Raw genomic sequence first — 57,671 nt, forward strand, 5'->3', positions numbered from 1 at the left:
AATTTCAATTGGTGTATCGCACTGGAAAGGACAAGAGGACTCTATACATGAGGCAATCAAAAATGCAGATAATGCGCTGTATAAAGCTAAGCGTAATGGGCGAAATCGCACTGAACTGTAATAGAAGCTCTTAGGTCATGGTTAGCCTCTCTTGTCAGACTATAAACTCTGGGGGAGGTAAGTTCTGTCTGGTAGACTGGCTCTGTAAGATTTCTAATAGCTCAAATGATTAAAGTTTCGATTACGCCTAGTTTAGCTACTTTGTTGTATCGAGCATCGCTACTTTCAAGGCTATTTAGCTATATACTAGGTAAGTGAACTATAGGTGACATAGGGTTCGTGAGAGTGGTTAATACAAATATTAAAGAATATGATGATTTAGTAGATAAGTACTCAGGTGTTCTACTATCTGAGTTAACAGAACAGCTCGGAGATGAACAGACTGCACTATATGTAACAGTTTTGACTTTTGAAACTCTCTGGTTATTTCTGAAAAGTAATGCACCCCCTCACAACATTCTCAGGTGGCTACACATTCGCGCAAAATACATACAGTCGGCGAAAGTTAATAGCCATTAACCCCTAGTCATTTGACTGTTCAAAGACGCTACTAAAAAGAATTGATGTCATATTTGGACAAAGTTCATCCAACTTCCCTTAAGGTGTTAAATAGAGTTGTTAAGTTAAGTAATGTATGGCAATAAGTGAGCGCTGAGTTTCTGTGTAAGTGCATCATAATCAAAGACACAAAAAGTCAGCAATTTGGATTGCTGACTTTGCATACCCTATTTAGCACGAGGGAGCCGTCGTACTCCCATTTAGAGTCGGAGCTATACTTTGAAACGTTCAACCAAAGAGGATAACTCTTTAACCTTGATATTTAAGTCTTCGCTACCACGCTTATTGTCCTGAGCGAGCTTGGAAGCATCATCGCTTTGTTCTGATATAACCACGACTCTCTGAGATATTTCTTGTCCAACTACACTTTGTTGGCTGGTCGCAGTGGCAATTAGAGCGTTCATGTCTAAAATGTCTTGCACAGATTCTTGGATTTTACGAAGAGCGGAAGTCGCTGAGTTAGCTTGAGAGACAGTATCGATACTGCGTTTATGACTCTTGTCCATTACGGTAACAGCATCATCTGAAGCAGCTTTCAGCCGCTGTATGATATCGTGAATGTCTCCAGTACTGTCCTGCGTACGACTTGCTAGTTTACGGACTTCATCTGCCACTACAGCAAAGCCACGACCTTGATCTCCAGCTCGCGCAGCTTCGATGGCTGCATTCAGTGCTAACAAGTTAGTTTGCTCAGCGATCTCCTGAATAATATCAAGTGATGATGAAATGTTCTTTACATCGCCCTCAAGCTTGGATATCACAATACTTGCTTGAGCTACCTCTTCTGATAAAGCTGATACAGAACTTGCTGTAGCCACAACGACTTGATGCGCAACACTAACATTATCTTCTGCTTCCCGTGCAGAATCCGCAGCTTGACCAGCATTATTCGATATCTCTGCCGCTGTCGCTGTCATTTCTGTCATCGCTGTCGCTACTTGTTCTGTCTCTTTTTGCTGACCAGCAGAAAGTTGAGCTGAATCCGAAGCTCTCTGATTCATCGCTTTGCTCTCTTGAACAACTTGCTGACTTACATTTCTAACTTGGTTGATAATCTCTTGAAGACTCGCTACAAATGTATTGAAATCTTCACTAAGAGCATTAAATTCCCTTGCTTTAAAGCTTTCCATGCGAGCTGTCAAATCAGCATCACCACTAGCGAAAGAACGGATAGAGTTACTAAAGAGTTCAAGTGGTCTCATAACGCTTCTATTCACTAGATATGCCATGAAAGCAACGCTCAGCATAACGACGACGCTAATTAGAATCAGTGTCCAAAGACTTTGATCTAATCTATCTAAAGCACTTTTTTCCATATGCATCAGTTCTTGTTCTACATCGTCGGTGTAGATACCGGCACCTAAAGTCAGATCCCATTGTGGAATATAAATAGAGTAACTAAGCTTGGGCAGTGGTGATGAACTGCCAGGTTTAGGGAAGTAATACGTTGTGAATTTTTCAGCCTTTGCATTCTTAATTAATTCTTGAACAAAATAGCTGCCATTCGAGTCCTTGAGATTATAAAAGCTTTGACCAATACCTACGTTACTTTTTCCTAGAAGTAGTCTTATGCCTTTTGAGTCATACCCAAATAGATACCCTGAATCACCGAACTTAACATTTCTCAAAAGAGAAATGGCATCTTCACGAGACGCTTTTGTTTGTTTTAGTGGAGCTAAGGCACTATCTGCGATTTCTAGGTAGGTTCGTAGTTCAGCCTTCTTCATTTCTATCATCGTTTCGTGGGCGCTAGCAATTTGATCTGAGCTTAAACGTCTGGCTTCAATTGAGGCCTCTAACATCATTGCGATAGATACAATGATCACTGGTAAGAAAGACAAAACATAAAGTCGATGTCTAATGGTCAAATTCATGACGTATTCCTTTCATTATTTGTATTCGTGCATACTAGATGAAAAGCTAACGGACATTAAAGCACTACTTGTAATGGCCGCAGTATAAAACAATGTGGTTACATGATTGGAAGCTTACAATACATGAAATATTCCGTGCAATTTAAACTACTGACAATCTGTCGCGCAAAGATCAACTCATTTTTGCTATATCTTCTCAAACATGAACTATAAATAAGTAAAGGTTAATTGTTGGTAAGAGAGACCTATGCCTGAAATTGAGTTGCTCTAACGGTTGACTTCATATATCGCATTATTAGGAAGAACTTGTTAAGGCTGGTTATCTTGTGGTGATGTGTGGTGGGCCGTTTTAAACCTAGAATAATAGATAGCTCGACTTACTTTGCTTATCATGAGGTACGTTTGTTGCGATTGTAGTCGTTTAACTCAGATAGACGCTAAACAGAAGGTTATTGCCTAAGATTCAGCTTTCTAAGGTATTGTAAAAAATTGAGCACGTGAGGTCAGTGACGCAAAAGTGAGTGGTGAGCACTAGTCACGTCACCTCCCTCACGGTATTTAGCATAACTCAATTTGTATAAATAACCTACTTCACTATATTTGATTATCCAGCATCTGAATTATCAACCCTTGTCCAGATAACTCGTTGATGGACCGACAGAAGCAAAAAAATGGGGAGCGTAATTGCTCCCCATTGTCGATTTTTATCGTTGCTGGTGGTATTACTTTTCTGTGATGGCTTCACAGCCTTCAGGAACGGTGATGCTCGCTACGTCCTTACCTTCCTGTTGCGCCGCTTTCACATCCATTTTGTATTGAGTACATTTGCCCACACTGACGTTGACGGCTCCCGAATCTGCGGATGGGTTGCCGCCCAGTGTTCCACCAGCGAACGCTGAAGAGGTTGAGAAAACTAACGCTGTGGTAATAAGTAGAGATGACTTGTTCATAGTTGATCCTTACGAGTTGGTTGAGTGTGTTATTGAGGAATTAGGAGTTAGAAGGTGTAGACAAAGGTGCCAGCGCTGGAGGTGACTTCGATTTCTTTCACGTTGTCTACGGTGCAGTTGTTGCTGTATCCGGTGTAGGTTTGGCCGAACTGCAATGAAACGTTTCTTGATAGCTCTGAGGTTGTGCCTGCGGGTAATCGGCAGTTGCCTCGGTTAATCACCACATCGCTTATTACGGTGTTGTCGGTGATGGCTTGCAGGTCAAAGACCAATGTTCCCCAGTGAGGGTTAGTTGATATCGACACTTCAATATCAGCCGTTGCTGCTTGAGTCTCTTCTTGGTCGCCACAAGCGGTGAGCCCGATAAACAGGATGCTCATAGCGGCGTATCGGAGTAGTGTGTTGATTAATGTCATAACGGTGCTCTCCTTATCGGTGAGTGAAATTCAGGATGCACTGACTCCATCGTGTTCACGCATGAACCGTTCAAGGTTGAAATCAGTCGGATAGGTAAAAGAAAACGTCGATACACTGGCCTCATCAATCAAAGGCAAGGCGAGGGTGCGTATCGTGTGTTGACCGGATAATCGAAAGAGCAGCAAGAGCGCGTCACACTGAACCGAGAGTCCCAGAGGCTCAATGAGCGCCTTCTCTTGCTGCAATACTTGGCTCGATATCTTGAGCATACGGTTGTGCAGTAATGCCGTATGTACCGCATTCAACACTTGCCGTTGCTCGTCATTCCACTCGCGAATAGTGGGCAAAGCCACATGTACTTTTGCTAACCATGCTTGCTCTTTTGAATGTGCTGAACCCTTGTGTGGTAAGGGTTTGTCTCTCTCCGAGGAGGACCCTTGCCCATAATTCAGTGCATCAGGAACTAGCGGTAGTAAGTACTTGTTGGTCAGTTGCCAATAGAGCATTTCCTGCTTGTTGAGCTTCAGTAATTGCTCTGAGGTTTTCCGATAAACATGGGGCATGCTCATCGAATCACACTCCACATTAAACACCTCCACAATGATGTCATCGAGGTAGCGTTTAATGCTGCGCGTGGTGCGGTGGATATCGAGTAGGGCTAACTGCTGCTGCAACTCCCTAACGGTGATCCATCGATGTTGAGGAATAAGCATCAGCGTGTGCAGCAAAGCGGATAACCCTTCAATGCTGGTTTTATTGCTCATGACTACGCTCTCAATACATCAAAGCTCCACACCGGAGTCGGACATTTAATGTCGGGAGAATAGAGGTGGGTCAGACACATAATGTCCAACGGTGAAAACAGCATCAATCGGCTTCACTAAAGCGTGAGCCGATTAACATTAACGAGGCTTATGCTTATCACTGAGCTCGGCAATCGCTACCAATAACCCAATTAACAGCACCACTAGAAACCCTAAAGTGGATAGGGCTCCAATAGCGCCGAAGAATGGGGAAAGGGAGAACAACGTAATGAGGGCAGTGACAAGTTTGATGATTTGTAGAAGAAGGGAAGTCATGAGCTATTGCGGGGTGACGGCTATCTCGTTGTAAGCGTCCGTATCGACATAGGCCAGAAAGTTATTCTCCCATAGGCGATACAGCTCTTTGGCATCACGGCTACCTTGTATTGGTAGCCAGCCACGATAGGCCACAAAGAACTGCCCAACCCGAAAATCAAAATCCAAGTTGCGCTCTAGCTCTGGATAGTAGTTGCCCATATAAGCAAAGTCGGTGATGTACTCAATGCTCCATTCCCCTGTTGAGGTTTGGCATATCGCCATCTCAACCGGATGGAAGCCGCCTTCTTCCGCGCTGTATGTTTTATCGCGAAAGTTAAACACCAGATAACGGCTGGTGGTCAGTGCTTCATTGCTCAGCAAATGAGCGGTGAGCTGTTCACTTAACAGCTTATGCAGTTTCTTTGACACAGGTAGTAATGATGCTGTGAAGGTTAATTTGGACATAGTGAGTCCTCCTTGTTTCAGGATTCAAATAAGAAATGAGAGAGTGAGAATTTAGTGGAACGTACCGACCATCGTCAGTTGCACGTCATCAAAGACGTTTCTGGAAAGGTGACGAGCAAAGGCTTTCATCCATACCGAGAGTAGCTCTTGTACCTCTGGGTGGGATAAATCAGTGCTCCCCACATCGGGTTGATAGCACCAGCGATTAGCCAGATGAAAGTACAACTCAGGCTCAACGGTTGTGCTGTTGTCATCGGGATAAGAGAAGCTGGCAAAGAACACCACCAGCCACGGGCTTGATACAGACTTTCGCTTTAGTTGCACCTCTATCGGATGCAAACCTTGTCGATGTCGGTAGTAACTCATTTGGCGGCAGTTCAATACGAGTCGTTCCGCATTGTCCAAGATGTTGTATCTATTAAGAAGTGCTTCCAGTGACGCATGTAAAGCGTCATCAATAGAAAGCTCACCATAATGTTGTTCAATCATAACCACCCCCTTTCGGCAAACGAGGTGCAGGTATCACCTGTCACGATATGGTCAAGTACGCGAACATCCACCAGCGCAAGCGCATCTTTAAGTCTGTCGGTTATGCGTCTATCGGCTTGAGACGGCGTTGAGTCACCGGATGGATGGTTATGGGCAAATATCACCGCTGCGGCATTGACTTCCAACACTACTTTCACTACTTCTCTTGGGTAGACGCTGGCCGCGTCCACCGTTCCTTGAAACAGTTCTTTAAACTCAATCAGTCGGTTTTGGTTATCCAGTAGCAATAAGGCAAACACTTCACGTTCATAGCTGCCTAGCTTACAGCGCACATACTCTTTAGTGGCATCAGGGTTGATTAGGGCATCTCCACGCACGTAGCGCGTAGCCAGTATCTCAGCGGCATGCTCTAGGATTTCATTTTCCTGATAGCGTTGCTGCTTTTGGTAATCGGAAGTTTTGGGATTCATTTCAGGCTCCTGTCGGAATCAATGATGGGGGTTCACATTGATGACATATGCCTGAATATTTTTGGATTTAATGAGGAAAGCAGGTGACGTAAGGGGTAAGGCAGTATGATAGAGTCGTTTGGTGATTAAATGTACACATTTGTTGCAATTCTGGAGCAGCTATTGCTGACATAACTACAATCTGAATGTTTGTTAGTTTTTATTATTAGCCAAAGTCAGGAAGTTCTTGATTTTGTGACTGTTGGTCTCTTTCCCCAACAAACTTAGCGTATCTCTTAACAACAGACTCTTGAGAACTGAAAATATGGATATGTGCCTTCTTAGCCAACTTAGTATTTAGTTTTTGTACCATTGTTAAGTTCACTTTAAGTGTTCCATTTGGATATTTGTTCGAGCTGCTGATTATCAATGCATATTTAGGTGATAATGGGTAATAAAGGTCACACTCATTAATTGAAACTTGTTTTATTTCATCAGTAAGTGATTCATGCACGTTTATAACTGGTTGGTCACTGGTGATAAATGGTTCTTCAGTATGGTTAGTTAACATGCAGTAGTTGTCAAAATGATTGCTTTGGTAAAGGGATGCACCAAAATTCTCACCAATTATGTAGTTACTGAACCATCTACATTCCGTTGAGATTTTTGCTAAATATTGTTGGTTGTCGTGCTTCTTTGGGAGGCGGTTAGTTATTACATTAGCGGTGGATCTGAATGATTTGGTTCTAGCGAATTGATGTCCAAGAAAATGACAAAAATGGATAAAGTGATTTTCATTGTCTAATACTGATAATCGACCTTTAGCTAGTTTTGATATTACAGGCTTAGCTCGTTCCTCGAGTGCGGTATACTTATTCTCTAGCCAATTTTCTTTGGCAGCCTTTATCTCCTGTTGAACTTCAATTGAAGTTTCGTACTCTTCGACAAATTGTTCAAGTCGCTGAAGAGCTAGGAACTCCTGCAGCAATCGCAGGTGTTCTTGTTCTGTTTCTGGTGAGCTAAGAGCCGCTAGAGCTTTAAGACAAGCTATATGGTCGTTGGTCAAATGCTGGACTTTGTAAAAGAATTTCTCTTTTGCGACCAATTTGGTGCTTTCATGTATAACTTTGCCTTTTGCAGTAACAAACCATACTTTTTTGGAGTTTGACCAGTTCCTAAGGTAATGAGCCCAAACATAGTGATGTTCTTTCTTGATTTGTAGGTGCTTAGGTAAACTTACTTGCAACTTTCTCTACCTTATTTATCAGTTTCCATCTTGTGGTTTAGATGCATGGTGTATTTTACTTCATTTTAACTTTTAATGTATGAACTCATACTACGTACCGTACAAAGGCTTGTTACAGCACTTGTTTTTGACGACATTTATTAACTACGTGGCTGATTACGTTAAAAAAATACCATCTAGATTGAGAGGCGATCAATTCGCCTCTCTCTTTCACTCGCGTATCGCGATCTCACCTAAGGGTACGTAACGTGCTTTATTATCCTCTCTGTAAAAATTTTTCTTTTTGACTTGCCATCCGTAACGAATGTACTTGGTATCAGTAAGGTAATAACCTTCTCCCATGGCAAAGCGCTCACGGTGTTCCACGCTTTTTTCTGGATCGTTAAGAAAAGCCGTTTCTGGGTGATTAAGACATGCTTTGCGCAGTTCTGGGAATAGGTTTCGAGAGTGTTTCGACCAAGCAAGAATGATGGTCTTTAACGTTTTGGTGTGAAACTCCCCTGCATACGACTCACTGCTTTCAGCGTCATAGTCAGTCAGTGTTGCAACAATCACACCCTTTGCCCATTGTGGTACTACTAAGGTCTCTTGAAACGCCTCCTCCGCTTGTTGATGTTCACGCCATGCTTGTTCTAAAGCTTGTTCTTTTGCCTTTTCTTTCGCGGCTTCTTCGGCTTTAGCTTGCTCCTCGACTTGTTTTACCTGTAAACGTCCTAGGTCGACAAATGAGAGATCTAATTCATAAGTGTGGATGAGTTCGATTAACTGCTGGTGGTGCTTATCGTAAAGCCAAGGTTTATCGACATCCCCTCTATGTTGGAGGTAATAACGAACCATACTTAAGCAGTGCTCAGCAAAGCTGTGGTCATTACCACTACATCCTAAATCTAGGCGGCATTCATGCTGATGCTCATTATCAAAGGTCACGGTTACTTTTGTTTTATCGTATCCGCCTAATGGGTTGCGTTTGGCAACTGCCAGCGCTTTCTTTTCAAATTCACTAAAATCATAAAGTGTTTCTTCTGTGAACTCGCGGGATTCAGACCAGTGGACAAGAACCGTGAGTGGTTTGATTTTTTTTGTCTCTAGCGTAAGTAATGAATCTGACTGGTCTATAGATGAGCTGTTTGGGTTATCTTGATGTGTTGTTTGCATAGGTTGTTCCTTTTTACGAATGAAATAAAAAGACCACCTTGTTATCAAGGTGGCCTCTAGAGTGGTGGGTGAACGTGCTTCTTGGTCGTTAAGCTGGTGGAATAGTCGTTCCTTTTTCGATTAATGGGGGTAATGCATAGTGATGAAATATATTTGAAAAAATTTGGATTCGAATTGATGGTAGGGGCAGAAGGGAGATGCTGAATGGTGGAGCATTTTGGCTAAAACAAAAAAATTACATATGAAACCGGAGCGCGGAAGTTTGGTTCTGCGCATTGTTGATTCTTCAATTCTCCCGTATTCTCCGTGTTTCAGAATGGATAAAGAGTTCGCGAGCGCACAATTCGGTGGTTGCTCAAATAGTTGTGGTTAAAAAAGCAGCGATATGGTTAAAGCCAGCTTAGAAAAACACTTAGGGGTTTGCCTTTGAAAATAGGTTCCCATCGGCTTTTACGTCGGTGGTTTGGGCGTTTAAGAGTGACGTTCTCCATGAGTGGGTACAAGAGCAAGAAACTCAGCTGAACTGAGTCCCTGAACACAATATTACGAACATGTGCCGACTGTTTTCACGATGTCGGTCAATAGTTGAAATGAATTGAGTAGAATATGAATAAGCAACAATTAGCGGCAAAAATCTGGGAATCAGCAAACCAGATGCGTTCAAAGATCGAAGCAAACGAATACAAAGACTACATCTTAGGTTTCATATTTTATAAGTATCTCAGCGATCAACAGGTGGAGTTCGTCACCAAAGAAGGGATGACGCCCGATGAAATCAGAGCGCTAACAGAAGAAGATGCTGAAACAGTTAAATACATTCAAGACAATCTAGGCTATTTCATCGCTTACGATAATTTGTTTTCAACATGGGTTGATCCAAAGTCTGACTTTGACGAATCTAACGTACGTGATGCGCTTTCTGCTTTTAGCCGTTTAATTTCTCCTACTTACAAAAAGTTGTTTGAAGGCATCTTTACTACTCTCGAAACAGGGTTAAGCAAACTTGGAGAAAGTGCGGGTAAGCGAACTAAAGCTATTAGCGACTTGCTGCACTTAATCAAAAGTATCCCAATGAACTCTAAGCAAGGCTATGATGTTCTGGGTTATATTTACGAGTACCTGATTGAAAAGTTTGCGGCTAATGCGGGTAAAAAAGCTGGGGAGTTTTACACACCTCATGAGGTCTCGGTTCTCATGTCGTACATCGTTGCTCATGAACTCAAAAATAAAGACACCATTGAGATTTACGATCCAACTTCTGGCTCTGGCTCACTCCTTATTAATATCGGTGAGGCTGTTGAAAAGTACGCTAAAAACAAAGACAGCATTACCTATTATGCCCAAGAGTTAAAAGCGAACACCTATAACCTAACCCGTATGAATTTGATCATGCGTGGTATTAAAGCCAGCAACATTAAAACTCGTAATGGCGATACTTTAGAAGACGATTGGCCGTACTTCGATGAGAACGATCCACAAGGCACTTACGATGCTCTATACGTGGACGCCGTTGTTTCTAACCCACCTTATTCACAACAATGGGACCCTAGCTATAAAGATAGCGATCCTCGTTATTCGCGTTTTGGTCTCGCCCCAAAAACCAAAGCTGATTTTGCCTTTTTATTACACGATCTCTATCACCTAAAACCTGATGGCATTATGACCATTGTTTTACCTCATGGTGTGTTGTTCCGTGGTGGTGAAGAGGGGGAGATCCGCAAGCAGCTTATTGAGCAGAACCACATTGATGCCATTATTGGTTTGCCGAGTAATATCTTTTTTGGTACGGGTATTCCAACTGTGATTTTAGTACTTAAGCAAAAGCGTCAGAATACCGATGTATTGGTTGTTGATGCGTCTAAGCACTTTATTAAAGAAGGTAAAAACAACAAGCTACAAGCGAGTGATATTAAGCGTATCGTTGATGTTGTTATCAATCGTGAAAGTATCGATAAATTCTCACAAGTCGTGAGTAAAGAAACCCTGCGCAGCAATGGCTACAACTTAAACATACCACGCTATGTAGATTCTTCATCAGCGGCTGAAAGTTGGGACTTACATGCTACCATGTTAGGCGGTATTCCTAACCGTGAAATTGATGAACTCAATGCATACTGGCTTGCTTTCCCACAGCTACGCAGCGCTTTGTTTGCGGCTAAATCTTCTGCGTACAGTGAGCTAGCTATTGCTAAAGACGCTGTCAATACGAGCATTAGCAGTCATCCACAAGTAGTTGAGTTTATCGCGGCTTACAAACAGGCTTTTGTTGGGTTTGATGACGACTTAAAAACCAAACTAATCAAAGGTTGGCAAGGGGTTAACCGCAATCAACAAGAGGCTTCATTAAGTGCTGATCTCTTTAACCGATTAAGTCCCATTACTTTAATCGACAAATACCAAGCCTATCAGCTTCTAAACAACCAATGGCAAATCATTAGCGCCGATTTAGAAATGATGCAAACGGAAGGTTTTGATGCAACGAAGCAAGTTGACCCAAATATCGTTATCAAGAAAAAAGACGGTAAAGATACTGAAGTACAAAATGGCTACAAAGGCCACATCATGCCATTTGATTTAGTGCAACAAACCTACTTGAGCGATGACTTGGCTGCATTAGCACAACAAGAAAACCGCTTGGCTGAAATTGCTAGCACGCTGGAAGAAATTTTAGAGTCTTTAAGCGAAGAAGACAAAGAACAAGATACGGTCAAAGAAAGTAAAGATGCCTTTGCCAATGCGGAAGTGGCAAAAGCAGCTAAGGTATTCTTAAAAGAACAAAAAGACAGCAAGGTCAAATTTGCCGAAGACAGCTTGGAGCCAGACGTTAGTTATAAGGCCAAAATTATTCGTGCGAACAAACTGATTGATGAAGAAAAAACCTTGAAAAAAGCAGTTAAAGAAGCAGCTACTCAACTACACCTAAAAACGAAATCAACCATCGAGGACTTGAGCGAAGAGCAAGTGAATAACTTGCTGCACCTGAAATGGATTGCACCATTAAGCAGCGAGCTTGCTGCTATGCCAAATAGTGTGATTACCGAGCTCACTAGCAAGGTGCAAGCCCTTACCGACAAATATGCTGTGACCTACTCGCAAGTGGCCAATGAAATCAAAACCACTGAACAAAAGTTGGCAGATATGATGGGCGAATTGACTGGCAATGAGTTTGATATGCAGGGCTTGAATGAGCTCACCAACTTATTGAAGGGCGCATAAGATGAGTGTTGAAGAAAAAGAGCCTGAGATTCGCTTTAAGAGATTTAGTGGGGAGTGGGAGGATATTAGCTTATTGGAAAGTATTGAAAGGGTTATAGACTTTCGAGGCCGTACACCTAAAAAACTAGGCTTAGATTGGAGTCCTTCAGGATATCGAGCATTATCGGCTTTAAATGTTAAGCAAGGCTATATTGATTTTTCAATTGATCCTCATTTCGGTGATCAGGAGCTGTATGATAAATGGATGAGTGGTTCTGAACTCCATCAGGGGCAAGTTCTTTTCACGACTGAAGCTCCAATGGGAAATGTTGCGCAAGTGCCTAATGCGGATAAATACATTTTAAGTCAGAGAACAATTGCTTTTGTAGTTAAACCAAAAGTTATTACAGATGACTTTCTCGCAGTTTTGTTAAGAAGTTCCAAAGTATTTCGAGAGCTTTCAGCATTATCAAGTGGTGGGACAGCAAAAGGGGTAAGTCAAAAGGCTTTAGCCAATTTAAATGTTCTTATACCAAGTGATTTGGATGAGCAAACGGCCATCGGCAATTACTTCCAAAAGCTCGATAGCCTAATCAATCAGCACCAACAAAAGCATGACAAGCTCAGTAACATCAAAACAGCCATGCTGGAAAGGATGTTCCCCAAACAAGGTGAAACCGTTCCAGAAATCCGCTTTAAAGGATTTAGTGGGGAGTGGGAAGAGAAGCCCTTTGGAACATGCTTTGCTAACGTACCAAACAATACCCTTTCTCGAGCTGAGCTAAACTACCGAACTGGATTGGCAAAAAACATTCACTATGGAGACGTATTAATTAAATTTGGTGAAACTTTAGATGCAGATAGTGAACTGATACCGTTTATTACAAATAATGATGTTGCTAATAAGCTGAAACATACCGCTTTGCAGAGTGGTGACATAGTGATTGCTGATGCTGCCGAAGATAATACTGTTGGTAAGTGTGTAGAATTAATCAATGTAGGTGATCTGTTGGTTTTTTCTGGATTGCACACTATTGCTGTTAGGCCAACCCTGCCTTTTGGTTCTAAGTATCTTGGTTACTACTTAAACTCAGCTTCATACCATGACCAGCTTTCATCATTGATGCAAGGAACAAAAGTACTATCAATATCAAAGACCGCAATACAGAACACTCTTGTCGTATTTCCAAATAACGTTGAAGAGCAAGCTGCTATAGGTAATTATTTCCAAAAACTCGATGCACTGATCAATCAACACCAACAACAGATCACTAAACTCAATAACATCAAGCAGGCCTGCTTGAGCAAAATGTTTGTCTAGCAGGGAGCGTGTATGACTACCTTTAAAACCGAAGCACAATTTGAGCAGGCTTTTATTGAAGTTCTCACCCAAAAAGGGTGGGAACCAGAAGTGCTCAAAAACAAAACAGAAGCGGAGTTGCTGCAAAACTGGGCAAACATTTTGTTTGAAAACAATCGCCAACAAGATCGCTTAAACGATGTGCCACTGACTGCAACGGAAATGCAGCAGATTATTGAGCAAATCAAAGAGCTGAAAACACCACTCAAGCTCAATGGGCTAATAAATGGCAAAACTGTAGCCATTAAGCGTGATAACCCTGATGACTTGCTGCACTATGGCAAAGAAGTCAGCTTAAAAATTTATGACCGCCAAGAAATTGCAGCGGGTCAAAGCCGTTACCAAATTGCGCAGCAACCAAAGTTTGAACGGGGAAGTCCGTTACGTAACGATCGGCGTGGTGATGTGTTGTTACTGATTAATGGGATGCCCGTTATTCATATTGAGCTAAAACGCAGTGGTGTTCCGGTAAGTCAAGCAGTCAACCAAATTGAAAAGTACTCGAAAGAAGGCATTTTTAACGGTCTGTTTTCGCTCATCCAAGTCTTTGTTGCTATGGAACCAAATGAGGCTAAATACTTTGCTAACCCCGGACTAGATGGCAAGTTTAACCCTGATTACCAATTTCATTGGGCCGATTTTAATAATGAGCCAGTGAACCATTGGAAAGATATTGCCTCGACGTTGTTATCCATCCCAATGGCGCACCAGTTGATTGGTTTTTACACCGTTGCCGATGATACCGATGGCGTGCTGAAGGTGATGCGCAGTTATCAGTACTACGCTGCGAATGCAATATCGGACCGAGTGGCAAAAACTAGCTGGAAGCAGTTAGGTGGCGTAAACAATAAAGACAGGCTTGGTGGTTATGTGTGGCATACCACTGGATCTGGTAAAACTATGACCAGCTTTAAGTCAGCGCAGTTGATTGCTCAATCAAAAGACGCCGATAAAGTGATTTTCTTAATGGATCGCATAGAGCTTGGTACTCAGTCTCTAATTGAATATCAAGGGTTTGCCAGTGATGGAGAAGAGATACAAGCCACCGAAAATACACATGTACTTGTGACCAAGCTAAAGAGCACTGCGCCAGCTGATACCTTAATTGTTAGTTCTATTCAAAAAATGAGCAATATTTTTGAAGAAACGGATAATGAGGGAGTTGCAACAAATTCGGCTGATATTGAAAAGATTCGCGCTAAGCGCTTGGTGTTTATTATTGATGAGGCGCACCGCTCAACGATGAGTGGAGGCAAAGAAGATAAAGAAGGCATGCTGGTAAGGGTAAAAAAACCTTCCCTAAAGCACTTTTCTTTGGTTTTACTGGTACGCCCATTCATGAAGAAAACCAAGTCAACAGTAATACGACCACTGATGTGTTTGGTAACGAGTTGCATCGCTACAGTATTGCTGATGGTATCCGTGATGGAAACGTGTTGGGTTTTGACCCTTACAAAGTGTCTACTTTCAAGGACGGCGAACTAAGAAAAGAAATCGCCTTACAGCAAGCTAAGGCCAACTCGGTTACTGATGCGATGGCAGATCCTGCCAAAAAGAAAAAGTTTAATCACTTTATGAATGATGTGCCGATGGCGGGTTATAAAGATGCCACTGGCAAATATCATAAAGGCATTGAAGACTATGTCCCTAAAAGCCAGTATTTGACGGATGCCCACCAAGAAAAAGTCGTCGCTGACATCTTGGATAAATGGGATGTGCTGAGCCAAGGCAGTAAATTTCACGCCATTTTTGCCACGAATAGTATCGCTGAGGCGATTGATTATTATCACCGTTTAAAAGCAGAAAAACCTGAACTAAAAATATCAGCCCTATTTGACCCTAACATTGATAACGATGGTAGTGGCGAACGAGGTCCAACATTTAAAGGTGATGGTCTCGAAGAGATTATGGCCGATTATAACGCCCGCTATGGCCTAGAGTTTGATTTTGCCCGTCATTCGGCCTTTAAAAAAGATATCGCCGCGCGGCTTGCTCATAAAGAACAATATAAGAATATTCACAAAGAACCTTCAAAGCAGCTGGACTTACTGATCGTGGTCGATCAAATGCTGACTGGATTTGATTCCAAGTGGGTGAATACTTTGTATTTAGATAAGGTGATTAAGTACCAGAATATCATTCAGGCTTTCTCGCGTACCAATCGTTTGTTTGGTCCCGATAAACCCCACGGTATTATTCGTTATTATCGCTATCCACATACCATGGAGCAGCACATTAACGATGCAGTCAAACTTTACTCCGGCGATAAACCTATTGGACTGTTTGTTGATAGGCTGGTAAGTAACATTGAACTTATGAATCGGTTGTCAGCGGATATCTCTGAACTGTTTGCTAGTGCGGGTATTGAAAATTTTGAAACACTGCCAGACGATGTAGAACTCTGTGCTAAGTTTACCGAATTATTTAATACCTTTAACAAGCACCTAGAAGCAGCCAAAGTACAAGGTCTGAATTGGGAGCAGTCTACCTATACTGACTCATTAGAAGGCGAGAGCGGTGTTGAGCGTGAGGTCACTCTGGCTATAGATGAACTCACTTACATGAGCTTAGTTCAACGTTATAAAGAGCTTGCTGGTAAAAGGGACGGCAATGGTGACGGTTCAGGTAGTGATGTTCCTTTTGATATCAGTGGTTATTTAACTGAAATAGACACCGGTAAAATCGACGCCGATTACATGAATAGCCGCTTTGATAAATATCTAAAAGAGCTTAATCAACACCAAGACTCTACTAGCGTTGAAGTCACACTCAATGAGTTACATAAGACATTTGCGTCATTGAGCCAAAGCGAACAAAAGTATGCCAAGCTCTTTTTACACGATTTACAACGTGGAGATGCAAAGTTAATTGAAGGACATACTTTTAGAGACTACATCAATGACTATCAAAATCAGAAAGAACAGTTACGAATAGCCGCTATTGTTGAGGCTCTTGGTTTAGATAAGGATTTACTTCTTCAGTTGATGACTGGTGATGTGAATGAGCAGAACATTAACCGCTTTGGTCGCTTTGATACACTGAAATCAACGGTCGATAGAAGTAAGGCAAAAGTCTACTTTGAGCGCATTGAAGGCGCGACGATCCCCCCGTTCAAACTGAACATGCGCATTGATAAATACCTTCAAGAGTTTATCTTTGGGCAAGCGGAGGATTTTCTGGAAGATAGTCGAATAGACACTCATGAAGAGAGTCAACATGTTTTCCCTAAGCCGCTTGTTTTTGGTGATATTAAGCTCTATCAAGCAAACCAAGTTCTAGAGCTTGAAAACGCTGTTGAGTTGGGTTCAGTTACCTTTAAAACAGATACTTTGTATGAAGACAATCCCGCTTCGTTATTATCCACAGGCTGCTACAGTGAGCTAAAGCAACTTGGGGTGGTGTCTTCTCTTGTTTTAGATACGACTCTTACCGCACTTCTCGAACTCGAACAGGTGACAAAAGATCTTGATCTTCCCCTTTATCAAGAAGGTCGGAGTGGCATTGTTTGGGCTCTCAAAGAGGCGCGAGAAGGAAGTGTCGTTGATGAATTCATTGCGGTTGCTATTCAATATGCAGGTGATGAAAGTTATAAACCATTTATTGATAACATAATTTACGATGGTGCCAAAAGTGCTCTGTTTGCCAGCTTTGTTGTATTGCCCAAAATGGCATACAGCAAACTAAAAGCTAAGCATGAACAACAAAAAGAGCGTAATGCTGAAAAGGCTGCAATTGAAAGTTCGCCAAACGTAATTGATTTCAAAATGAATAAGAAACTAGCTGAAAAATGGAAAGGCACTCAGCACTAGAATTGAAAATAATCGAGCACGTGCTGAATGCGTAAACCTAGGATGTTTTATTGATTGAATTAAATGACTTTCAGTTGTTTGGTACCAGTAACAGAAAGGCTGCCTTTGGCGGCCTCTTCTATATGCCCGCTCCACCAGCTCATCATAGGGCGGCGGCGTTCAAGGTAGTCTGTCCGGTTATAGGCGCTACGCACTTGGTTATCATCAACGTGTGCCAGTGACGCTTCGATCAAGTCACGGTCAAAACCTTGTTCATTGAGTGTAGTACTTGCGAGAGACCGCAGACCGTGGCTAACCAATCTTCCCGCAAAACCCATACGTTTTAGAGCCATATTTGCCGTTTGGCTGTTACATGGTTTCTTCGGATCGCGATCTGAAGGAAATATGTATTCACGGTGGCCGCTTATCGGCTTAATTACTTCTAATAGCGCCAGCATCTGCTCTGTGAGCGGGATGCGGTGCTCTCTTCTTTTTTTCATTCTTTCGGCTGGAATGGTCCATATCTTTTCTTCCCACTCAATCTCATCCCATCTAGCGCCTGCGGCTTCAGAAGGACGAGTCATAGTGTGTAGTTGCCACTCGATTAAACAACGAGTAGTACGCTTTATACTGGCATTGGCGATAGCTCCCATGAGCTCTGGTAACTCATTTGGTGCTAGTGCAGCCATGTTTTCTTTTTTGGGCTTTTTGAAAGCGGCTCGAATACCTGTTAATGGATTAGCTCTTACAAGACCACAGTTTGCTGCGTAGTTCATTATTTCGTTTAAGCGTTGAGATAAGCGTTTAACCGTCTCTAGGCTGCCTTTTGCTTCGATAGGTCTAAGTAGATCAATAACGAGTGGGGCATCGATATCTTTTACTGGCGTATTCGCTATTTGCGGAAATACATGAAGTTCTAGTGAGCGCCAGATATCGACAGCATAGTCTGGAGTGACTTCGTGCTTTTTGAGGTTGAACCAATCTTCAGAGACTTTAGCAAAGGTATGTTCGTAGATTTCTTTGTGAACGAGTTCTTGGCGTTTTCGTTCTTCTTGAGGATCAATCCCCTGAGCTAGTAGCTCTCTGGCTGCCATTGCATTTTTACGAGCATTGGCAAGAGATAAGTCTGGGTATTTACCTAGGCTAAGGTTTGCTCGTTTTCCTGTAATCGGTTTGTAGTAGTTAAAGATCCACTGTTTTGAACCGTTAGGCTTGATACGTAATCGAAGACCATCACCATCAAACAAGTTGTATTCTTTATCCTTGGGCTTCGCTGATTTGATATCTTTGTCTGTTAGTCGAGTAGTTATTTTTGCCATGTTGGGTACACCAGATTAACTCATTAAAGCCAGTGTACCCTGTTGTGTACCCAAAGATCAAAGAAGTAGTGAGACGTCCTTGGATGCTAATGGATGCTAAGTTATTGATTTTTGGTTGTTGTAGGCAAGAAAAAAGACGCCCTAGGACGTCTTTAAACTATGAATTGGTGGAGCTGGCGGGATTTGAACCCGCGTCCGAAAATCATTCACCATTGGTACTACATGCTTAGTCGATCTTTAATTTCGCCACCCACCTGCGAACCGACACGCTAATGAATGACTATCCTGAATTATAATTCGCTGTTCATCTCTCAGGCGGGAAAATCCGAGCTAGCTTGTTTGGGTTTGACTCTTTGTTATTCCCCGTCTTACGAGCGGAAGCTAGGGCAAAGAGGCTCTTAGCAGGGTATTAAGCTGCTAGTGCGTAGTTTTCGTCGTTTGCGACTATTTTTTTGCGGTTTGTTAACGAGGCCTACCGCACCTCGGCATGCACCTCAGACTTCAAAATTCCCGTCGAATCCAGAATCAGCCCCAAGGTTGTTGATGCATAGTACCAGAAAAGCATTGCCTGTCTAGCGCTGTGCGTCTGTTTGGTCAAGATTAACGCAATGAGCTCTTCATTACGCGTGCTTTCTCTCTCGCCCAATCTTTTTCTTTTAAATCATCGCGTTTATCGTGAAGCTTTTTACCTTTCGAAACGCCAACTTTGAGTTTTACCCAAGAGCGAGACCAGTAAAGAGACAGAGCTGTTAAAGTCATACCTTCACGGTTGATTCGACCGAATAGGTTGTCGAGTTCACGACGACTTAATAGCAGTTTACGAACGCGAGTAGGGTTAGCAACAACATGCGTTGAGGCTTGTTGTAGCGGAGTAATAGTCATACCAGAAACAAAAGCTTCTCCGTCTCGCATGAAAACGTAGCTTTCAGCGATATTTGCTTTGCCTTGACGAAGAGATTTAACTTCCCAGCCTTGTAGCTCAAGCCCTGCTTCTACTTCATCTTCAATAAAGTATTCATGGCGAGCTTTTTTGTTAAGCGCGATAGTGTTGCTACCCGCTTTTGTCTTTGAATTTTTCTTTACCATAGTGGGCGCATTATACGGATTTGGTGAATAGATAGGAAATGCTTTTCTTTGCGTAGCATAAGGTTAACTGCGTTGCCTAACAAGTAGCAATGTGCGTTTACTTGAGGTGACATAAGTATGACAGTACAATCAGCGCTAACCGATATGTCCGGGCAATGATGAGGAGTAAAGATGAAACAAATTAGTCGTTCTGCGTTGGTATCGTTTAGTGCAGAGCAGATGTTTCATTTAGTTAATGATGTCGCTCGCTACCCTGAATTCTTGCCGGGTTGCTCAGGTACTCGTGTATTGGAATCATCGCCGGAGGCAATGATAGCATCTGTTGATGTGTCTAAAGCCGGTATAAGCAAAACATTTACTACATCAAACGAGTTGCGTCATGGTGAGTCGATCATGATGAATTTGGTTGATGGCCCGTTCAAAACCTTACGTGGTGGATGGCATTTTACGCCACTAGACGATCAGGCTTGTAAGGTCGAACTGAAGTTGGAGTTCGAGTTTTCCAGCAAAATGATTGAATTGGCGTTTGGTAAAATTTTTAATGAGCTGACCAGCAACATGGTTAATGCTTTCACGAAACGCGCAAAGCAGGTGTACGCATAATGAGTATTGAATCGGATATTATTCATGTTGATGTTGTTTATGCTTTGCCACATGAACAACGAGTGCTGAATCTTGTCGTAAACAAAGACATGACGGTAGAAGAGATCATTCAGACGTCTGGTATTTTGTCCATGTATCCAGAGATTGACTTGAAAGTAAACAAAGTGGGTGTGTTTAGCCGCAACGTGAAGCTTGACTCAACAGTGCGTGACAGAGACAGAATAGAAATTTACCGCCCGTTGTTGGCTGACCCGAAAGAAATTCGCCGTAAGCGAGTAGAGCAGCAAAGAGCTCAAGCAGCCAGTTCGAAATAATGTATGTGAATAAAAAAGAGCTTGTATGAAACAAGCTCTTTTTTTGCATTTAAGGTCTGAAATTCTGTAGAGAAACCTTATATGGTAATTACTCTAGTTGATGCCTTCGAAAAACGAATCACCCGCTGGAAAATCACCCGAAACGTTGGTCAACGTACCCGCAGGGTTGAAATTGACGATAAGGTTCTTTTGCTCGGAATCTTTGTGCCCTTCAGTATGGTGATAGATGTAGTACCAAGTGTCAGGGTAACCATTTTCTATCAGCATTGGTGATCCAAGAACGAAACGTACCTGCTCTTTGCTCATACCAAATTTCAATTTATTTACGGATTCTTGTTCAACATAGTTGCCTTGGTTGATGTCGATTCGATAAACCAATTTTTCTAGTAATGAGCAGCCAGACAAGGTAGTCACTGCTAGGGGAATGGCAATAAGCCATTTGGTAAACTGCATATTCAAACTTCTATAAACCGTAAAATAAAACTCGCAAGATAATAAACAAGCTCACAGCGAATGTAAAAACATCAAATCACTATGAGCTAGTTGAGACTACGAATTTTGAATTTGGTTGCAAAGCTTAGACAAAAAATCGCTAGTTTTGTGTGCTATGCAGCAATTAGCAGCTCTTTTGCGTTGGCTAGTGTCGATTCAGTAATCTGACTACCACCGAGCAGACGTGCTAATTCAGAGACTCGTTGCTCGTTGTTGAGTTTCACCATCTGTGTTTCGGTTTTACCGCCTTTGGTTTGTTTTGCAACAAACATTTGGTTATGACCGCAACCCGCAACTTGAGGTAAGTGAGTGACACAAAGAACCTGAGTAGATTCGCCCAGTTTTCTCAGCATTTTGCCAACCACAGCCGCCGTTGGACCTGAAATACCCACATCCACTTCATCGAAGATCAAGCTAGGTGTATCGACTTTCTGTGCGGTGATCACTTGGATAGCGAGTGATATACGTGATAGCTCACCACCTGATGCCACTTTCGCAATAGGTTGCAGCGGTTGACCTGCGTTGGTTGACACCAAGAAGGTCACTGAGTCGATACCTAATGGAGTTGGGTGACCCACTTGGCTATGAATATCAATTTTGAATTGGGCTTTCTCCATGCTCAACTCATGCATGCTTTGACTAATCAGTTTATCCAGCTCTTTAGCGTAGCGAATGCGAGATTTATTTAACTTCTCAGCTTGAGTAAGAAACTCTTGATACAGTTTCGCTACGTCAGCTTCCAGTTCAGCGAGCTTTTCATCAGAGCTATCAAGTTGCTCAATTTGTTTGAGTAGATCTTGATGATGCTGATACAACTCTTCAGGGAGAACGTGATGCTTACGGGAAAGAGACATGATTTTCGAGTAGCGTTCTTCTACATAAGCCATGCGCTCCGGGTCTACATCAATATGATCGAGGTATGAGCGAAGTTCGTTGTTTGCTTCTTCCAACTGAATAATCGCTTCGGCAATCATGTTTGGTAGCGCCGAAAGCGAGCTGTCCATTTCTGCCAGTTCAATTAAAGTGTGGCTGGTGGACTGTAATAAGCTCAATGCGTTCACTTCTTCACCTTCATCAATCAAAGTGATCGCTTTTTGGCAGTTCAAAGCAAGATCGCCACTGTTAGATAAGCGCTTATGCTCTTGTTCTATTTCGCTATATTCTTCTTCACCAATAGAAAGTTCATTCAGCTCTTTAATTTGGTATTCCAAAAGTTGTAGCTGCGCTTGGTTTTGTAAGCGGTTTTCTTTGAGCTGTTTCAGTTGGCTATTCGACTGTCGCCAATTTTGGTAGCTGATACGAGTACTTTCCAACAGGCTTGTATGGTTAGCATATTGATCCAACATCGCCAGTTGTTGTTCTGGTTTCATCAGTTGTTGATGCGCATGTTGACCATGGATATTTATCAGTAACTGACCTAGCGCTTTTAGTTGAGATCCCGGAACAGGGCTGCCGTTGATAAATGCGCGTGAACGACCATCTTTAGTAATGGTTCTGCGCAGTATGCAGTCTTTTCCGTCAAGCAAGTCGTTATCTTCCAGCCAACGGGTAGCGTTAATATTGTTGTCTAGGATGAATGAAGCGCTGACTTCGGTTTTATCTTCACCTTGTCGAACCATACTCGCTTCTGAACGCCCACCAAGACATAAGCTTAGGGCGTCAATAGCAATAGATTTACCAGCGCCTGTTTCGCCAGTAATGGTCGTCATTCCTTGTGAAAGCTCAAGCTGCAAGGATTTCACGATTGCAAAGTTGTTTACGCTTAAATGAGCCAGCATTTTTCGTCACCTGTACAATTAAACAATACTGTATTTTTGAACAGTATATACTGTTTCTTTATACAGTAAAGATAGCTGTATGAAAATTTTTTAGCGTTGGAAATGGTACAGTGCTTAGTCCATTTGATGAGGCTTAAGTTGAGTTGCTTGATAGCACTGGCTTTCTAGCAATATGCCTTTTGAACAATGTGAGAATCGGTTTTGTATTGATTATTAAATGCGCATTAAATAGTTTGACGAGGTTCACAAAAAAGATAGAATACGCAACCTGTATACAATGTAACAAGGTGTAGAAAATCATGAACTCAGCACTTCTTTCGCTTTTAGAAAAGAAAAGCACTTCGGAAAAAAGTAAATCGCAATCGACATTGGCTGACAAACTATCAAGTGTCATGATGTTTGGCGCGACACTTGCTGTAGTTGGTGTATTAGGGCTAACGTACATTGCATAAATTCAAATAAAAAAGACGCTTCAAGCGTCTTTTTTATTATCTAGCGAATAGCGTTTACTTTGTCGCTATCACTTCAATTTCCACTTTCGCATCCATAGGCAGGCGAGCGACTTCTACGCATGATCGTGCTGGAAAAGAGGCTTGGTGGCTTTCAAAGAACTCGCCATAGATTTTGTTTACGACTGGAAAGTCATTTAAATCTTTGACGAAAACCGTAGTCTTAACAATGTTGCTTGCACTTAACCCCGCTTCTTCAATGATAGCCAAAGCATTATTGAGTGATTGCAAGGTTTGATCTGCAACATCTTCAGGCATCTGTTTCGTTTCTGGATCAATTGGTAATTGCCCCGAGGTAATGACCATTCCACCCAGATTGACACCTTGTACATAAGGTCCAATTGCCAGTGGTGCTTTTGTTGTATTGAGTATTTCTGCCATCGTAAATCTCGTAATTAGTGGGTTGTCATTGGTGTAGCAAAACTGACTTAACCGCTGAATGTAGGTAACAGGTTCATCATTGACATAAAGTGGAACACTGCGGTTGCGATACCAAATAAGATCAGCATGCCGATCATGGCGTTGCCACCCGGTGCCATAAATCCTTCTTGTCCACCTTCTAAAGTGCGTGATTTACGAGCCAATAAAGCTGGAATTAAACACGCCCAGATTGTTGCTGCTGCACCGGCATAGCCAATCGCCAGAACAAACCCGAAAGGGAACAATAAAGAAAGGACGAGTGGTGGAATAAATGTTACGACCCACGTTTTAGTGCGGCCTTGTTTGTTGTCTTCAAATTTGAACAGGTCTGCCAGAAAATCAAAAACACCTAAGCCTACACCGATGAACGACGAAAGAATGGCTGCCATAGAGAAGGTGTTGATTGCGTGCGATACCTTGTCTGAATCGATCACAGAACTTAATGCAGCTAGCAGAACTTCAACGTTCCCGCCTTGCTCAATCACTGGGCCGAAATTGCTGCGAGGTAGGTTACCGTAAATACTGACCATCCATAGGAAGTACAGACACAGCGCGATAACAGTACCACCGAGAATGGCGTATTTTGCGCGATGCTCACATCCGTAGTAAGAACGCATACTGGCTACTGAGTGATGATAGCCAAACGAAGTTAACGCCACAGGAAGCATAGCCATAGCGTATGGAGCGTAATTGGATTCTTCGCTGATGCGGTCAAACAGTACACTCGCATCGATGTTGACGGCTAAACCCGAAACACCAAAAACAAAACTCAGTACCATAAAGGCAATAAGAACAATTGAGATCCTGTCGACTGCTCGAGTAGAGTGCCAAACGAAAAGAGAGAAAACAGCAACAAACAGGACTGACGCGATTTTATTATTAATGCCTAAAACACCTTCCAGAATTAAACCTGAAGAAGTGATGTACGCATAAAGTAAGATACCGCCAACAAAATACACCGCTAAATTATTAATTCGGTTGACGTTATCGCCGAGAATATCTTTGGTTACAGTGTTAAAAGACACTTTAAGATCATAGCGTTTGAATGCTTCCAATAGCATCCAGCCTGAGAGTGTCATCATGATCATGGTGAAGGTAATTGCGATAAGAGACCAAGTAGTCCAAGCGCCTGCTCCTGCGCTCGGTAAACCTAACATTCCAGCCCCTACACAGACGCTTGCTATGATACAAGCTCCGCCTACTAAAGATGGATTATTGTTCATAATCGTTACTCTTGTTTAAGTTTCATGTTGAGGAAAAAAGCCCGCTAAATTTATAGATTTTGTTTTGCTCGATTTAGAGGGAAATAGCGCGCCAATTAGGCGCGCTTGATTTAGTTATTATTCAACTTCTTTTAGACGAGCGGTGAAGTGGCGTAGCACTGGTGGCTCGTAAGTGAAATCGAGTCCCTTCACGTTGTGAGCATTCTCTTTTACTTTCCCAAATGCTTCGATAACGAAGTCCATGTGTGTTTGAGTGTAAGTCGCACGAGGAATGGTTAAACGTAACAACTCAGCAGGACAAGGGTGTTGTTTACCGGTTGCAGGGTCACGACCCAATAGTAGTGAACCGATTTCTACAGCACGAATGCCCGCTACTTTGTAGAGTTCACAAGCTAAAGCATGAGCTGGGAACTGATGAGAAGGGATGTGAGGTAATAGTTTGCCAGCATCAACGAATGCAGCGTGACCGCCAGCTTGCTGACACACAACCCCAATCGCTTCAAGACCATCAACAAGGTACTGAACCTGACCGATTCGGTACTCTAGCCAGTCTTGACGCATGCCATCGTAAAGACCGACTGCAAGGCGCTCCATTGCTCCGCCTTCAAGACCACCATAGGTAGGGAAACCTTCCTGAACCACACAAAGCGTACGACACTCAGTGTAAACGTCCATCATTGATTCATCTTTGAAACACAACAGACCGCCCATTTGAACCATCGCATCTTTCTTAGCAGACATCGCTAAACCATCGGCGTATTTGTAAGTTTCACGAGTGATTTCTTCGATAGTCCAATCTTGGTAACCCGGCTCACGTTGTTGGATAAAGTAAGCATTCTCGGCAAAACGAGCTGAGTCCATGATGACTGGAATATCGTAGCGTTGAGCAATTTCGTATACCGCTTTTAAGTTAGCGATAGAGACAGGCTGACCACCTGCAGAGTTACAAGTAATCGTGCTGACAATGTAAGGTACGTTCGCAGGTCCTGCTTCTTCAATCGCCATTTCCAGTTTCGCGATATCAAAGTTACCTTTGAAATCTGCATTGACAGATGTATCGAACGCTTCTTCGGTGTAGACGTTTTTCGCTACACAGCAGTTAACCTGAGTGTGCCCCTGAGTGGTGTCGAAGAAGTAGTTAGACAACGCCACCATTTTTGAACGGTCTAGGCCTTTTTCTTTTTCACGTTTTTTAATCAGTACAGGAATATAGATTTGCTCAGCACCACGGCCTTGGTGAGTTGGGATAGTTAACTCATAACCGAAGATATCTTTCACAGCATTCGCAAGCGCATAGTAGCTGCGGCTGCCACTGTATGCTTCGTCACCCATGAGCATTGCTGCTTGCATTCTTTGTGTAATAGAACCGGTACCACTATCTGTTAAAAGGTCGATAAACACATCATCACTGTCTAGCAGGAATGGGTTCATGCCCGCTTTAAGAATGGCTTCTTCACGATATTCACGAGTTGTACGTTTTACTGGCTCAACAACACGAATGCGGAATGGTTCTGGTAAGTGTTTAAAGTTTTCCATGATAATACCTTTAAATATTTTAATTTTTGTCAGGCGATATTATTCGACACCTGTTTTATATTTAGGGTGCAAAATATCGCGCTAAATAATTAGCGATAAAATTCGAGTTAAATAAATCTATTTAAGAATGACCAAGCCATAACTTTAAATTAATAAAGAAGAATGCAAGTATCGAAAAACGATATAAATAGATTTAACGTTGATGCTGATTGTTTAAATGATTCGGAAGAATGCAGAAACAACCTAGCAGACTAGGCGTGTGCAAAAGAAGGTAAGATTGAGATTTGATAGTCGTGCGTGTACCAAGCTAGGGAGCTTGACCATAACTTATTTTGAATTTTTAGATTTTTACTCATATCTAAATCCGCTGTGAGTTATAGCTGGTTGACTGATGGATGGATTCTTAACCAAGTTTATTGGTAAGTAAATTGACGGAAATAATAATTGTGACCGAAGTCCTTAACTTGAATGTGGAATAAATCATGGCTCACAAATAAGTAGCGGGGGCTAAATAAATTTATGATGGAAAATAAATTAAAACTAAAAAAATCTATTAAATATTAATATTTTTCTATAAAAAGACCTCGGTATTATTAACCGAGGTCGATAGTGACTAGAAAGTGAAGTGGTTGGTTTAAAACAATTTACTCGACCAGCCCAACTTGCTTCTCAATACACTGTAGTAACTGTAATCCTTCGGGTGGATTAACTTGAGTACATTGGGGCTTTGATAAATGATCACTTCATCACCTGGAGATACTGGTAGTGATATTTGACCATCGCAACTGACTTCCTGAGTACCTCGGTTGTCTGGTGACACCACCAATTTAATACGGCGCTTACCATCAACCACTAATGGACGACAAGAAAGTGTGTGCGGGAACATTGGCACCAGCGTAATTGCATTGAGGCTAGGGGAGACAATAGGACCGCCACCAGAAAGAGAATAGGCTGTGGAACCTGTTGGGGTAGAGATGATCAGACCGTCTGAACGCTGAGAGAAAGCGAACTTGTCATCAATGTACACCTCGAACTCGATCATATGAGCAATTTTGCCAGGGTGAAGTACAGCTTCGTTCAAAGCTGCATTGTGGCTTTTGATTTGCCCGTGACGGTGAACTTCCGCTTCCAGTAAGAAGCGTTCCTCTTCCATGTATTCCCCTTGCAAGACTGCTTGCAGGTGTGTTTGGAAATCTTCAGGGTTTAAATCGGTCAGAAAGCCTAAGTTGCCACGATTAACACCGATCACAGAGATATCAAAGCGAGAAAGTACGCGAGCGGCACCCAACATATTGCCGTCACCACCGACAACAATCGCGAGATCTGCCTGCTTGCCAAGTTCGATTAAACTAGAGAAGTGGTCTTGAGGAATATCCGTTAAAATTTCTTTGAGCCTGTCGTCAATAAATACGGAATAACCTAGAGTTGTAAGCCACTGATACAATTCTTTGTGAGTCTGAATTGCTTGTTGATCTCTAGGCTTGCCAATGATGGCGATGACTTCAAATGGTTTTTTCATAAGTTTCCAACTGAATTAGGCTTGAATCAAAATTCTTCATCCCCATAATAAGGGCAAGTTACGCTTTTATGCGAATTTTTGTGTCAAGAACGTAAAAGAGAATTCAGTTCCTTAGCGGTTATTACGTAAAAGAGATAACTGAAGGAATGCAGGAGATATCATGAGCAACGAAGAAAACAAAGTTAAAGATGAAGAGCTGAAGCCTGAAGCGGTTGAAGTTGAAGCTGAAGCTGTCGGCACTGATGCTGATATCGATTGGAATCAAGATGACGCGCAAGAAGGCGAAGTGCTTGATGAGCAAGAAGCAAAAATTGCTCAGCTAGAAGCGGCATTGCTTTCTACTGAACAGCGTTTGAAAGATCAGCAAGACAGCGTACTACGCGCTAAAGCTGAAGTTGAGAACATGCGTCGTCGTTCTGAGCAAGAAATTGATAAAGCACGTAAATTTGCTTTGAACCGTTTTGCTGAAGAACTGTTGCCGGTTATCGATAACCTAGAACGTGCAATTCAAGCGGCTGACATGGAAAACGAAGCAATTAAACCTGTGATTGAAGGTGTTGAACTAACACACAAAACGTTCATTGGTGTAATTGAGAAGTTCGGTTTGAAAGAAATTAATCCAGAGGGTGAAGCTTTCAATCCTGAATTCCATCAAGCGATGTCAATTCAAGAAAGCCCAGACCACGAATCAAACACGGTTATGTTCGTAATGCAAAAAGGTTACGAGTTAAACGGTCGTGTAGTTCGACCAGCGATGGTAATGGTTGCTAAGTAATCTTACTGAAAAAGAACGAAAACGGGAGGCAAGAGCCTCCCGTTTACTTTGTCGAAAGACAATCGTTATCGGGTGAAACCAGGTGGTAGAGCGCTGAGTTTTTATCCAGCATCAAAAAAAACACTCGAAAAGCCGATAATTTTTATTTTTTTTCATTTTTCCCCTTGAAATGCTTTTTGGCGCCCTTATCTATGGGGCATACAAGAAGCAAACATACATGTTTAGCTTTGTAGCCCGATAAGGGCATAACAAACGAACAGAGAATTTATTTCGGAGATAGCCTGATGGGTAGAATCATTGGTATTGACTTAGGTACGACTAACTCATGTGTTGCTGTACTAGACGGCGACAAACCTCGCGTAATTGAAAACGCAGAAGGTGAGCGTACCACCCCTTCTATTATTGCATATACAGACGGCGAAACATTGGTCGGTCAACCTGCAAAACGTCAAGCTGTAACGAACCCAGAAAACACGCTATTTGCTATTAAGCGTCTTATCGGTCGTCGTTTCGAAGACGAAGAAGTTCAGCGCGATATCGAAATCATGCCATACAAAATTGTACGTGCTGATAACGGTGACGCATGGGTTGAAGCGAAAGGCCAAAAAATGGCTGCACCTCAAGTTTCAGCAGAAGTTCTTAAGAAAATGAAGAAAACTGCAGAAGACTTCCTAGGTGAAGAAGTAACTGGCGCTGTAATCACAGTTCCGGCTTACTTCAACGATGCTCAACGTCAAGCAACGAAAGATGCTGGTCGTATTGCAGGTCTAGAAGTAAAACGTATCATCAACGAACCAACTGCAGCTGCTCTAGCTTACGGTTTGGACAAGAAGGGCGGCGACCGCGTTATCGCTGTATACGACCTTGGTGGTGGTACATTCGATATTTCAATCATCGAAATCGATGAAGTTGAAGGCGAGAAGACTTTCGAAGTTCTTTCTACCAATGGTGACACTCACCTAGGTGGTGAAGACTTTGATAACCGTCTAATCAACTACTTGGTTGACGAGTTCAACAAAGAACAAGGTATCAACCTGAAGAACGATCCACTTGCAATGCAGCGTCTAAAAGAAGCGGCAGAAAAAGCGAAAATCGAACTTTCTTCAGCACAGTCAACTGACGTGAACCTACCATACATCACTGCTGATGCGACTGGTCCTAAGCACATGAACATCAAAGTTTCACGTGCGAAACTAGAATCTCTAGTTGAAGATTTGGTTCAACGTTCATTAGATCCACTAAAAGTTGCTCTAGCGGATGCTGATCTATCTGTAGGCGACATCACTGACGTTATCCTAGTTGGTGGTCAAACTCGTATGCCTATGGTTCAGAAGAAAGTTACTGAGTTCTTCGGTAAAGAGCCACGTAAAGACGTGAACCCTGATGAAGCAGTAGCCGTTGGTGCTGCAGTTCAAGGTGGTGTACTTGCTGGTGACGTTAAAGACGTACTTCTTCTAGACGTAACTCCACTGTCTCTAGGTATCGAGACTATGGGTGGCGTTATGACTAAGCTAATTGAGAAAAACACTACGATTCCTACTAAAGCGAACCAAGTGTTCTCAACTGCTGAAGATAACCAAAGTGCAGTAACGATTCACGTACTGCAAGGTGAGCGTAAGCAAGCGACTTATAACAAGTCTCTAGGTCAATTCAACCTAGAAGGTATTCAACCTGCACCACGTGGTATGCCTCAGATCGAAGTTATCTTCGACCTAGATGCGGACGGTATCCTGCACGTATCTGCGAAAGATAAACAAACTGGCAAAGAGCAGAAGATCACTATCCAAGCTTCTGGCGGTTTGAGCGACGAAGAAATCGAGAAAATGGTACAAGAAGCAGAAGCTAACAAAGAAGCGGACAAGAAGTTCGAAGAGCTAGCAACTGCACGTAACCAAGCTGACCAAATGATTCACGCAACTCAAAAACAAGTTGCTGAAGCAGGTGAAGCTCTTCCAGCAGAAGATAAAGAGAAAATCGAAGCCGCTGTGGCAGCACTAGAAACTGCGAAGAAAGGCGACGACAAAGCAGAAATCGACGCAAAAGTTCAAGCGTTGATGGAAGCTTCTCAAAAGCTAATGGAAATTGCTCAACAGCAAGCACAAGCACAACAAGGTGCGGGCGCTGAGCAGCAATCAGCTTCTAAAGAAGACGATGTTGTTGACGCTGAATTTGAAGAAGTGAAAGACGACAAGAAATAATTTGTTGTAAGCGGATGGCTTGTTTAATGACAAGTCATCTGTGTTCACGACTCATGCTATTTACTTGCGGGCGTCAGAGTTTCTCTCTCGCCCGCATGTTTCTAGTTGTAGAGTCTATCTAGATAATACTATTTGCTCGTCAACTGATAGCGTCAACATATTGATTGCTAATTAAAACCTAAATTTGTTGTCAGTAATATTATCTAGATTGATTGATAAAAGACGGAGAAGCAATGCGCTTCTCGCTCAAAGTAATTGGTAGTTTAAAACATGTCAAAACGTGATTTTTACGAAGTATTAGGCGTTAGCCGTGATGCCTCAGAGCGCGATATCAAAAAGGCGTATAAGCGCCTAGCAATGAAATTTCACCCAGACCGCAACCCGGGTGATGCGACTGCTGCGGATAAGTTTAAAGAAGTAAAAGAAGCGTACGAAATTCTGACGGATGATCAGAAGAAAGCCGCTTATGACCAATATGGTCATGCAGCCTTTGAACAAGGTGGCATGGGCGGTGGCGGCTTTGGTGGTGGCGGTGCTGATTTTGGTGACATCTTCGGTGATGTGTTTGGTGACATCTTCGGTGGTGCTCGTCGTGGCGGCGGTCCTCGCGCACAGCGTGGTGCAGACCTACGTTACAACATGGAACTGACTCTAGAAGAAGCGGTTCGCGGTTGCAGCAAAGAAATCGAAGTACCAACACTGGTTCATTGTGATACTTGTAATGGCTCTGGTGCTAAGAAAGGCACATCTGCACAAACCTGTGGAACCTGTCACGGTCACGGTCAAGTACAAATGCGCCAAGGTTTCTTCGCTGTACAACAGACCTGTCCTACCTGTAATGGTAAAGGCAAGATCATTAAAGACCCATGTAATGACTGTCATGGTCAAGGTCGCAAGCAAAAAACCAAAACCCTTAACGTTAAGATCCCTGCAGGTGTGGATACTGGCGATCGCATTCGTTTATCTGGCGAAGGTGAAGCGGGAGAAATGGGTGCACCAGCAGGTGATTTGTACGTACAAGTACACGTGAAAGAGCACCACATTTTTGAACGTGATGGCAACAACCTTTACTGTGAAGTGCCAGTAAGCTTTGCTATGGCTGCCCTTGGCGGTGAAGTTGAAGTCCCAACTCTTGATGGTCGTGTAAACCTTAAAGTGCCGGAAGAGACGCAAACAGGCCGTATGTTCCGTATGCGTGGTAAAGGCGTGAAGAGTGTTCGCGGTGGTGCAATTGGTGACTTGCTAGTGAAGCTGGTGGTAGAAACGCCTGTGAAGCTCAGCTCACGTCAAAAAGAACTGCTACGTGAACTGGAAGACTCTTTTGGTGGCGAAGCGGGCCAAAAGCACAAACCTAAATCAGAAGGTTTCTTCAACGGTGTTAAGAAGTTCTTCGATGACCTAACCAGCTAATATCTAGTCACGAGATATAAAGATAAGGCCAGCATTGCTGGCCTTATTTGTATTTGAAGCTTAAAGCCAGCAACCGCTGGGTAAGCTTTCTCCTGTATGTGCTAGCGTCAACTTGGTATAGGTATTCCCTAGGCAAGTGTCGTTGTTCTGCCCTTTTGTTGCTTTCGGTGTCGCTGTAATCAAATAGCCTGTATTACTGACGGTCGCCGATATCTCATATCTGTCACTATCAACTTCGCAAAAGCTGTTGCAAATACCGTTCGTCATTATGGTATCCGCTGAATAACCATTGTCGTAGTGCTCTTCCAAATAGAGTTGCAATTTAGACATATCGGCCATTGCCTGCTTTCTATGTGCTTTCCTAATGTGGTCACTGTAGTTGGGGTAGGCGATAGAACCTAGAATTCCAATGATGGCCACAACGAGGATTAATTCGATGAGTGTCAAACCTTGATGCTTACGTGATGCTATCTTGCAGTAAAATGTACGAATCATTTCTATTACTTCTCCATATCAACCTACGCCATTTTTAGTACCTGTTAGTATCGTTGCAAGTTGATTCATATTAATTGCAAGACTTACAGAGGAATTTGGGAAATGCTTCGCGGGTTCACTTTACTAGAGATGCTCATCACGATTTCTATTATGTCGGTGTTGTTAGCTTTTGCTGCGCCGAATCTTTATCTCTACCAACAGAAACACAAAATCAGGAATTTAGCTTCTGAAATACACGGGTTTCTTGTTCAGGCTAAATCTGAAGCTGTTTTTCGTAATAAAGATCTCTGGGCTCATATTGAAATGGATAGTAATCCGACGGTAACGGGGAAGTGGTCTATACGTGTGACTGATTCTGAAACTTCAGGTACAGGGGAAACGATACAAGTTATGGCTGGCGATAAGTATAGAAACATACATTTCCAATCCAATTACCTATCGAATCAAATTAAGTTCAATGGCATCAGAGGCAAGATAAGTAATGGCACCTTACGTTTTGCATTAACTGATCTGATAGAGAAACCATTGAATTTAAGAAGCTCGTTTGGTGCTAGTCGAATCATTGTTTGCGCAGAAGGAGGAGAGTTTTATGGTTACTCGCAGTGCAGTTCGCAAATGTAGTGGTTTCTCCATTGTTGAATTCATGGTTGCAGCTTTATTAGGAGGAATAGCATTAACGACTATTGGTAGTGTGCTCCTTTCAACGCAAAAATCTGCTAGTGAAAAAAGTAAACAAATTATGCTGTTACAGAACGTATCAAGCACATTGCATCAACTAAAAGAGGACATATTAAGAGCTGGGTTCGATGATGGATTTGATACTTCAGCGCGATTTTTGGGCGAGTCAAAGGTCACCTATGTACATAGCAAACCTAACGCATTGGGGTATGTGTATAAAGTTCGTTCAAGCACTCCTCCTGAATATAGACATGTGCTGTATTGGTTAAATAGTAAAACTTCTAGTCTGATGTTCTGCGAAAAAAGCCGGCCAACGTTGATCTCTGTTTATTCTGCTGCAACTCAATTTGGTAACTGCTATTCCGTGTTTGATCCTAACCAAATATCCGTGAACCAATTTTCCGTTACTAGCCATCAGATTGATAGTGATGATGTTGAAAGTGCCTTTGTTATTGTTCGCATGGCTGCTCATCTGACGAAAGAGCCTGAAATTAATCAATATTTAGAGATCAAAGTGACGCAGAGGAACTGGCAATGAGTAGGTGCTTACAAAAAGGTGTTACAACTTTAGCTGTCACCTCCATTTTATTGATGGTGGCATTAACGGTGACGTTGGGCACTCAGAAATCTCTTTTTTACCAAATTAAACGCTCCCAAAATGAAATTAAATCTCGGCAAAACCATTGGTTAGCGGAAGGTGCTATTGAGTGTGGTTATGCGCAGTTCCGAGCTGAAAATAAGGTTCCACAAAATATTACTGATTGTGGTTCTGGGCATGGAGTCATTGCTTCCTTTGTCCCTTCTGTTCATGGTCAGCGTGTGGTAGCACAAAGTGGTTACAGTACTGTAGAAAAAGAAATCTTGATTAAGAATAGATTGAGCTCAGGGGCAATACAGTCCAATGCGGATTTGTATTTTCATTCTAGTTTGTCATTTGCAACGCCTGATCCTGGTAAGTTAACGGAGAGAGGTTGGGAGTGTGTCGCTCTTCGTTATGGGAGACGTTTTTATTCACCATCGTTGGTTAATCAGGGAGTAGTTCACGGCAGAAAACCCTATGAAGATTTTAGTAACCCCGGTTACAAAGACTGCCTTGGTTCTCATCGCTCTTTCGGTCAATCGTGGGGACATTTAGGAAAAGATTTCGTACAAGATGCCCATTTATCTCTATTCGAACAGTTCTTTAATGTCCCTGCTCACGAACATGACAAGGTGAAAATGAGTGACAAAGTAACTGTGATGGAGGGCGTTGGGTATCCTAAGCAAGTGTATAACTGCGGCAGCGCATTGGCATCGCAAATTCGTTCTGGCAAACATTTCCTCTGGGTTGAAGGGGGATGTGAGATCAAAATGTCTGAATACAATAACTTGGTCAATGCGGCTTCTGCTACTGACGGTGTTCTAATACTTGTTCACGAAGGCGTTTTTTCAGTGATGGGTAAGCCTCCCGGTGGCTCGTCTGAGCCGTTCAAAGGGGTTTTATTCCATTTTAATCGAGAGTTTGTTGCATCTCCCATTCAATGGAGAGGCTTTGTTGCGGATAGGATTTTGAATCATCCTTCTTCTGTTGTTGAGCGATCTTTTCGAAACATAGCTTCATATTATCAATATGGTGCGTTCAGTTTATCTGGTGGGCAATACTTTGATACACCGGGGCAGTCAGCAGTATTTAATGATTCATTAGAAGTCAATTTTAATGGTGATGTCATCAATAACGTACAGGCAAATGTTAATCCACCAAGGTGGAGAGAAGGATCTTGGTATGCAGAATAAAAACAAACAGTCAGGTTTTAGTTTGATTGAAGTGATGATCACTTTTGCTTTGATTGGCGTTAGTGCTTTGGGACTTATCAAACTTCAAGCTTATATTGAACAACGTGCAGATTATGCCCTACACAGCATTAAAGCGTTGAATGTTGCAGAGCAGAGGCTGGAGTGGTTTCGAACTCGAGGTTCTAGAGCGGCTCATATGCGCGTTAGAACGCCTGACTATGATAGGAACATCGCTTCTTATGTATGTAACGAAGACCCTGTGTACAAAGTGAGTTGGGATGTTCATGAGCCCAATCCAACATTGGCAGTAAAAACGATCACTATGGAAGTATCTTGGTTTGACCGAAACGGAAGTAAGCAAACGGTCTCTCTGCAAACCATGTTGTCCAAATACAGTGAGTTTAATACCTAGTCATTCAAGAGAACTATAAGCAGTATTAGATAAAAAAGCCCGCATGTCGCGGGCTTTTTGAATTGAGATAAATCATTACTCAGTTTTAAGATATTTAGCGTGAAACTCTAGGTGATCATCGATAAATGTCTGAATGAAGTAGTAGCTGTGGTCATACCCTGGCTGAATACGCAGAGTTAAGTTTGCTTTTGCTTCAATGGCTGCTGATTGCAATGTCTCTGGTTTGAGTTGCTCAGTTAAGAAACTATCCGCGTTTCCTTGGTCAACCAATATTGGCGCCGTCACTAGATGAGTTTTCATTAGCTCGACTGCGTCATACTGTAGCCATTTGCTCTTGTCTTCACCTAAGTAGTTGCGAAATGCCTTTTGTCCCCACGGCACAGCCATAGGATGACAAATCGGGCTAAATGCAGATATCGACAAATAAGTCGTTGGGTTCTTGATGCCAATCGTCAAGGCTCCGTGACCACCCATACTATGCCCTGAAATGGCTTTGCGCTTACTAACAGGGAAATTTGCTTCTATCAGCTGTGGCAGTTCATCAACGATGTAGCTGTACATCTGATAATGTTCCTGCCATGGTTCTTGAGTAGCGTTGAGATAAAAACCTGCACCGAGGCCAAAATCGTAAGCTCCTTCCGGATCATCAGGCACACCTTCACCTCTAGGGCTGGTATCTGGAGCGACAATCGCAATCCCTAACTCTGCGGCTTTTTTAAACGCGCCCGCTTTCTGCATGAAATTTTCGTCAGTACAGGTGAGACCTGATAACCAATACAGTACAGGCACTGGTTTATCTTCAGTCGCTTCTAACGGCAGATAAATGGCAAAGCGCATTTCACAATTGAGTGTGCTGGATTGATGAATGTATTGCTTGTGCCAGCCATCGAAAACTTTCGCTTGGCTATGATTAATTAAACTCATTCTTCCTCCTATACCCAGTTTTTCGTAGTGGCTGCCCAAGTTCGCAGCCACTCGAAGTTATAGGGTATACGCTGTTTTTAGATATCGTTTTGCACTACTTATTGAAGTGAACGACAGAGCGAATACTTTCGCCAGCATGCATTAAATCGAATGCATCGTTGATCTCATCTAAGGCCATGGTGTGAGTGATAAACTCTTGCAAACCAAACTCACCAGCAAGGTATTGCTCAACGATGCCCGGAAGTTGTGAACGACCTTTAACGCCGCCAAATGCACTACCACGCCACACACGGCCAGTGACCAACTGGAATGGGCGAGTAGAGATCTCTTGACCTGCGCCAGCAACACCGATGATAACGGATTCGCCCCAGCCCTTATGGCAGCATTCGAGCGCTTGGCGCATCACGTTGACGTTACCGATACATTCAAATGAGAAGTCCACGCCACCGTCTGTCATCTCAACAATCACTTCCTGAATCGGCTTATCGAAGTGTTGTGGATTGATACAATCTGTCGCACCAAGCTGTTTCGCTAGTTCGAATTTCTTCTCGTTGATATCAATACCTATGATGCGGCTTGCACCGACCATGCGAGCACCGATAATCGCCGAAAGACCAATACCGCCCAGACCGAAGATAGCGACAGTGTCGCCTTTCTTCACTTTAGCGGTGTTGATTACCGCGCCCATACCCGTTGTGACACCGCAACCTAACAGACAGATTTCTTCTAATGGTGCTTCTTTATTCACTTTCGCAAGAGAAATTTCAGGCAGTACAGTGTATTCAGAGAAGGTTGAGCAACCCATGTAGTGATAAATAGGCTGACCATCTTTGTAAAAGCGAGTTGTACCATCAGGCATTAAACCTTTACCTTGGGTAGCGCGAACTGCTTGGCACAGGTTAGTCTTACCTGATTTACAGAACTTACACTCGCCACATTCCGCTGTGTAAAGTGGGATAACGTGATCACCGACTTCTACAGAAGTAACACCTTCGCCCACCATCTCAACAATACCGCCACCTTCGTGACCAAGAATTGATGGGAACACGCCTTCTGGGTCTTCGCCGGATAACGTGAATGCATCAGTATGACAAACACCTGATGCCACAATTCGTACTAACACTTCACCTTTACGAGGAAGCATGACATCAACTTCTTCGATTTTAAGAGGTTGGTTTGGACCCCACGCAACCGCAGCGCGTGATTTTATGAATTTGTCTTGTGACATGTGGTCATCCTTTTAATCAATAACGAGGAGTGTTTGGTGTACTCCCAACACCATCAGTAGTCTTTTAGTATAGAAGCTTCTCTTTGGTTAATAATTGGGTGAAAATGAGAATAACTTTTACACTATTGTAATAATCAAAAAGAGTTGTTGATGGCAGGTTGGGAAGGAATTAACGAGTTTATTGCGGTCGCTGAGTGTGGAAGCTTCACTCAGGCCTCGCTGCGCTTAAACACTTCGGTGGCGAATATCAGTCGCCGTGTCGCAACGCTTGAAGAGCGACTGAAAGTGAAGTTGCTGGTAAGAACGACACGTAAAGTGTCTCTGACTGAAGCAGGGCTGGTTTACTTTCAGCAATGTCGAGTGTTGGTTGAAGGTTTAGAGCAAGCAGAGCAAACCGTTACTCAGATGCAGCAAACGCCGCAAGGCAAACTCAAAGTGACTGCACCAGTGACTTACGGAGAGCAAAAAATTGCGCCTCTACTTCATCAGTTTCTTCAGCAACATGAACAGCTAAATTTAGAGTTAGTGCTCACTAACCAAAAGCTCGACTTAATTGAACAAGGTGTCGATTTGGCAATCCGTTTGGGGCAGTTAGACGATTCCAGTTTTCGGGCTAAGAAACTGAGTAATCGACAGTTATATGTTTGTGCAACGCCAGAATACCTGTCTCGCTTCGGCGTGCCTCATACATTGTCTGAGCTTAATAAACATCAATGTTTGATTGGAACTTATGATCACTGGCGTTTCAAGGAACACGGCCAGTCACGCTCTATTCGGGTGAAAGGTAATATTAACTGCAATAGCGGGATCGTTCTGTTGGATGCTGCACTGCGCGGAATGGGCATGGTTCAGCTACCGGATTACTACGTAAGTGAACACTTAGCTTCAGGAGCATTAGTCGAAGTACTTCCTTCGTATCGTGATGATAGAGAAGGAGTGTGGGCGCTTTATCCTCACAATCGGCATCTCTCGGCCAAAGTCCGCCTGCTGGTGGATTACCTTGCGCAAAGCTTATCAGCCGAAGCTGTTGTATAATTTCGTCCAATAAAGGGCAAACAAACCCAAGTCCAACAAGAGAGAGAATAATGACGCAATCCCAAGCGGAATTTAGCCCACAAGACGAAGACTTTATGCGCCAAGCGATGGCTTTAGCCGCTAAGGCTGAAGAGCAAGGAGAAGTTCCTGTTGGCGCGGTATTGGTTAAAGATGGTGAAATCATCGCTCAAGGCTGGAACCGTTCAATTGGCAATCATGACGCAACGGCTCACGCTGAAATTCAGGTATTACGTCAGGCGGGAGAGAAGTTAGAAAACTATCGCCTGTTAGATACAACTTTGTATGTCACGTTGGAACCTTGTCCTATGTGTGCTGGCGCTTTATTGCATAGTCGAGTAAAGCGAATTGTCTATGGTGCTCCTGACCTTAAAGCCGGTGCCGCAGGTACGGTATTGAACATCTTTGACAGCCCTGCGGCTTATCACTACGCCACGATAGAAAAAGGTTTATTAGAGGATGAGTGTCGCCAGCAGTTACAGGCCTTCTTCAAGCGTCGTCGCAAAGAAATTAAAGCATTAAAAGATGAACAGAAACGAGATCAAACGGTTGAGAAATAAAAGTAACAAGTGGGAAGTTGCGGGATAGAACGAAATAAGACGAGTGAATAAAACGATTGGTAGTGGGTCTTTGGCAAACATCTACATTCGTAGATGTTTGCGTCCCTAAAATATCAGCTGATTACAAGTACTGTTCTTCCAAATGTACATACGCTCGATGACGTGCTAGCACTTTCTTTTTTGTATTGGCTAGCATACGGCGACGGCGGTTAGCTGATACTGCTTTGTTAAGGAGTTTAGGCCTACGTTTAAGCATAAAACGTCCCCCTTTCAGTACTAACTATCACAACAAACCCCAATTATTCATCCAATCAGGGCGCCAAACTATCAAACTTATTTGACGTTTTTATGTATCCGACTCTTACTTGTTTTTATTTGTAGAGTAAGAGCGGATGCACATATCTATTTATGGGTTCCGAAGAAAAAAATCAAGTGTTTATTTTTGAATTGATGCAGGGTTATCGCTTGCCGATTCTGCTTGCTCAGAATCTAAGCTCTCTTCATCGTTTTGCGAATCATCAATAGATTCGTCAAGGGTACTTTCATCACTTTCATCCTCTTCCGGTAAATGAATCACCGTGATGTCATCGGTGCCAGATTCGACGCTAACCACTTTCTGTTGCTCTAAATGGCCAATGATACTTTGATAGTAACGACGTATGTTCTCAACATAGTTTCTCGCTTCATCACCACGAGCATAACCATAGATGGTCTTCGAGAAATATTTCTTCTGACGTAACAAAGGTAGTCTGTCTTTTACTTCTGCCCAAGTATCCGGATCACTGCCCTGAAGTTTGGTGAGTCGACGAGCATCCATCATGTGTCCGTAACCGACGTTATAGGAAGCAAGGGCAAACCAGATTTTTTCGTGATCAGAAATGGAATCTGGAACTCGCGCCACCATTCTTCGTAGGTACTCGACACCACCTCTAACCGACTGTTCTGGGTCAAGGCGGTTGGAGACATCAACACTTTTCGCAGTTGGTAGCGTCAGCATCATCATGCCACGTACACCGGTTGGTGATTTAGCTCTAGGGTTCCAATGAGACTCCTGATAAGCCAGTGCCGCAATCAAGCGCCAGTCAAATTCATCCGAATATTTCTGGAATAACGGAGCCCATTTAGGCAGTCGGTTATCAAGCGCTCGAATAAATGCACGCGTATCTACATAGTCGAAAGTGCCAATGTGACCAATGTATTTTTCTTCTAATGATGCGAGCGAGCCTGATTGTTTTAGTTCACCAAAGAACTCAATCATCATGGCATACAGGCTTTCGTCTTGTGAACGACGCATAAACCAAGAGATAGGTTGGTCTTCTGTCACTTCAAAGGCAGACGCGAGGTCAGGGTAAATACGTTGAGAAAGTGAAACTTCTACCGAATCTGCCATAGTAAACAGCAATGAACCTTCGGAAACGCTTTTGAGCAGATCGTTGACGTCTGAATTGGTATCAATATGGAAATCAAAATCAGGGTAATCTTTCTTTAGTCCGTTGAGCGTTGTTTCAAAGTGAGAATCATCAACCACACTGAAAATAGATTGGCCGTCATTTTGATCTTCAAGCTCTTGTTGCTTATTGACAAGCTGCTGAATATTACGCGGACGCCATTGGCCTTTTTTATACACTACTTGTTGAGATACGTAGTAGTAAGCAGGGCCGGCGCGGTAGTCTTTCAGACGTTCTTCCGATTGGCTAAGACCTGCAGCGATGATATCGATCTCGCCATTTTTGAGCGCAGGAAACAGACTTGAGAGGCGATAAGCGGGCTTCATCTCAAGTTTGACATTCAGTTGTGCTGCAAATTCTCTGGCTAATTCATAATCCAACCCAGAAGGGCCATCTGGACCGATGTAATAAGAGAGTTGGTTGTTTAATGTACCAACACGCAAGACGCCGCGTTCACGGATCTGGTCAAGTTCACTTTTTGGTTCGGAATCTATTTGGCAACCACTTACGAGAAGAGTCATTAAAAATAGAGTGAAGCCACGGCTGAGTGAATGATAAAAAAGCTTTGTCATTAATTTGAGATCTCTTACATCAATTAGTGCCTTTATATCAAAGGCTGCTCGTATGGCAAAGTGATAGCTTGTTACTAAGCTTGTTGTGTCTGAAAATTGTTCAAACAGGGTGAAATTCAAAATTAATGAAAAAAATGACGCAAACGGTTGCTTTTGGTGTTACGTCACAAAAAAAAATCCTCTATAATGCGCTCGCATCAAAGAGATGAAATCGGCATAAGTTCCAATTAATTAGTTTAACGTACTGATAATTAGATGAATTTATACCAATTACACCTCAATCAATGGATATAGAGACCTTTGCACATGAGAATTTTGCGTGGTTCCCCAGCTCTTTCTGAGTTTCGTGTCAATAAACTACTCGAGACGTGTCGTGAACAAAACTTACCTGTGACGGGTATCTATGCAGAGTTCATGCACTTTGCTGATCTCAAGGCAGATTTAGACGACAGTGAAATCGAAAAACTTGAGAAGTTATTGACTTACGGTCCAACAATTCAAGAACACGAGCCACAAGGTTTGCTACTTCTTGTTACTCCTCGCCCGGGTACAATTTCTCCTTGGTCTTCTAAGGCAACTGATATCGCTAACAACTGTGGCTTGGCAAATGTTAAGCGACTAGAGCGCGGTACGGCTTACTACATTGAGTCTGAAGGTGAACTTTCAGCTGACCAAATCGCTAGCATCAACGCTTTAATTCATGACCGCATGATGGAAGTGGTGTTTACTGAACAAGAGCAAGCTGCTGCACTATTCAAATCTGCAGAACCAGCGCCAGTTGCTTACGTTGATCTACTTTCGGGCGGTCGTAAAGCGCTTGAAGAAGCAAACGTTACCCTTGGTCTGGCTCTTGCTGAAGACGAGATCGACTACTTACTTGAAAGCTTTGTGACTAAGCTTGAGCGTAACCCAACTGACATCGAATTAATGATGTTTGCACAAGCAAACTCAGAGCACTGTCGCCATAAGATCTTCAATGCAGATTGGACAATCGACGGCGTGAAGCAAGACAAATCGCTGTTCAAGATGATCAAGAACACAATGGAGATGACTCCAGATTACGTTCTGTCTGCTTACAAAGATAACGCTGCGGTAATGGAAGGCTCTGAAGTTGGTCGTTTCTTCCCGAACCCAGAGACTCGTCAATACGGCTACAGCCACGAAAAAGCACACATTCTGATGAAGGTGGAAACACACAACCACCCAACCGCTATTTCTCCATGGCCAGGTGCTTCTACAGGTTCTGGCGGTGAAATCCGTGATGAAGGCGCAACCGGTATCGGCGGTAAACCGAAAGCTGGCTTAGTTGGTTTTACAACCTCTAACCTTCGTATTCCAAACTTTGTTCAGCCTTGGGAAACGGACTTCGGTAAGCCAGGTCGTATCGTTAACGCTCTGGATATCATGCTTGAAGGTCCTTTAGGCGGCGCAGCATTTAACAACGAATTTGGTCGTCCTAACCTGTTAGGCTACTTCCGTACCTACGAAGAGAAAGTGACTTCTCACGCGGGTGAAGAGATCCGTGGTTACCACAAACCAATTATGATTGCTGGTGGTTTAGGTAACATCCGTGATGAACACGTACAGAAGAAAGAAATTCCAGTAGGTGCAAGCTTAATCGTGCTTGGTGGTCCTGCAATGAACATCGGCCTTGGTGGCGGTGCTGCTTCTTCTATGGCTTCAGGTCAGTCTGCGGAAGATCTCGATTTTGCTTCTGTACAACGTGAAAACCCTGAGATGGAACGTCGTTGTCAAGAAGTTATCGACCGTTGCTGGCAGCTTGGTGACGCAAACCCAATCGCATTTATTCACGATGTGGGCGCGGGCGGTATTTCTAACGCATTGCCAGAGCTAGTAGATGACGGCGAGCGTGGCGGTATTTTCCAATTACGTGACGTGCCAAATGATGAGCCGGGGATGAGCCCGTTGGAAATTTGGTGTAACGAATCTCAGGAACGTTACGTACTGGCGGTTGCGCCAGAAAACATGGCAGCGTTCGATGCTATCTGTAAGCGTGAACGTGCTCCATACGCAGTTGTAGGTATCGCGACTGAAGAGCGTGACCTGAAGCTGGAAGATACACACTTCGACAACACGCCTATCGATATGCCAATGGATATCCTGCTAGGTAAAACACCTAAAATGCACCGTGATGCGAAAACAGCGAAGGTGAACAGCCCAGCTATTGATCGTTCAGGTATTGAATTGGGTGATGCGATTGAACGTGTTCTTCGTCTACCAGCCGTTGCAGAGAAAACATTCCTTATCACCATTGGTGACCGTACGGTAACTGGTCTTGTGGCTCGTGACCAAATGGTTGGCCCATGGCAGGTTCCTGTTGCGAACTGCGCAGTAACAGCGGCAAGTTACGACACTTACCACGGTGAAGTTATGGCGATGGGTGAACGTACGCCTGTAGCATTGCTGGACTTCGGTGCGTCTGCTCGTCTAGCGGTTGGTGAAGCAATTACTAACATCGCTGCAACTGAAATCGGCGATATCAAACGTATCAAACTATCTGCGAACTGGATGTCTCCAGCGGGTCACCCAGGTGAAGATGCTGGTCTATACGAAGCAGTGAAAGCGGTAGGTGAAGAGCTGTGTCCGGCACTTGGTCTGACTATCCCTGTGGGTAAAGACTCAATGTCGATGAAGACTAAGTGGAACGAAAATGGCGAAGACAAAGAAGTGACTTCTCCACTTTCATTGATCATCACTGCGTTTTCTCGCGTAGAAGATGTTCGTAAGACAGTGACTCCACAGCTTCGCACAGATTTAGGCGAATCAAGCCTAGTGCTTATTGACCTAGGTAACGGTAAGAACCGTCTAGGTGCAACAGCACTGGCTCAGGTTTACAAGCAGTTGGGTGATAAGCCTGCTGATGTAGATAACGCAGAGCAACTAAAAGGTTTCTTCAACGCTATTCAAAGCCTAGTCAGCAACGACAAGCTGATTGCTTACCACGATAAAGGCGACGGCGGTCTATTTGTTACTCTTGCTGAGATGGCATTCGCTGGTCACTGTGGTGTGAAGGCAAACATCGAAGCTTTAGGTGAAGATACTCTGGCTGCGCTGTTCAACGAAGAACTGGGTGCAGTTGTTCAGGTTAAGAACGATGAACTTGAATCTGTACTGGCAACACTAGCAGATAACGGTTTAGCCGCATGTTCACATGTTATTGGCGCAGTAGAAGCTTCAGACAAGCTAGTGATCACTTCTGGTGAAACAGTACTGGTCGACCGTTCAAGAACAGAACTTCGTACTATCTGGGCTGAAATGACGCACAAAATGCAAGCGATGCGTGACAACCCTACGTGTGCAAACCAAGAGTTTGAAGCGAAGAAAGACAACTCAGACCCAGGTCTGAACGTGAAACTCAGCTTCGATACTAACGAAGACGTAGCAGCGCCTTACATTGCGAAAGGTGCTAAGCCTAAGATGGCAATTCTGCGTGAGCAGGGTGTTAACTCGCATGTTGAAATGGCAGCAGCGTTTGACCGTGCAGGTTTTGAAGCTACCGATATCCATATGAGTGATATCTTGACTGGTCAGGCTGTATTGGAAGAGTACCAAGGCCTTGTGGCTTGTGGTGGCTTCTCTTACGGTGACGTACTGGGTGCTGGTGAAGGTTGGGCGAAGTCAGTGCTATTTAACGCACAGGCTCGTGACCAGTTTGAAACCTTCTTCAACCGTGAAGATACCTTCTCTCTAGGTGTGTGTAATGGCTGTCAGATGCTTTCTAACCTGAAAGAACTGATCCCAGGTGCAGACTTATGGCCTCGTTTCGTACGTAACGAATCTGAGCGTTTTGAAGCTCGTTTTAGCTTGGTAGAAGTTCAGAAATCTGATTCTGTGTTCTTCGACGGTATGGCTGGTTCTCGTATGCCTATCGCGGTTTCTCACGGTGAAGGTCGTGTAGAAGTTCGTGATGAAGCACACCTAGCTGCTATCGAAAACTCAGGTACGGTAGCGGTTCGTTTTGTTGATAACTTGGGTAACCCAACACAACAATACCCGAACAACCCGAATGGTTCGCCAAACGCAATTACTGGTTTAACAACTGCTGATGGCCGTGTAACCATTATGATGCCTCACCCTGAGCGTGTATTCCGCACAGTGGCGAACTCATGGCATCCAGATAGCTGGGGCGAGAACGGTGCTTGGATGCGTATGTTCCAAAACGCTCGCAAGAACTTGGGTTAATAACAGACCTGTGAATTAAAGCTACTAAATTTCAGATAATTAAAAACGCAAACCCTTGGGTTTGCGTTTTTTTACATTCTACATCATCAATTTCGAAGATTAACGAAACTGACCCGCCTCAGGTAGAAACTCAAAGCCCGCTGTGGCCAGCTTTGCTTCAAGTGCGGTTCGGTCAATATCGAAGTAGGCAACCAGTTTGTCTAAATCACCGTTAAAGTCGTCACGCAGCTTCATGTTCACAATGCTCATTAGCATGACTGTGTCCATAGAGGCGAAATTCGCGAGATTCATTATTTGTCCTCGAAATCAGAAATCAGTAAGTTTGCCGCAGCAAAGGCAGCTTTTTCTCTTACTTCTTTTGGTAAAGAAGTATCCGCTGCCACATCGTTCAAAGCACGAACCGCGCAGCTAATGGCTTGAGGAATATAGGCTTGATCGCCACTACCAATTTGAGCGTATAACTCACGAACTAAATCACAACAACCGTAAACTTGCATAACTCTATCCTACTTTTACAGAACGAATAGTACAGAACGAGACGTCTGCCATATAAATGATAACTGCTCTCAATATACACAGAGAGCAGAATGAAGACAAAAGTTACCTTTGAGCTGGCTCAATGTTGAGTTTCAGCTGGTGAATTATTCACCGTTTATCTGCTGATGAATGTTATTTACTAACTCTTCACTTAAACCGAGTTGCTTCGCCAATTCTTGCAGATACGCTTTTTCCATAAAGTTTTGCTCGTCGGCAATCAATGCTGAAGCAAGATAGATTTCCGACGCTTGAGCCGGAGTTTGCGCGAGCGCAGCGATTTCATTCGGGTCTAAAGGTTTTTTCAACTCTTGTTGGAACAGCGTTTGAACGTCGTTATCGGCACCAATCTCATTAATCACTTGGTTTATCTTAGCCATTTCTTGCTCATCTACGTGTCCATCTGCTTTGGCTGAAGCGATCATCGCTTTAAGAATGAGTATTTCATGGCGAGGATTTGATTGGTCAAAGGTCGCTGGCTGAGGTGCTTCATTTTGATTGGCTTGCCAGTCGTTATACATCTTATAGGCGAGAGCCCCCAGAGCCGCAGAACCACCGATGGCGAGCGCTTTTTTGCCCAATTTCTTGGTTTTCTTAGACCCCATTAAAAGGCCTATGATACCTCCGCCGAGTGCACCTGCACCAAGGGTGGCAAGCTGGCTTTTATCCTGAGCTAAAGACTGAGCTTGCTGCTTACCGGATTGAACCAAATTGGAGTTGAGTGCTTGATTGAGTAGGGCTTTGAGATCCATGTCTTTCTCCTTTTTGTTTTTATGCAGTGTAGAAGAGAAATGATGAATCCAGCATTAATAAAAAAGGCTGCCAATAGGCAGCCTTCAAAGATAGACGTTCGAGATTAAGCCATTTGCGACTTGATGTGCTCGACGATATCAGTCATTGCCACTGGAGTTTTATCACCAGTGCGACGGTTTTTATATTCGAAATTACCTTCGTCCATACTACGATCACCGATAACGATCGTATGAGGAACACCAAGTAGCTCCATATCAGAGAACATAACACCTGGGCGTTCTTTACGGTCATCGAATAGAACTTCGATACCAGCAGCTGTCAGTTCAGCATATAGCTTCTCTGCGGCTTCTTGAACGCGCTCAGATTTGTGCATGTTCATTGGAACGATAGCCACTTGGAACGGTGCAATAGCGTCTGGCCAGATGATACCGTATTTATCGTGGTTCTGTTCAATTGCAGCAGCCACTACACGAGTAACACCGATACCGTAACAACCCATTTCTAGAATAACGTTCTTACCGTCAGCGCCTAGAACACCACAGTTCATTTTCTCTGAGTAGTTAGTACCAAGCTGGAAGATGTGACCAACTTCGATACCACGCTTAAGCATGATTGTGCCTTTACCACATGGGCTTGGGTCACCTTCAACAACGTTACGTAGGTCTTCAACTTGACCTAGTTGAACGTCACGGCCCCAGTTAATACCGAAGTAGTGTTTACCATCAACGTTTGCACCAGCACTGAAGTCGCTGGTTACAGCAACTGTGCGGTCAACGATGAATGGCAGTTTTAGACCTACTGGACCTAAAGAACCTGGACCTGCACCGACTAGAGCACGAATCTCTTCTTCAGAAGCCATCTCTAATGGAGAAGCGACTTCTTTCAAGTTCTCTGCTTTTACTTCGTTTAGCTCGTGATCACCACGGATGATCAGGGCAATGATGTCTGCGTCAACTTCATCTGATGCTTTAACGAAAAGTGTTTTAACTGTTTTCTCGATAGGCAGTTCAAATTGTTCAACAAGTTCTGCAATGGTTTTCGCATTTGGCGTATCAACCAGAGTCATCTCTTGAGTTGGTGCTGCAAGTTCTGCTGAAAGTGCAACCGCTTCTGCTTTTTCAATGTTCGCAGCGTAATCAGATTCAGTAGAGAATGCGATTAAGTCTTCGCCGCTTTCCGCCAATACGTGGAACTCTTGAGAGCCGCTGCCACCGATAGCGCCGCTATCCGCCAATACTGGGCGGTAATCCAGACCCATGCGGTCGAATGCTTTACAGTAAGCATCGTGCATAGCGTCGTAAGATTTTTGCAGACCTTCTTTATCGATGTCGAAGCTGTATGCATCCATCATAGAGAATTCACGAGAGCGCATCACGCCAAAACGAGGGCGGCGTTCATCACGGAACTTAGTCTGGATTTGGTACAGGTTCAGCGGAAGCTGCTTGTATGAACTCACTTCATTACGCACAAGAGCAGTAATCACTTCTTCTGCTGTTGGGCTTAGTACAAACGGACGAGTGTGGCGGTCAGTAAAGCGAAGCAGTTCTGGGCCCATCTTTTCAGAGCGACCAGTCTCTTCCCATAGTTCAAACGGCTGCACAACGGGCATTAGTGTTTCGATTGCCCCTGCATTGTCGATTTCTTGGCGAATGATGGTTTCGACTTTACGCAGTACGCGAAGACCGGTAGGTAGCCAAGTGTAAAGACCTGAAGCTAGCTTACGGATCATACCCGCACGTAGCATGAGCTGGTGGCTCACTACTTCTGCGTCGTTTGGAGTCTCCTTCAGAGTAGAAAGAAGATATTTACTGGTACGCATTTATGGTATCCGTTTATCAAAGGTGGTAATAAATTTAGCCGCTAATAATATCAGCCAAAAGCGAATGTCAAAAGTGTTCAATAGTAGTAACTGTCACTAAGTTACCAGATATGGTGAATTTTACGTTCAAATTGTACAAATGTACTGCGTATTGCTTATCGTCAGGCTTATTTTTCTTGTAAGCAGGACGTGGATCTTGTGCTAGAACTTCGCTAATCACCGCTTGTTTGACGGTTGAATCGGGTAGCGACTGCAAAATAGCCAGAGCTGTAGGGCTGAATTCAACCTGAACTGTTGGAGGCTCCGCATCTGCGTATCCACCTTTTGCTTCTGGTACGGAGTCAGAATAGGGGATATAAGGTTTTATATCGATGATGGGAGTACCATCAACCAGATCAACACTGCCCACTTCTATATAGATTTGATCGCCTTCTTTTTCTATGCCTCGAAACTCCACCGCAGACATACCAATTCCATTCGGACGAAATGTTGAACGGGAAGCCAATACACCCACTCTTTCATTGCCACCAAGACGCGGTGGACGAACCGTTGGTTTCCAACCTGCTTCAAGATTTTGATCAAACAAGAACAATAACCACAGATGACTGAACTGCTCTAACTCACTTACTGCTTCCATACAGTTCAGCTCGCCTAATAGTTTGATGCGTGCTGTTGCGCTGGGCACTAAACGTGGCTGACGGGGAACGGCAAACTTCTCTTTATATGGAGTTTCGATGGTAGCAATAGGCGTGATGGTATGCATTGGCGTGTATTGAGTTTGGCTAAAGAAATAAAAGTGAAAATATCACACCTAACAGAGAACAGTAGTAATTATTGTTGACAGTAATTCTATTTTGTTATGTTATATTATAACAACTATTAATTGCGAGGTTTCATCCATGAAAGTATTAAGTTCTCTGAAAAGTGCAAAAAATCGTCATCCAGGTTGCCAGATTGTAAAGCGTCGTGGGCGTCTTTATGTTATCTGCAAAGCTAACCCTAGGTTTAAAGCAGTTCAGAGATGAGTCATTGCTACGACTTGAATGTTGTTATTAACTTATAATATTCGTTAAATACATTTGTTTGGTTTATAACACTACTTATTGTGCTGATTTGAATTATTTTATGCTTAATTTGAAATAATCTGTAACATCTTTGATTTTGTAATGTTCACTCCCTCAAGTACTCTTCGCCGCGCTTTTGACATTTTTGTCACAAATGCATAGAGAAAACTACAAGGAGGAAACAGATGAGTTCGTCTGCTTCAATAAACAAACCAGCACCTAAAAAGTCACTTTTTACCCGCTTCTTAGATGGTGTTGAGTATTTAGGGAACCTATTACCCCATCCGATTACTTTATTCGCTATTTTCTGTTTAGCGATTCTTATTTCATCAGGTATTGCAGGCTATTTTGAAGTCTCAGTTATGGACCCACGTCCAGAAGGCGCTAAAGGCCGTGCCGCTGATGGTATGATCCACGTTGTTAGCCTGCTTAATGCTGAAGGTCTACAACTGATCGTAACTAACCTAGTGAAAAACTTTGTTGGTTTTGCACCTTTAGGCACAGTGCTTGTTGCTATGCTTGGTGTGGCAATTGCTGAATATTCTGGTCTTTTATCTGCTGCAATGCGTGGCCTTGTTATGGGCGCATCTGCTCGCATGGTGACGGTTACAGTTGTATTTGCAGGTATCATTTCGAATACAGCATCTGAACTTGGCTACGTGGTATTGATTCCACTTGCAGCTATGCTGTTCCACTCTTTAGGTCGTCACCCTCTGGCGGGTCTGGCTGCCGCATTTGCAGGTGTATCTGGTGGTTACTCTGCAAACCTTCTGATTGGTACTGTTGATCCACTGCTTTCAGGTATCACTGAAACCGCAGCACAAATGATTGACCCAACTTACACAGTTGGCCCAGAAGTGAACTGGTACTTCATGTTTGTTTCTACCTTCTTTATTGCAGGTATGGGTGCTTACGTAACTGAGAAGATCGTTGAACCTAAACTGGGTAAATACAACCCAGAAGAGGCAGCAGAAGACCTTTCTAAAGACAAGATGGGTACTCTGACTGATATTGAAAAACGTGGTTTGAAGCTTGCTGGTATTGCAGTACTTGCAGTAAGTGCTCTTCTTGCTTGGACTATCGTTCCTGCTGACGGTGTTCTTCGCTCTGCTGAAGGTACTGTTGCTGGTTCACCATTCCTGAAAAGTATTGTTGCTTTCATCTTCGTATTCTTCGCAATCCCTGGCTACGTTTATGGCCGTGTTGTGGGTACGATGAAAACTGACCGTGATGTTATCGATGCGATGGCGAAATCTATGTCTTCTATGGGCATGTACATCGTATTGGTATTCTTTGCTGCTCAGTTTGTTGCATTCTTCAAGTGGACTAACTTTGGTCAGGTATTTGCTGTTGCAGGTGCAGACTTCCTGCAAAACATCGGCTTAACAGGCCCAATGTTGTTCTTCGCATTTATCCTGATGTGTGGCTTCATCAACTTGATGATCGGTTCAGCATCGGCGCAGTGGGCAGTAACGGCACCAATTTTCGTTCCAATGTTAATGCTAGTCGGTTATGCGCCTGAAACGATTCAAGCGGCTTACCGTATCGGTGACTCAACCACCAACATCATCACACCAATGATGAGTTACTTTGGTCTGATCCTTGCGGTTGCAACTCGCTACATGAAGAATCTAGGTATTGGTACGCTAATCGCAACCATGCTGCCTTACTCAATCTGCTTTATCGTAGGTTGGAGCTTGTTGTTCTACGTTTGGGTATTCTTGCTAGGTCTACCAGTAGGCCCAGGTGCAGCAACGTACTACACGCCATAAGTCATGTTCGCTTTAAGCGACATACCTTGATTGGTTATATAGCTTGATTAGTTATATAGATAAGAAAAAACCTGCGAGATTCGCAGGTTTTTTTGTATTTAGAAAAGAGCTATTTTTTAAACTTCGCCAGATATCTGTCTAAGTGGTTAGCGAACTCGCGTCGATCAGTCTGAGACAGGGCGCTTGGGCCTCCAGTTTGAATACCACTTGATCGCATTGTTTCCATAAAGTCGCGAATGTTTAGGCGTGCTTTAATGGTGTCTTTCGTATAAAGCTCACCGCGTGAGTTAAGCGCCAATGCCCCTTTGGTAATAACTTCGTCGGCAAGGGGAATGTCGGAAGTGATAACCAAGTCGTTCGCTTCTACTCGTCTTACAATTTCATTATCAGCAATATCAAAACCTGCAGGGACCTGAATGGAGTGAATATTGACTCGCTTAGGTACTGGAATGATGTGGTTAGCTACGAAGGTACACTCTATCCCTGTGCGTTCTGCTGCACGTACAATCGTTTCTCTTATCACTTTCGGGCAAGCGTCTGCGTCAACCCATATCTTCATTGAGTTTTACCGTTAATTTGTTGTTCCAACTGTTCAATACGCTGAGTGAGCTGAACTATGGTCTGTTCTAGCTGAGTAATACGATCCGTATCCCCACTGGTTTTTGCCGCAATTTCTACTTTCGGAACACGGTTAGCATTCTTCCAGCTTTTAATCGCAGCAATTAGGGCAGCCATAGGAACTGATGTACTCATACGTGCTCTAACTAACGCAACAGTCGGTTCTTTTCCTTGCTGTTGCAGTGTGGTGAGCACACTTTCGAGCTCTTTAGTGACGTCTTGTGTGAGCATAGGTCATCCTTCTATCTGTTGGCGTGATTTTATATCAGATCGATGGATTATTCCTGCTTAAAAGTTTTAGCGTGTCTTCGTTCGTTTTTCTTCAGTTCAAGAGTGCTAGTGAAAGTAACACGTTCTTGTGCGAGATCTCTTACAAGTAGTGTGAGATATCAGAGTTTTGTGAAGCGGAAAATTCTACTTTATGTCTGTAAATTATTGAATTTTAGGGTTTTAATTTGTTTGCTTGCTTTGTGTGCAGAAATATTTGCGATCAGGTAATTGTACAAAAAATCCAAAGGCGTAGATTAAACCTCGTCGGAAGGGAACTGACACGGAATTGGATACACCACTGGACGGTGATTTCAGGACGAAAAAGTGATTAACGGATAAATCACTACATGGATACGGATACGAACGGATTCAACAGCTAACAGGAAGTTAGTTGGCAAGGAAAGCAAAAAGGATAAACCCTAGGAAAGGGTAGGACACCATCAGGATGATGGGAAGGACACCGCTCAAGGAACAAGTGATGAGCGCTAACAGGAAAGTTAGCACAAAGGATGAAAACGGACACCGCTAGGAAGGCGATGCAAGGATTTGACTGAAGGATTCGGTTTTTTAAGGATGATGCAGGAAGCACGTATTTGTAGCCGGATTGCTGCACACAAGACTTAAACCCCAGCACTTAGGTGTTGGGGTTTTTCTTAATTTGAAGTTTTCCAATTCAAATTCTGTTATCTCTGCGACAATTTCTACCGACCACATAGTGACCTTTTGAGCGTTATCTATGCGAAAATCAGTAAAATAATAAAAATAATCAGTGGCTTAAATTTTTTTGTTTTTGTTAGTAATAGCAAAAACGCTATTCATTTGATGTTGTAACAAGGACTGTTTGTGACAATAGTGACACGACGAACACTGTTAATTCCCTATACAGAATCGTTCGAGTTGGACTTTTTGATGCTGAATTGCTGTGCTAAAAACAGGGCATATATGAACGGCCCTAAAACGGTTTCGGCATCAAGAGAGTTATTCAAGCGCGTACTCAATGACTCCTCCATTCATGCAATGGCGGTTCTGGATAACTATAATCGTGAGTTTATGGGACATGTGTTTATCGAGCGCGATGACATTAAAGCTGAGCTGGGCTTTATTTTCGATAAGCTTTACTGGAAGCAAGGTTTAGCGTCTGAAGCATTAAAAGCGTTTTTTCCCAAAGCCTGTGAGCGATTAGGACTGATGAGAGTCGTTGCGAGTGCGGAAGTTGAAAATCTCTCCGCGATTAAGATATTGCAAGCTTTAGGGTTTGAAAACAAAGGCGAAAATGAAGAATATTTCGCCCCGAGTTATGACTTCGAATGGATTAGACCATCCGATGCGGTGGCAAGTTAAAGCGCATTGGGATGAAACCGCGCATTTCCAGCCTTCCTTGGTAACAGTCGTCGCCTAAAGCCGAAAATTCAAACAAGTAAACCGTATGCCAAAACCAGCGACCATCGCTGGTTTTCCATTTGTGGCCACCGAATGAGACGCTTAGCAATTGGAGTTCAAGCTGATCGCACTTTCTCAATACATGTGACTTTGCGATTTCAGACTGACGCCTTTGTTGCCAAAAAAGAAAACAGACAAAGCACAGTGCCAATATTGCCAATAAGTCTCCAATCATCTTCTATCCTAAGACTTTGTATCTTGTTGAAGTTTAATCAGCGCTTGAGCGAGCTCTTCAGATGGTGTGCCATGCAGAAGTGGTAATAGCACCATTCTTAGCTCTGGCAACATGACTAAGTCGGCAAATAGCTGATTGAACAGAGTCTGGTTGCCTGTTTGTGCCAGCCTTAGTAAGAACTGTTCTGCTCGCGAATTTAGGTTCAAAACGTGCCACGCACGACCTGCAATCGCAATCAGAACTTCAGGATGGCTTAAACGTGGGCTTGCTAAGATAGCATCGACAATCTTGCTCAGCAGTTTTTCATCTGAAACTGAAAGCGCACGAGTTAATGCCGACAGTAAGAACAGATCTGGATTTTTGCTTGATATCTCTGCCTGCGCAAATTCTTCAAGACGTTCGGCCAGTTTAGCGGGCAGTTTAGTATGCTCAAGTGCTCCAAGCAGCGCATAAAGAGGCTGCGTGGGTAAGTGAGAAAGCGCCTTACGCACCATAGGTCCGTTTTGTTCTTGGCTTAAGCGTGCGCAGATATCGGTAATACCTTGCAGACCTACGGTTTGCCAGTTGTTCCAGCCAAGACCGCCCGAGAAATAGTGCTGTGCGTGCTCGTAATATTGGCTGCAAGGCATATCTAGCTCAGCGCGAATTTGGCTGTGGAAGACCGCCATTTTGTCTTCAGATGGCTTAAAGGTGTAGGGATTGTTTGCCAGTTTTTCCTGCTGCTCTTCGGTAAGCTCTTTATTCAGACGAGTCCCCATAGCTTCTACCACGTACTTAATGAATTGCCCCACATCCGCTTGTAGCAACAATCCTCGTTCGTCTAAAGCAAATTTCAGAAACCAAATCCAGGGTTGTTTGGTTTCATTCCAGTACGCAATAGCAAGGTGAGCGGTACGCTTTACAGGATATGGGTAAGCTTGATGTCCTTGTTCTACGTGCGAAAACTGATCGTTGTCGATCGGTTGAATACGTCGGCCAAGGTCGAAAATTTGATATTGGCAGCCACTGTTTTTTAGCAGCGCTGTCAGAGTTTGAATATTGTCCATGGGAGCAAAATGTTCCTACTTTTCTTTGGGGCAAGTAACCCTTCTTTCCCCAATAAATGGTACTCTATGGCCCTTTTTCAAGGTGTACGACCAATAAACTTGGTGAATCATGACAATTAACACAAAACTGGCCCAAGCATTGGAGCAGTTAGAAGCTGAAATGCGCCAATGTGAAGTATGGCAGTCAACGCCTCCGAGCTTGGAAGCGATGCAAAGTGTTGAGCCATTTTCCATCGATACGCTCGACCCGCATGAGTGGCTTCAATGGGTTTTTATCCCAACAATGCAGAAGTTACTTGATGAAGGACAAGCGATTCCAAGAGGGTTTGAGTTGTCGCCTTATTTTGAGGAAGTCTGGAAGCATCAAGATCAGTTTCAGGCTGTTTTGCTGGTGGTCAACCATATTGATAGGGTATGTCAGTAATGTTGGAAATTATCTACCAAGATGAGTATTTGGTGGCGGTAAACAAACCTGCGGGAATGTTGGTGCATCGTTCATGGCTGGACAAGCATGAGACTCAGTTTGTGATGCAGACATTGCGAGATCAAATCGGTCAGCATGTTTTTCCTTTGCATCGTTTAGACCGACCGACGTCCGGTGTGCTGGTTTTTGCGTTATCGAGCGAAATTGCTTCCAACGTTATGCCGATGTTTGCTAATCATGAAATGGTGAAAACGTATCATGCAATTGTCCGTGGTTGGATTGAAGAGGGCGATGTGCTGGATTATCCGCTCAAAGAAGAGCTGGATAAAATTGCCGATAAGTTTGCCAAGCAAGATAAAGAAGCACAGTCTGCGGTGACCGAGTACCAACCACTTGCCAAAGTGGAAGTGCCGTTTTCAACCGGAAAATTCCCAACTACTCGCTACTGTTTAGTTGAAATGAAGCCTAAGACAGGGCGTAAACATCAGTTGCGTCGTCATATGGCGCATCTTCGTCATCCAATTGTTGGTGATACCACGCATGGTGATGGTAAACATAACCGCTTGTATCGCGAAGAGTACGATTGTCATCGCTTATTGCTGCACGCCAGCGAACTGCGTTTTGTCCATCCGTACACTAAGCAAGAGTTGGTATTAAAGGCTTCTTTTGATGAAAGCTGGCAAAAGTTGTTTGCTGAGTTTGAGTGGAACCATCCACAGCCTTAAATTGCAGGTCTTACACAAAGCAAAAAGCCTTCTCTCTGAGAAGGCTTTTTCGTAGCAATAATCTTATTGGATTACTTATTCAGGTAGGATTCTACGGCAGTTTTGATGCCAGCACCGTCTAAACCAAGTTCAGCATGCATCTCTTCCTGGGTTCCTTGAGCAATGAACTGGTCAGGAAGACCAAGATTCAGCACCGGCTTGATGATTTTTTCTTTCATCATAAACTCAACAACGCCTGCGCCTGCGCCACCTGCAATCACGTTCTCTTCCAGTGTCACAATGATATCGTGGCTCGCTGAAAGTTCTTTGATTAGTGCTTCATCTAATGGTTTGACGAATCGCATGTCAGCCACGGTTGCATTCAATTCTTCAGCCGCTTCCAGTGCATAAGGAAGTAGGGAACCGAAGCTTAGAATCGCCACTTTTTCACCTTGACGCATCATGCGACCTTTACCGATTTCAAGCGCAGTAAACTCTTGCTTGATTTCAACACCCATACCGTTGCCTCGTGGGTAGCGGACCGCACTCGGGCCTTGATGTTGATGACCGGTATACAGCATTTGACGACATTCGTTTTCATCTGCCGGAGCCATGATGGTCATGTTCGGGATGCAACGCATAAAGCTTAAATCGAATGCACCTTGGTGAGTCTGACCATCAGCACCGACAAGCCCTGCACGGTCGATAGCAAACATCACTGGTAGATTCATAATAGCGATGTCGTGAATCAACTGATCGTAACCGCGTTGCAGGAAGGTTGAGTAAATCGCCACAATCGGGTTGTATTTAGCGATTGCCATACCTGTTGCTAATGTCACGGCATGTTGCTCAGCGATCGCCACGTCGAAGTATTGAGATGGGTACTCTTTCGAGAAGCGAACCATGCCAGAGCCTTCACGCATCGCAGGTGTGATTGCCATCAGTTTTGGATCTTGCGCAGCCATATCACACAGGAAATCACCGAAGATCTTCGAGTAGGTCGGTTTGGTACTTGAGCTCTTAGGCAAGCTGCTATGACTTGGGTCGAACTTAGGCACGCCGTGGTAACCAATCGGATCTTTCTCCGCTGGTTCATAACCTTTGCCTTTTTTCGTCATAATATGAAGGAACTGCGGGCCTTTAAGCTCACGCATGTTTTTCAATGTTTTGACCAGTTCAATCACATCATGACCGTCAACAGGGCCGATATAGTTAAAGCCCAACTCTTCGAAAAGCGTTCCCGGAACGACCATGCCTTTCAGGTGCTCTTCCGTACGACGAACCAATTCTTTGATTGGTGGAATACCAGAGAGAACTTTCTTACCGCCTTCACGAATGGAAGTGTACAAACTGCCTGACAGCACCTGAGCAAGATGGTTGTTCAGTGCGCCAACGTTCTCTGAAATCGACATTTCGTTGTCGTTGAGAATAACCAGCATATCAGGGTGAACGTCACC

The 57,671-nt window shown here is 43.4% G+C and carries 55 protein-coding genes, 1 other RNA gene and 1 pseudogene (1 of these 57 running past the window's edge); 23 read left to right on the plus strand and 34 right to left on the minus strand.

Annotation, left to right across the window (positions count from 1 at the left end; genetic code table 11):
* Nucleotides 1–121, plus strand: a 121-nt coding sequence (locus tag L3V23_RS10100; RefSeq protein ID WP_237292396.1) for a diguanylate cyclase, incomplete at its 5' end; no start/stop codon positions are given.
* A gap of 709 nt (nt 122–830) precedes the next feature.
* On the opposite strand, the gene L3V23_RS10105 is transcribed toward L3V23_RS10100, so the two are convergent.
* The 10 genes from L3V23_RS10105 to L3V23_RS10150 form a co-directional block, all read right to left on the minus strand.
* Nucleotides 831–2,492: a methyl-accepting chemotaxis protein gene (locus L3V23_RS10105; RefSeq protein WP_237292293.1), complete on the minus strand. Its 1,662-nt coding sequence runs from the start codon at nt 2,490–2,492 to the stop codon at nt 831–833.
* A 722-nt stretch (nt 2,493–3,214) separates the two neighbouring features.
* Nucleotides 3,215–3,442, minus strand: coding sequence for a hypothetical protein (locus L3V23_RS10110; protein WP_237292294.1), 228 nt, complete (start codon nt 3,440–3,442; stop codon nt 3,215–3,217).
* Nucleotides 3,443–3,489: 47 nt separating this feature from the next.
* Nucleotides 3,490–3,858, minus strand: a complete 369-nt coding sequence (locus L3V23_RS10115; protein ID WP_237292295.1) for a hypothetical protein — start codon at nt 3,856–3,858, stop codon at nt 3,490–3,492.
* 30 nt (nt 3,859–3,888) lie between these two features.
* Entirely contained in the window at nt 3,889–4,623 is a 735-nt protein-coding gene (locus tag L3V23_RS10120) for a WYL domain-containing protein (RefSeq protein ID WP_237292296.1), read from the minus strand.
* Nucleotides 4,624–4,761: 138 nt separating this feature from the next.
* Nucleotides 4,762–4,938 (minus strand): hypothetical protein, encoded by a 177-nt coding sequence (locus L3V23_RS10125; protein ID WP_001914530.1) that lies wholly within the window; start codon nt 4,936–4,938, stop codon nt 4,762–4,764.
* Nucleotides 4,939–4,941: 3 nt separating this feature from the next.
* On the minus strand, nt 4,942–5,385 hold the full coding sequence (locus L3V23_RS10130) for a DUF2787 domain-containing protein (RefSeq protein WP_237292297.1): 444 nt from the start codon (nt 5,383–5,385) through the stop codon (nt 4,942–4,944).
* A 51-nt stretch (nt 5,386–5,436) separates the two neighbouring features.
* Nucleotides 5,437–5,874, minus strand: coding sequence for a DUF2787 domain-containing protein (locus tag L3V23_RS10135; RefSeq protein WP_237292298.1), 438 nt, complete (start codon nt 5,872–5,874; stop codon nt 5,437–5,439).
* Complete coding sequence (gene radC / locus L3V23_RS10140; RefSeq protein WP_237292299.1) at nt 5,871–6,344, minus strand: DNA repair protein RadC; 474 nt, start codon at nt 6,342–6,344, stop codon at nt 5,871–5,873. The genes L3V23_RS10135 and radC overlap by 4 nt, the downstream gene beginning before the upstream one ends.
* A 205-nt stretch (nt 6,345–6,549) precedes the next feature.
* Nucleotides 6,550–7,569, minus strand: coding sequence for a DUF4238 domain-containing protein (locus L3V23_RS10145; RefSeq protein ID WP_237292300.1), 1,020 nt, complete (start codon nt 7,567–7,569; stop codon nt 6,550–6,552).
* A 210-nt stretch (nt 7,570–7,779) separates the two neighbouring features.
* Complete coding sequence (locus L3V23_RS10150; RefSeq protein WP_237292301.1) at nt 7,780–8,724, minus strand: LPD25 domain-containing protein; 945 nt, start codon at nt 8,722–8,724, stop codon at nt 7,780–7,782.
* A gap of 606 nt (nt 8,725–9,330) precedes the next feature.
* On the opposite strand from L3V23_RS10150, the gene L3V23_RS10155 reads away from it, so the two are divergent.
* From L3V23_RS10155 to L3V23_RS21420, 4 genes and pseudogenes are all read left to right on the plus strand, one after another.
* Nucleotides 9,331–11,940 carry a type I restriction-modification system subunit M gene (locus tag L3V23_RS10155; RefSeq protein WP_148514217.1) on the plus strand — a complete coding sequence of 870 codons (2,610 nt, stop codon included), beginning with the start codon at nt 9,331–9,333 and terminating at the stop codon, nt 11,938–11,940.
* A 1-nt stretch (nt 11,941) separates the two neighbouring features.
* Nucleotides 11,942–13,240 (plus strand): restriction endonuclease subunit S, encoded by a 1,299-nt coding sequence (locus L3V23_RS10160; RefSeq protein ID WP_148514216.1) that lies wholly within the window; start codon nt 11,942–11,944, stop codon nt 13,238–13,240.
* A gap of 12 nt (nt 13,241–13,252) precedes the next feature.
* Nucleotides 13,253–14,470: pseudogene (locus L3V23_RS10165) on the plus strand (type I restriction endonuclease); the annotation flags it as partial.
* A 143-nt stretch (nt 14,471–14,613) separates the two neighbouring features.
* Complete coding sequence (locus tag L3V23_RS21420) at nt 14,614–17,088, plus strand: hypothetical protein (protein WP_346656170.1); 2,475 nt, start codon at nt 14,614–14,616, stop codon at nt 17,086–17,088.
* Nucleotides 17,089–17,147: 59 nt separating this feature from the next.
* Here L3V23_RS21420 and L3V23_RS10175 read toward each other — a convergent pair whose 3' ends face one another.
* From L3V23_RS10175 to smpB, 3 genes are all read right to left on the minus strand, one after another.
* Nucleotides 17,148–18,386 carry an integrase domain-containing protein gene (locus tag L3V23_RS10175; protein WP_148514214.1) on the minus strand — a complete coding sequence of 413 codons (1,239 nt, stop codon included), beginning with the start codon at nt 18,384–18,386 and terminating at the stop codon, nt 17,148–17,150.
* Nucleotides 18,387–18,551: 165 nt separating this feature from the next.
* Nucleotides 18,552–18,919, minus strand: a transfer-messenger RNA (tmRNA) gene (ssrA, locus tag L3V23_RS10180).
* 67 nt (nt 18,920–18,986) lie between these two features.
* Entirely contained in the window at nt 18,987–19,472 is a 486-nt protein-coding gene (gene smpB, locus L3V23_RS10185; RefSeq protein ID WP_042489074.1) for an SsrA-binding protein SmpB, read from the minus strand.
* A 171-nt stretch (nt 19,473–19,643) separates the two neighbouring features.
* Between smpB and L3V23_RS10190 the strand changes: the two genes are divergently transcribed.
* Nucleotides 19,644–20,075 carry an SRPBCC family protein gene (locus tag L3V23_RS10190; RefSeq protein ID WP_102954685.1) on the plus strand — a complete coding sequence of 144 codons (432 nt, stop codon included), beginning with the start codon at nt 19,644–19,646 and terminating at the stop codon, nt 20,073–20,075.
* Nucleotides 20,075–20,389, plus strand: a complete 315-nt coding sequence (locus tag L3V23_RS10195; protein WP_042489069.1) for an RnfH family protein — start codon at nt 20,075–20,077, stop codon at nt 20,387–20,389. Before L3V23_RS10190 ends, L3V23_RS10195 begins: the two co-directional genes overlap by 1 nt.
* 93 nt (nt 20,390–20,482) lie before the next feature.
* On the opposite strand, the gene bamE is transcribed toward L3V23_RS10195, so the two are convergent.
* Together bamE and recN are read right to left on the minus strand one after the other, a co-directional pair.
* Nucleotides 20,483–20,842: an outer membrane protein assembly factor BamE gene (bamE, locus tag L3V23_RS10200; protein ID WP_042489066.1), complete on the minus strand. Its 360-nt coding sequence runs from the start codon at nt 20,840–20,842 to the stop codon at nt 20,483–20,485.
* Nucleotides 20,843–20,994: 152 nt separating this feature from the next.
* Complete coding sequence (recN, locus tag L3V23_RS10205; RefSeq protein WP_102965369.1) at nt 20,995–22,659, minus strand: DNA repair protein RecN; 1,665 nt, start codon at nt 22,657–22,659, stop codon at nt 20,995–20,997.
* A gap of 299 nt (nt 22,660–22,958) precedes the next feature.
* Here recN and L3V23_RS10210 point away from each other — a divergent pair, with 299 nt between their 5' ends.
* Nucleotides 22,959–23,111, plus strand: coding sequence for a hypothetical protein (locus tag L3V23_RS10210; protein ID WP_156102079.1), 153 nt, complete (start codon nt 22,959–22,961; stop codon nt 23,109–23,111).
* A 54-nt stretch (nt 23,112–23,165) separates the two neighbouring features.
* Here L3V23_RS10210 and L3V23_RS10215 read toward each other — a convergent pair whose 3' ends face one another.
* The 4 genes from L3V23_RS10215 to nadK form a co-directional block, all read right to left on the minus strand.
* The gene (locus tag L3V23_RS10215; protein ID WP_237292302.1) at nt 23,166–23,549 is read right to left on the minus strand and encodes a Rid family detoxifying hydrolase; all 384 of its coding nucleotides are present in this window, start codon (nt 23,547–23,549) and stop codon (nt 23,166–23,168) included.
* 47 nt (nt 23,550–23,596) lie between these two features.
* The gene (locus tag L3V23_RS10220) at nt 23,597–24,811 is read right to left on the minus strand and encodes an aromatic amino acid transporter (protein ID WP_042489058.1); all 1,215 of its coding nucleotides are present in this window, start codon (nt 24,809–24,811) and stop codon (nt 23,597–23,599) included.
* Nucleotides 24,812–24,928: 117 nt separating this feature from the next.
* Nucleotides 24,929–26,347: a tryptophanase gene (gene tnaA, locus L3V23_RS10225; protein WP_102954689.1), complete on the minus strand. Its 1,419-nt coding sequence runs from the start codon at nt 26,345–26,347 to the stop codon at nt 24,929–24,931.
* A 634-nt stretch (nt 26,348–26,981) separates the two neighbouring features.
* Nucleotides 26,982–27,866, minus strand: a complete 885-nt coding sequence (gene nadK, locus L3V23_RS10230) for an NAD(+) kinase (RefSeq protein ID WP_042489052.1) — start codon at nt 27,864–27,866, stop codon at nt 26,982–26,984.
* 160 nt (nt 27,867–28,026) lie between these two features.
* Here nadK and grpE point away from each other — a divergent pair, with 160 nt between their 5' ends.
* The 3 genes from grpE (at nt 28,027) to dnaJ (ending at nt 32,249) form a co-directional block, all read left to right on the plus strand.
* Nucleotides 28,027–28,641, plus strand: a complete 615-nt coding sequence (gene grpE, locus L3V23_RS10235) for a nucleotide exchange factor GrpE (RefSeq protein ID WP_042489049.1) — start codon at nt 28,027–28,029, stop codon at nt 28,639–28,641.
* Between the two features lie 284 nt (nt 28,642–28,925).
* Nucleotides 28,926–30,839 carry a molecular chaperone DnaK gene (dnaK, locus tag L3V23_RS10240; RefSeq protein ID WP_102954691.1) on the plus strand — a complete coding sequence of 638 codons (1,914 nt, stop codon included), beginning with the start codon at nt 28,926–28,928 and terminating at the stop codon, nt 30,837–30,839.
* Between the two features lie 270 nt (nt 30,840–31,109).
* On the plus strand, nt 31,110–32,249 hold the full coding sequence (dnaJ, locus tag L3V23_RS10245) for a molecular chaperone DnaJ (protein WP_102954692.1): 1,140 nt from the start codon (nt 31,110–31,112) through the stop codon (nt 32,247–32,249).
* Between the two features lie 60 nt (nt 32,250–32,309).
* On the opposite strand, the gene L3V23_RS10250 is transcribed toward dnaJ, so the two are convergent.
* Nucleotides 32,310–32,750 (minus strand): type IV pilin protein, encoded by a 441-nt coding sequence (locus tag L3V23_RS10250; protein ID WP_237292398.1) that lies wholly within the window; start codon nt 32,748–32,750, stop codon nt 32,310–32,312.
* A gap of 96 nt (nt 32,751–32,846) precedes the next feature.
* On the opposite strand from L3V23_RS10250, the gene L3V23_RS10255 reads away from it, so the two are divergent.
* The 4 genes from L3V23_RS10255 to L3V23_RS10270 are packed head-to-tail and all read left to right on the plus strand — an operon-like array spanning nt 32,847 to nt 35,607.
* Nucleotides 32,847–33,365, plus strand: a complete 519-nt coding sequence (locus tag L3V23_RS10255; RefSeq protein WP_237292303.1) for a GspH/FimT family pseudopilin — start codon at nt 32,847–32,849, stop codon at nt 33,363–33,365.
* The gene (locus L3V23_RS10260) at nt 33,334–33,960 is read left to right on the plus strand and encodes a hypothetical protein (RefSeq protein WP_042489018.1); all 627 of its coding nucleotides are present in this window, start codon (nt 33,334–33,336) and stop codon (nt 33,958–33,960) included. Before L3V23_RS10255 ends, L3V23_RS10260 begins: the two co-directional genes overlap by 32 nt.
* Complete coding sequence (locus tag L3V23_RS10265; RefSeq protein WP_102965375.1) at nt 33,957–35,195, plus strand: hypothetical protein; 1,239 nt, start codon at nt 33,957–33,959, stop codon at nt 35,193–35,195. The genes L3V23_RS10260 and L3V23_RS10265 overlap by 4 nt, the downstream gene beginning before the upstream one ends.
* Nucleotides 35,185–35,607, plus strand: coding sequence for a prepilin-type N-terminal cleavage/methylation domain-containing protein (locus tag L3V23_RS10270; RefSeq protein WP_237292304.1), 423 nt, complete (start codon nt 35,185–35,187; stop codon nt 35,605–35,607). Before L3V23_RS10265 ends, L3V23_RS10270 begins: the two co-directional genes overlap by 11 nt.
* Nucleotides 35,608–35,682: 75 nt before the next feature.
* On the opposite strand, the gene fghA is transcribed toward L3V23_RS10270, so the two are convergent.
* On the minus strand, nt 35,683–36,531 hold the full coding sequence (fghA, locus tag L3V23_RS10275; protein ID WP_102964426.1) for an S-formylglutathione hydrolase: 849 nt from the start codon (nt 36,529–36,531) through the stop codon (nt 35,683–35,685).
* Nucleotides 36,532–36,625: 94 nt separating this feature from the next.
* Complete coding sequence (locus tag L3V23_RS10280; protein ID WP_102964425.1) at nt 36,626–37,759, minus strand: S-(hydroxymethyl)glutathione dehydrogenase/class III alcohol dehydrogenase; 1,134 nt, start codon at nt 37,757–37,759, stop codon at nt 36,626–36,628.
* A gap of 150 nt (nt 37,760–37,909) precedes the next feature.
* Here L3V23_RS10280 and L3V23_RS10285 point away from each other — a divergent pair, with 150 nt between their 5' ends.
* Together L3V23_RS10285 and tadA are read left to right on the plus strand one after the other, a co-directional pair.
* Complete coding sequence (locus tag L3V23_RS10285) at nt 37,910–38,794, plus strand: LysR family transcriptional regulator (RefSeq protein WP_237292305.1); 885 nt, start codon at nt 37,910–37,912, stop codon at nt 38,792–38,794.
* Between the two features lie 50 nt (nt 38,795–38,844).
* Nucleotides 38,845–39,372, plus strand: a complete 528-nt coding sequence (gene tadA, locus L3V23_RS10290; protein WP_237292306.1) for a tRNA adenosine(34) deaminase TadA — start codon at nt 38,845–38,847, stop codon at nt 39,370–39,372.
* Nucleotides 39,373–39,493: 121 nt separating this feature from the next.
* Here the strand turns inward: tadA and L3V23_RS21340 are convergent, their stop codons facing one another.
* Together L3V23_RS21340 and mltF are read right to left on the minus strand one after the other, a co-directional pair.
* Nucleotides 39,494–39,628, minus strand: a complete 135-nt coding sequence (locus L3V23_RS21340; RefSeq protein WP_255209411.1) for a hypothetical protein — start codon at nt 39,626–39,628, stop codon at nt 39,494–39,496.
* Nucleotides 39,629–39,808: 180 nt separating this feature from the next.
* On the minus strand, nt 39,809–41,392 hold the full coding sequence (gene mltF / locus L3V23_RS10295) for a membrane-bound lytic murein transglycosylase MltF (protein WP_102968321.1): 1,584 nt from the start codon (nt 41,390–41,392) through the stop codon (nt 39,809–39,811).
* A gap of 306 nt (nt 41,393–41,698) precedes the next feature.
* On the opposite strand from mltF, the gene purL reads away from it, so the two are divergent.
* Nucleotides 41,699–45,595: a phosphoribosylformylglycinamidine synthase gene (gene purL / locus L3V23_RS10300; protein WP_042488994.1), complete on the plus strand. Its 3,897-nt coding sequence runs from the start codon at nt 41,699–41,701 to the stop codon at nt 45,593–45,595.
* A gap of 99 nt (nt 45,596–45,694) precedes the next feature.
* Here the strand turns inward: purL and L3V23_RS10305 are convergent, their stop codons facing one another.
* From L3V23_RS10305 to tsaA, 5 genes are all read right to left on the minus strand, one after another.
* Entirely contained in the window at nt 45,695–45,886 is a 192-nt protein-coding gene (locus L3V23_RS10305; protein ID WP_042488991.1) for a DUF4250 domain-containing protein, read from the minus strand.
* Entirely contained in the window at nt 45,886–46,092 is a 207-nt protein-coding gene (locus L3V23_RS10310) for a YaeP family protein (RefSeq protein WP_042488988.1), read from the minus strand. The genes L3V23_RS10305 and L3V23_RS10310 overlap by 1 nt, the downstream gene beginning before the upstream one ends.
* Before the next feature lie 144 nt (nt 46,093–46,236).
* The gene (locus L3V23_RS10315; RefSeq protein WP_237292307.1) at nt 46,237–46,881 is read right to left on the minus strand and encodes a tellurite resistance TerB family protein; all 645 of its coding nucleotides are present in this window, start codon (nt 46,879–46,881) and stop codon (nt 46,237–46,239) included.
* A 104-nt stretch (nt 46,882–46,985) separates the two neighbouring features.
* Complete coding sequence (locus L3V23_RS10320; protein ID WP_237292308.1) at nt 46,986–48,701, minus strand: proline--tRNA ligase; 1,716 nt, start codon at nt 48,699–48,701, stop codon at nt 46,986–46,988.
* 67 nt (nt 48,702–48,768) lie between these two features.
* The gene (tsaA, locus tag L3V23_RS10325) at nt 48,769–49,464 is read right to left on the minus strand and encodes a tRNA (N6-threonylcarbamoyladenosine(37)-N6)-methyltransferase TrmO (protein ID WP_102965381.1); all 696 of its coding nucleotides are present in this window, start codon (nt 49,462–49,464) and stop codon (nt 48,769–48,771) included.
* A 136-nt stretch (nt 49,465–49,600) separates the two neighbouring features.
* On the opposite strand from tsaA, the gene ykgO reads away from it, so the two are divergent.
* A complete protein-coding gene (gene ykgO / locus L3V23_RS10330; protein WP_081878768.1) occupies nt 49,601–49,726 on the plus strand; it encodes a type B 50S ribosomal protein L36 in 126 nt (41 codons plus the stop codon).
* A 224-nt stretch (nt 49,727–49,950) separates the two neighbouring features.
* Nucleotides 49,951–51,537, plus strand: coding sequence for an AbgT family transporter (locus tag L3V23_RS10335; RefSeq protein ID WP_042488976.1), 1,587 nt, complete (start codon nt 49,951–49,953; stop codon nt 51,535–51,537).
* 109 nt (nt 51,538–51,646) lie between these two features.
* Here the strand turns inward: L3V23_RS10335 and L3V23_RS10340 are convergent, their stop codons facing one another.
* Entirely contained in the window at nt 51,647–52,096 is a 450-nt protein-coding gene (locus tag L3V23_RS10340) for a YaiI/YqxD family protein (RefSeq protein ID WP_042488973.1), read from the minus strand.
* A complete protein-coding gene (locus L3V23_RS10345) occupies nt 52,093–52,386 on the minus strand; it encodes a hypothetical protein (protein WP_102940267.1) in 294 nt (97 codons plus the stop codon). Before L3V23_RS10345 ends, L3V23_RS10340 begins: the two co-directional genes overlap by 4 nt.
* 882 nt (nt 52,387–53,268) lie before the next feature.
* Here L3V23_RS10345 and L3V23_RS10350 point away from each other — a divergent pair.
* A complete protein-coding gene (locus L3V23_RS10350) occupies nt 53,269–53,766 on the plus strand; it encodes a GNAT family protein (RefSeq protein WP_081878767.1) in 498 nt (165 codons plus the stop codon).
* On the opposite strand, the gene L3V23_RS10355 is transcribed toward L3V23_RS10350, so the two are convergent.
* Together L3V23_RS10355 and L3V23_RS10360 are read right to left on the minus strand one after the other, a co-directional pair.
* Nucleotides 53,738–54,040 carry a DUF3301 domain-containing protein gene (locus L3V23_RS10355; RefSeq protein ID WP_102953716.1) on the minus strand — a complete coding sequence of 101 codons (303 nt, stop codon included), beginning with the start codon at nt 54,038–54,040 and terminating at the stop codon, nt 53,738–53,740. The two genes, L3V23_RS10350 and L3V23_RS10355, sit on opposite strands and share 29 nt — an antisense overlap.
* An 8-nt stretch (nt 54,041–54,048) precedes the next feature.
* Entirely contained in the window at nt 54,049–55,086 is a 1,038-nt protein-coding gene (locus tag L3V23_RS10360; RefSeq protein WP_102965382.1) for a DUF3549 family protein, read from the minus strand.
* Between the two features lie 109 nt (nt 55,087–55,195).
* Here L3V23_RS10360 and L3V23_RS10365 point away from each other — a divergent pair, with 109 nt between their 5' ends.
* Both L3V23_RS10365 and truC read left to right on the plus strand, forming a co-directional pair.
* A complete protein-coding gene (locus tag L3V23_RS10365) occupies nt 55,196–55,510 on the plus strand; it encodes a YqcC family protein (protein WP_102965383.1) in 315 nt (104 codons plus the stop codon).
* Entirely contained in the window at nt 55,501–56,235 is a 735-nt protein-coding gene (truC, locus tag L3V23_RS10370; protein ID WP_174435427.1) for a tRNA pseudouridine(65) synthase TruC, read from the plus strand. The genes L3V23_RS10365 and truC overlap by 10 nt, the downstream gene beginning before the upstream one ends.
* 71 nt (nt 56,236–56,306) lie before the next feature.
* Here the strand turns inward: truC and dxs are convergent, their stop codons facing one another.
* Nucleotides 56,307–57,671, minus strand: partial view of a 1-deoxy-D-xylulose-5-phosphate synthase gene (dxs, locus tag L3V23_RS10375; protein ID WP_102965384.1) — the 3' portion only. The gene runs 501 nt beyond the window's last position; 1,365 of the gene's 1,866 nt are visible here — the last part of the coding sequence; its start codon lies beyond the right edge, outside the window; its stop codon occupies nt 56,307–56,309.

The sequence above is a fragment of the Vibrio sp. A1-b2 genome, assembly GCF_021726015.1.
GTDB lineage: Bacteria > Pseudomonadota > Gammaproteobacteria > Enterobacterales > Vibrionaceae > Vibrio > Vibrio diazotrophicus.

What these genes read in the sequence shown, in the direction of transcription:
- L3V23_RS10105 (WP_237292293.1), bottom strand. Translation starts at nt 2,492, where the DNA reads ATGAATTTGACCATTAGACATCGACTTTATGTTTTGTCTTTCTTACCA.
- L3V23_RS10110 (WP_237292294.1), bottom strand. Translation starts at nt 3,442, where the DNA reads ATGAACAAGTCATCTCTACTTATTACCACAGCGTTAGTTTTCTCAACC.
- L3V23_RS10115 (WP_237292295.1), bottom strand. Translation starts at nt 3,858, where the DNA reads ATGACATTAATCAACACACTACTCCGATACGCCGCTATGAGCATCCTG.
- L3V23_RS10120 (WP_237292296.1), bottom strand. Translation starts at nt 4,623, where the DNA reads ATGAGCAATAAAACCAGCATTGAAGGGTTATCCGCTTTGCTGCACACG.
- L3V23_RS10125 (WP_001914530.1), bottom strand. Translation starts at nt 4,938, where the DNA reads ATGACTTCCCTTCTTCTACAAATCATCAAACTTGTCACTGCCCTCATT.
- L3V23_RS10130 (WP_237292297.1), bottom strand. Translation starts at nt 5,385, where the DNA reads ATGTCCAAATTAACCTTCACAGCATCATTACTACCTGTGTCAAAGAAA.
- L3V23_RS10135 (WP_237292298.1), bottom strand. Translation starts at nt 5,874, where the DNA reads ATGATTGAACAACATTATGGTGAGCTTTCTATTGATGACGCTTTACAT.
- radC (WP_237292299.1), bottom strand. Translation starts at nt 6,344, where the DNA reads ATGAATCCCAAAACTTCCGATTACCAAAAGCAGCAACGCTATCAGGAA.
- L3V23_RS10150 (WP_237292301.1), bottom strand. Translation starts at nt 8,724, where the DNA reads ATGCAAACAACACATCAAGATAACCCAAACAGCTCATCTATAGACCAG.
- L3V23_RS10155 (WP_148514217.1), top strand. Translation starts at nt 9,331, where the DNA reads ATGAATAAGCAACAATTAGCGGCAAAAATCTGGGAATCAGCAAACCAG.
- L3V23_RS10160 (WP_148514216.1), top strand. Translation starts at nt 11,942, where the DNA reads ATGAGTGTTGAAGAAAAAGAGCCTGAGATTCGCTTTAAGAGATTTAGT.
- L3V23_RS10175 (WP_148514214.1), bottom strand. Translation starts at nt 18,386, where the DNA reads ATGGCAAAAATAACTACTCGACTAACAGACAAAGATATCAAATCAGCG.
- smpB (WP_042489074.1), bottom strand. Translation starts at nt 19,472, where the DNA reads ATGGTAAAGAAAAATTCAAAGACAAAAGCGGGTAGCAACACTATCGCG.
- L3V23_RS10190 (WP_102954685.1), top strand. Translation starts at nt 19,644, where the DNA reads ATGAAACAAATTAGTCGTTCTGCGTTGGTATCGTTTAGTGCAGAGCAG.
- L3V23_RS10195 (WP_042489069.1), top strand. Translation starts at nt 20,075, where the DNA reads ATGAGTATTGAATCGGATATTATTCATGTTGATGTTGTTTATGCTTTG.
- bamE (WP_042489066.1), bottom strand. Translation starts at nt 20,842, where the DNA reads ATGCAGTTTACCAAATGGCTTATTGCCATTCCCCTAGCAGTGACTACC.
- recN (WP_102965369.1), bottom strand. Translation starts at nt 22,659, where the DNA reads ATGCTGGCTCATTTAAGCGTAAACAACTTTGCAATCGTGAAATCCTTG.
- L3V23_RS10210 (WP_156102079.1), top strand. Translation starts at nt 22,959, where the DNA reads ATGAACTCAGCACTTCTTTCGCTTTTAGAAAAGAAAAGCACTTCGGAA.
- L3V23_RS10215 (WP_237292302.1), bottom strand. Translation starts at nt 23,549, where the DNA reads ATGGCAGAAATACTCAATACAACAAAAGCACCACTGGCAATTGGACCT.
- L3V23_RS10220 (WP_042489058.1), bottom strand. Translation starts at nt 24,811, where the DNA reads ATGAACAATAATCCATCTTTAGTAGGCGGAGCTTGTATCATAGCAAGC.
- tnaA (WP_102954689.1), bottom strand. Translation starts at nt 26,347, where the DNA reads ATGGAAAACTTTAAACACTTACCAGAACCATTCCGCATTCGTGTTGTT.
- nadK (WP_042489052.1), bottom strand. Translation starts at nt 27,866, where the DNA reads ATGAAAAAACCATTTGAAGTCATCGCCATCATTGGCAAGCCTAGAGAT.
- grpE (WP_042489049.1), top strand. Translation starts at nt 28,027, where the DNA reads ATGAGCAACGAAGAAAACAAAGTTAAAGATGAAGAGCTGAAGCCTGAA.
- dnaK (WP_102954691.1), top strand. Translation starts at nt 28,926, where the DNA reads ATGGGTAGAATCATTGGTATTGACTTAGGTACGACTAACTCATGTGTT.
- dnaJ (WP_102954692.1), top strand. Translation starts at nt 31,110, where the DNA reads ATGTCAAAACGTGATTTTTACGAAGTATTAGGCGTTAGCCGTGATGCC.
- L3V23_RS10255 (WP_237292303.1), top strand. Translation starts at nt 32,847, where the DNA reads ATGCTTCGCGGGTTCACTTTACTAGAGATGCTCATCACGATTTCTATT.
- L3V23_RS10260 (WP_042489018.1), top strand. Translation starts at nt 33,334, where the DNA reads ATGGTTACTCGCAGTGCAGTTCGCAAATGTAGTGGTTTCTCCATTGTT.
- L3V23_RS10265 (WP_102965375.1), top strand. Translation starts at nt 33,957, where the DNA reads ATGAGTAGGTGCTTACAAAAAGGTGTTACAACTTTAGCTGTCACCTCC.
- L3V23_RS10270 (WP_237292304.1), top strand. Translation starts at nt 35,185, where the DNA reads ATGCAGAATAAAAACAAACAGTCAGGTTTTAGTTTGATTGAAGTGATG.
- fghA (WP_102964426.1), bottom strand. Translation starts at nt 36,531, where the DNA reads ATGAGTTTAATTAATCATAGCCAAGCGAAAGTTTTCGATGGCTGGCAC.
- L3V23_RS10280 (WP_102964425.1), bottom strand. Translation starts at nt 37,759, where the DNA reads ATGTCACAAGACAAATTCATAAAATCACGCGCTGCGGTTGCGTGGGGT.
- L3V23_RS10285 (WP_237292305.1), top strand. Translation starts at nt 37,910, where the DNA reads ATGGCAGGTTGGGAAGGAATTAACGAGTTTATTGCGGTCGCTGAGTGT.
- tadA (WP_237292306.1), top strand. Translation starts at nt 38,845, where the DNA reads ATGACGCAATCCCAAGCGGAATTTAGCCCACAAGACGAAGACTTTATG.
- L3V23_RS21340 (WP_255209411.1), bottom strand. Translation starts at nt 39,628, where the DNA reads ATGCTTAAACGTAGGCCTAAACTCCTTAACAAAGCAGTATCAGCTAAC.
- mltF (WP_102968321.1), bottom strand. Translation starts at nt 41,392, where the DNA reads ATGACAAAGCTTTTTTATCATTCACTCAGCCGTGGCTTCACTCTATTT.
- purL (WP_042488994.1), top strand. Translation starts at nt 41,699, where the DNA reads ATGAGAATTTTGCGTGGTTCCCCAGCTCTTTCTGAGTTTCGTGTCAAT.
- L3V23_RS10305 (WP_042488991.1), bottom strand. Translation starts at nt 45,886, where the DNA reads ATGAATCTCGCGAATTTCGCCTCTATGGACACAGTCATGCTAATGAGC.
- L3V23_RS10310 (WP_042488988.1), bottom strand. Translation starts at nt 46,092, where the DNA reads ATGCAAGTTTACGGTTGTTGTGATTTAGTTCGTGAGTTATACGCTCAA.
- L3V23_RS10315 (WP_237292307.1), bottom strand. Translation starts at nt 46,881, where the DNA reads ATGGATCTCAAAGCCCTACTCAATCAAGCACTCAACTCCAATTTGGTT.
- L3V23_RS10320 (WP_237292308.1), bottom strand. Translation starts at nt 48,701, where the DNA reads ATGCGTACCAGTAAATATCTTCTTTCTACTCTGAAGGAGACTCCAAAC.
- tsaA (WP_102965381.1), bottom strand. Translation starts at nt 49,464, where the DNA reads ATGCATACCATCACGCCTATTGCTACCATCGAAACTCCATATAAAGAG.
- ykgO (WP_081878768.1), top strand. Translation starts at nt 49,601, where the DNA reads ATGAAAGTATTAAGTTCTCTGAAAAGTGCAAAAAATCGTCATCCAGGT.
- L3V23_RS10335 (WP_042488976.1), top strand. Translation starts at nt 49,951, where the DNA reads ATGAGTTCGTCTGCTTCAATAAACAAACCAGCACCTAAAAAGTCACTT.
- L3V23_RS10340 (WP_042488973.1), bottom strand. Translation starts at nt 52,096, where the DNA reads ATGAAGATATGGGTTGACGCAGACGCTTGCCCGAAAGTGATAAGAGAA.
- L3V23_RS10345 (WP_102940267.1), bottom strand. Translation starts at nt 52,386, where the DNA reads ATGCTCACACAAGACGTCACTAAAGAGCTCGAAAGTGTGCTCACCACA.
- L3V23_RS10355 (WP_102953716.1), bottom strand. Translation starts at nt 54,040, where the DNA reads ATGATTGGAGACTTATTGGCAATATTGGCACTGTGCTTTGTCTGTTTT.
- L3V23_RS10360 (WP_102965382.1), bottom strand. Translation starts at nt 55,086, where the DNA reads ATGGACAATATTCAAACTCTGACAGCGCTGCTAAAAAACAGTGGCTGC.
- L3V23_RS10365 (WP_102965383.1), top strand. Translation starts at nt 55,196, where the DNA reads ATGACAATTAACACAAAACTGGCCCAAGCATTGGAGCAGTTAGAAGCT.
- truC (WP_174435427.1), top strand. Translation starts at nt 55,501, where the DNA reads ATGTCAGTAATGTTGGAAATTATCTACCAAGATGAGTATTTGGTGGCG.